This window comes from Natrialbaceae archaeon AArc-T1-2, from assembly GCF_030273315.1.
Classification (GTDB): Archaea; Halobacteriota; Halobacteria; order Halobacteriales; family Natrialbaceae; genus Tc-Br11-E2g1.
Window position 1 is genome coordinate 2,128,182 of record NZ_CP127174.1, and the last position, 56,457, is coordinate 2,184,638.

The following is a 56,457-nucleotide window of genomic DNA, read 5'->3' on the forward strand; positions in this document are numbered from 1 at the left end:
TGAGCAAGTGGCATCTCATCTGGGGTGGCGCAGAGGCCGGGCAGCTGCTCGTTCCCGCGGTGTTGGTCACCTCCGGCGCGTTGAACATCGGCTACTTCTGGCCCATCGTCTACACGGCCTTCTTCGAGCGCCCGGACGACCGCGAACCGAAGCCGGTGCTCGACGGCCCGATCGGTGGCACACCGGTCGGGGAGGTCCGGGCCGACGGCGGCTCCGCGGACGAGGGTGATCACGACCGTGACGACCACGATCACGGCCACGGCCACCACGACCTTCCGCCGACCGACGGCTGGGGTCGTCCGGACGGCCTGTTACGAGAGACGACGCTGCTGATGCTCGTTCCACTCATGTCCACGACGACGCTCATGGTCCTGTTCGGTATCGTCCCCGACTACATGTTCTTCTTCGACCTCGTCGAGTTCATCGTCGAGGGTGCGACCGAGGGGGTGAGCGGGCGATGAGCGCACCACTTTTCGGCGTCGATGCGTTGCTTTCGGTTCCGCCGTTCCTGTTCGTCGTCGCCGCCGTAGTACTGGTGGCGCTTTTGCCCCGACGAGAGGCTCACCTGGTGACGGTCCTCGCGTTGCTCGGAACCGTCGCCTGGGCGCTGCTCGTCCCCGATGGCACCGGGCCGACGGTGACCTTCCTCGGCTTCGAGGTGATCGTCGTCGACGTCAGCGTGTTCTCGCGGCTGATGGTGATCATCTTCGGTGCCTTCGGCGCTGCGGCCGTCGGCTACGCTTACTTCGCCGGCGCCAGCAACCGCCACCTCATGTGGGGACTCGGCTACGTCGGCGCGTCGCTGTGGACCGTCGTCGTCGGCGACTGGCTCGGGCTGATCGTCGGCTGGGAGATCATGGCCATCGCCAGCACCGTCTTCGTCTGGCTCTCGGGTGGCAAGGCGATCCGGGCCGGCTTTCGCTACGCACTCGCACACGGGATCGGCGGCAGCCTGTTGCTCGCCGGGATCGTCCTCTACCTGTTCGCCGTCGGTCCCGAACCGACCGCGTTACACTTCGACGGGAACGGGATCGGCGGCATGGAGGTCGCGGCCGCCGGCCTCGCAATCTCGATCCCGGCCGCGCTCGCCGGTGTCGGGATCGGCGTCAACGCGGCTGTCATCGGCCTGCACAACTGGATGCCCGACACCTATCCCGCGCCACACGCGGCGACGTCGGTGTTTTTAGCCTGTTACACCACGAAGACCGCCGTCTACGCCGCCTACCGTGCGTTCCCCGAGGGGAACCTGATCCTGGCCTACGCTGGCGGTGCGATGACCATCTACGGGGCCGCTTACGCGTTGGCCCAGAAGGACATGCGTCGGCTGCTCTCTTATCACATCCAGGGCCAGGTCGGGTTCATGCTCGCCGGGATCGGCGTCGGCTCCGCACTTGGGGTCGCCGGCGGCTTCGCCCACCTCTTCAACCACATCCTCTACAAGGGCCTGCTGTTCATGGCCGCCGGTATCATCATCCTGCAACTGGACAAGAACAAACTCGACGAGTTCGGTGCGATCGGGACCTCCGCACCGATCGCGCTCGGACTGTTCCTGATCGGCGCGCTCTCGATTTCCGGCGTTCCCGGCTTCAACGGGTTCGTGAGCAAGGGGATGTTGACTGACGCCGCCGAGTACGGCGGTCACGAACCGCTGTTCTGGCTGCTTCTGGTCGGTGGCGTCGGGACCTACGCCTCGTTCATCAAGTTCGGCTACTACGGGTTCCTCGACGGGGAACGCTTCCAGATGCCCGATGCGAACCTGGGCCAGACGGTCGTCGCGGGAGCGGTTGCGGCCGCCTGTGTCGTCTTCGGGCTCGCCTACCAGCCGCTTTTCGCGTTGCTCCCCTTTACCGACCAGTGGTCGACCGACCCGTACTCGAGTGCACACCTGCTGAAAGCCACTGGGATGGGCGTCGGTGGGATCGTCGTCTTCGTGATCGGGAAGCCGATCTTCGACCGACTCCACGGCGGGAAAGACGTCGACCGGCTACACGACCCGGCCGCGTTCTACGGGACGCGGGCGCTGTCGGGCGGGCTCGGTGGTTTCTACAACCGGGTCGGTGACGCCGTGATCGGGGCGGGCTGGGCGCTCGTCGATGCCGTCCACGATCCCGGCACAGCGATTCGCACCGTCCTCCCCGCAGGCTGGCGTGATCGGTACGATCGCCGCCTCGCGAGCACACCCGGCAAGACCGGGGCCAAACTCGGTATCGGACGAACGATCTACGTTGCAACGGGCCTGCTCACGATCGTACTCGCCGTTGCACTCTTCATCGACATCTGAAACCATGACGAGGATCTACACCACGGAGACGGTCGGACGGACGGACATCGAGATCGAAACGCGTCTCGCCATCGGTGGGTTCGGTGGGAGCGAGGGGGTGAACTGACCGATGGAGTGGCTCACCGGCATCGTCGTCCTCCTCCCGTTGATCGCCTCGGCGGTCCCGGTCGCCGCGAGCATCCGCTGGAAGAACATCGGCTGGCCGTTCGCTGCTGCGACCCTGCTCGCGACGTTCGGACTCGCCGTGTGGCTCGCGTACCTGGTCGTGACGGACGGACCGATCAGCCACGATCTGGCCGGCATCGACATGCCCCACGGTATCGAGCTGTTCGCAGACGAACTCTCGGTGTTAGTCCTCCTGCTCACGCTTATCGTCTGTCTCGGCGTGCTCGTCTACACTCGAGTCGGCGGCCCCAGGGGGAATGCCTTCTACGGCGGCTTTCTCCTTCTGACTGGTGGGATGCTCGGGATCACGCTTACGGCCGACCTGTTCAACCTCTATGTCTTCCTCGAGATCATGGCGCTTTCGTCGTACGCGCTGGTCTCGGCGGCGAAGTACCGCTGGTCGACCTACGCCGCGTTCAAGTACCTCCTGGTCGGCACCGTCGGGGCGGGATTTTACCTCTTCGGGGTCGCACTCGCCCTCGCCGCGACCGGGACGCTCAACATGCAGGACCTGTCGGTGCGCCTCGCCGAGGTCGGCTACACCGATCCGGTGGTGATCGCGGCCTTCGGGATGATGGCCGCCGGTCTCGCGATCAAGATCGCGCTGTTCCCGGTTCACACCTGGCTCGCCGACGCACACGCCTCGGCGCCCGACGGCATCAGCGCCGTCATCTCCGCGCTCGTCCCCGCCGTCGCGGTGTACGCCTTCGCACGAATCATCTACACCGTCTTCACCGTCGACTTCATCCAGACCAATCCGGACGTCGGGACGATGTTGCTTCTCGTCGGCCTGTTGAGCCTCTTTGCCGGGAGCACGTTCGCAATCTTGCAGGACCACATCAAGCTCGTGCTCGCGTACTCGACGGTCTCGCAGTTCGGCATCGTGTTGATCGGCCTCTCGATCGCCAACGAGACGGCGATCTTCGGTGCGATCTTCCAGATGTTCGGTCACGGTATCGTCAAGGCCTCGCTGTTCCTGCTGGCGGGGATGATCGCGTTGCGCTTTGGCGGGATTCGTCACATCGAGGAGTACGGCGGGCTCGCAAAGCAGGCACCCGTGATGGCCGGCGCGTTCGCCGTCCTCGCCGTCGCGATGATCGGTCTGCCGCCGACGTTCGGCTTCGTCGGCAAGTGGTACATCGCACTCGGGGCGTTCGAGGAGGGCATGTGGTACGTCTCCCTGCTCGTGCTCGGGAGTACGCTCCTGTCTGCGGCGTACATCCTCCCGTTCGTCAACCGGATCTACTTCTACTCCTTCGACGGCACCGACGCCGATCCAGAGCGTATCACCCGGGGGATGATGCTCGCGATCGTCGCCGGGGCGATCCTCGGCATCGTCCTCGGATTCACCTCCGGCGAGATCCACACCCTCCTCGAGGGCGCGATCGACGCGCTTCTCGAGGCCTGACACCGACCCACACCGGCGGTACGACTCCTTCGACGCGGTCTCGTTTCCGGACACCTACAGACCGTGTACGTCACAGCTACCCGTATCGTCCCGCTGACTGGTCACACGGGGCCCGACCGCTCGAGGCCGTGTCACGATAACGTGGTCACAACGGACCCTCGCCCGAACGAACGCAGATACCCCCCACTCGTCGGCCCAGTCCGTGTAGCACGATGTTACACGCCCAAAAGACAGGAATAACAATACAGACAGCGGGCGACGGGACGACGGGATGACAGAGACAGCGATCCAGCCGTCGAGATCGTCCCGTCCTCGCCCGATCGCGTCGCGCGCAGATCGCACTCGAGGGATCCGGTGACCATGTACGAGAGCCACTCCGTCGCGGTCGTCGTCCCGGCGTACAACGAGGCGGGACTCGTTGGGGAGGTGATCGAGACGATCCCCGCCTACGTCGACCGGATCTACGCCGTCGACGACCGCTCGACCGACGGGACGTGGGACGAGATCGTCCGCCACGCAGCCCGACGGAACGGCTCGGATCCCGACCCGGTCGACGGCCGCCCTACGTCGCGCTCTCCTCGTGACACCGCCGCCGACGGCGGCGTCGAGTCGGGCGAGGTCGTCGTGCCGATCCGCCACGAGGAAAACAGAGGCGTCGGCGGCGCGATCACGACTGGCTACCAATACGCCCTCGCGGACGGCATCGACGTCACCGCCGTGATGGCCGGCGACGGCCAGATGAACCCCGATCACCTCGAGTGGCTGCTCGAGCCGATCGTCGACGGCACGGCCGACTACGCGAAGGGCAATCGCCTCTACGGGAACGACCGCTCGTCGATGTCGTCCTGGCGGCTGTTCGGTAACCTCACGCTGTCGTACCTGACGAAGATCGCCTCGGGCTACTGGCGAATGATGGACCCACAGAACGGCTACACGGCGATCTCTCACGACGCGCTCGAGGCGATCGACCTCGAGGACCGCTACGAGGCCTACGGCTTTACGAACGACCTGCTGGTGACGCTCAACACCCACGGCTTCCGGATCGCCGACGTCTCGATGCCGGCAGTCTACGGTGAAGAGGAGAGCCACATCCAGTATCGGTCGTTCGTTCCGAACCTCTCGGCGCTACTGTTGCGTCGGTTCGTCCGCCGGCTGTACGTCCGGTACCTGCTGACCGACTTCCATCCGCTCGCGCTCATGTACGCCGTCGGCGTGGCCGGTGGAATGATCGCACTGGCGGGGATCACGGCGGCGGTCCGTCGACGAGCGAACGGCTCGTCGGACGGGATGACGTCGCTGGTCCTCCTCTTTCTGTCCGTGATCGACCTCCTGCTCGCGATGGTGTTCGACCGACGGGAGAACGAGGAGATGGTGGTGACGGTCCCGTGAGGGCGATCGTCACGATCCAACATCCGGCTCACGTCCACTTCTATCGTCACGTCATCGACGAACTCGAGGCCAGGGGCCACGGGGTGTTCGTCTTCGCCCGCGAGAACGACCTGGCGGTGCCGTTGCTCGAGCATTACGACATCGACCACGAGGTGCTGGCCAGTTCACAGGAGTCGATCGTCGGACTCGTGCGAACGCAGCTGACCTACGAGCTGCGGTTGTTGCGACGAGCACGAACGATCGACCCCGACGTGATGACTGCGATCGGCGGCGTCGCCGTCTCCCACGTCGCTCACCTGGTCGGCGCACGCAGCGTCGTCTTCCTCGACAACGAGGGTGTCACCTCCCACCGGATCACCACGCCGTTTGCCCACGTGGTCTGTACCCCACGGGCGTTCCGGGAGGAGTACGGCGACACCCACCGCCGATACGACGGCTACCAGGAGCTCGCGTACCTCCACCCCGCCCGGTTCGATCCATCGCCTGACCGCCTGCGCGCACACGGCGTCGAGCCCGACGAACGGTATTCGGTGCTCCGATTCCGGACGTGGGACGCACTCCACGACGTCGGCGAAGCGGGACTCTCCCCGGCGGGAAAACGACGGCTCGTCGACATCCTCGCCGACCACGGCGAGGTCTACATCACGAGCTCCGATCCGCTCCCGTCTGACCTCGAGCCCTACCGGCTGCCGGTGCCGACCCACCTGATCCACGACCTGCTGTACTACGCTGACTGCTACGCCGGCGACTCCGCGACGATGGCGACGGAAGCCGGCGTCCTCGCCACGCCGGCGGTCCGGATCCAGTCGTTTGCCACCGGCGACCGGGAGTTCAGCAACTTCGTCGAACTCGAGGAACGGTACGGGCTCGTCCGATCGACCGCCGACGAACGGGACGCGCTCGAACTCGTCGCGACCCTCGTCGCCGATCCGGAGACGACGGCGATCTGGCGAGCGCGCCGTGAGCGCCTGCTCGGCGAGAAGATCGATGTAACGTCGTTCGTCGTGGAGGTGCTCGAGGCACAGGCCGGCGAGAGGGTCGAGCGTCGCCGTCGGCCGGCCAACGTCTCGCGGTGAGCGGGATAGCTTGTCTCACCCGGTGTGGCCCTCGCCGCCGTCGCCGTCCGATTCCGGTCCCGGTCCGGCCGTCGTCTGCCCCGTGCTGGCGACGGCGAGCGACCGTTCGGGGACGTCCGTCCGTAACGCGGTCTCTGCCGTCGTTGCGGCTGTTCTGGTATCGCCGTCCAGGCCCCGGCGTGCACCGCGTGGCGTGAGGTAATTGCCGTCGACGTCGACGCCGGCCTCGGAACAGAGTCGTTTCAGGATCGATCTGGCACCCTCGGTCGTGATCGCGGGCGGTGCAATCGTTCGCGTCCGGGCGAGCGTCACTGCCGTCTCCTCCTCGAGCAGGGTTTCGATCTCCTCGTCGTCGTGGCCTCGCTCGCGAAGGGTCGACCGAACGCGACGCGCGATCGAGGGTGCGTGTCGGGTCGGAAACAGCGGCCACTCGGTCGATGGTGGATCGAGTACGATCCGGTACCGGCGCAACGGCGTGCGGGCGGCCGCCGGCAGCGGCACGTCCTCGAGTCGACCCGACTTCCCGAGCACCCGGATCCGACCGCGATAGAAGTCGACGTCGCCCCACGTCGCGCCGTCGCGGCGATCGTCCTCGGGTACGCGAAAGAGCTCTGCCCCGCGAACGCTGGCGTGGGCGAGCGTCGCCACCAGTGCGTACTCGCGCAGTCGGGACAGTCGCTCGCGTCGGTCGGCGTCTGTAGCCTCGAGCGCGCGTCGTTCGACGTAGGTCTCGAGCTCTCTGCGGTGCTCGCTCGACCAGGCCCGACTGCCGTTCTCGGTGTCCTCGCTCGGCAACGCGGCCCGTGCGGCCTCGGTCTCCGCTGGATTTTCCTCGAGGATGCCGCCCTGGACGCACCACGAGAGAAACGCACGGACGACGGCGTAGTAGGTTCCGGCCGTCGACGCCGCGTACTCGCCGCGGTCGGTTCGTGTCTCGAGTTCGCTGGCGTAGGCGCGCATGTGTTCGGCCTCGAGTTCGAACACAGAGACGACGTCGTGTTCGCGCTCGAGCCAGGTGATGAACCGGCGCAGGATCGACGCCGCGTTCGAGGCGTACGCGCCGGCACCCGGGCCGTCCGGATCGCCGACGGCTTTGCGCTCGAGGTAGGTGTCAACGGCGTCTGCGACCCTGACGCCGGTCACGGTGTGATCACCTCCTCGACGGGACGACGTCGTGACCGTTCCGTTCCGGCCGCCGACCGAGAGCCGTTCGCGGCGGGCGGCCGACCGATTGTCCGTCCGTCGGCTGTCATTCACCGGGGTAGAGGGGCTCCACTCCTGTAAAGGTGCCTTTCGACCGGCACACGAACCGACGTGAACGATCCAAAACGGTCGTCAACCGAACGAAACGGACGCTTACGAGCGGTCGGTTATTTGAACCGGCGTCGACAGTCACGAGCACAGTCATGAAAACCGTCCGTACTGCAGTCGATCACGAAACGCTTCGGTCGGTCAGCAAGCTGGTGCTTTCGACCCTGTCGTTAATTTTGCTCCTCTCGGTCGTCGCTGTCCTGCCAGGGGTCGGCCACGTGATACCGGGAACGCCGATGACGTTCGTCGCGGCCGTCGGGGCGATCGCGACGGTTGCGATCGTCGGTCTGCTGTTGTACCTCGCGCCAGCGCTCGCCAAACTCGTCAGATCGACGCTCGAGGGGCCCCAGCCCGTCGTCGACGACGTCGCGTCGATCGTCCAGCTGTTCGTCGTCCTCGTCGCGGTGCTCGTCGCCCACCGGGGGCTGGCGCCGGCGCTCACCCCGCTTCTGGGCGGTGCGGTATGGGTCTATGACCTCGTGTTTCTCGCGCTCGCGTTGCCGCCACTTGCGATCCTCGCGGCCCGGCTGTACGTCTCGCTCGACCCGATGGCCGAGTTGCTGGCAGAGAGCGTAACGGACGATCCAGAGAAACGAGACGAAGCTTCGGGGGTGACGGAGTAACCATGGCCGCTGGTGACAGGCGACGACTGCCGTTCGTCCAGGGCGTCATCGGCGGCGTCACAGCCTGGCTCGTCGGCTACGTCCTGACCTATCTGATTGTCGCCGGTGAGATCCGCGAGTCACCGCTGCAACGCGTGCTCGAGGCGCTCGAGGGCGAGCCGGCCACCTACGAGATGGTCGGGTGGGTGTTCTACAACGTTCACTTCGTCGAAACGGTCTTTCGCGACGTGCCGTTGCTCGGCAGTTACGCCACCTCCTACGTCGGCGGCGAGGACGGGTTCACCGTCGCCCTCTATGCGGTGCCGCCGGCGACGCTTCTCGCAGCCGGCCTCGCGCTCGCGACCTATCGACGGGTGAGGACCGCGACCGAGGGCGCACTCGTCGGTCTGACCGTGGTACCCGGCTATCTCCTGGCGTCGATCGTCGGCGTCTTCCTCTTTGAGGTCACCGTCGGTCCCGCAAGCGGCGCACCCGAGATGATTCCGGCAATCGCCATCGCGGGGATTGCGTATCCGGCCGTCTTCGCCGGCGGTGGCGGTGCCGTCGCCGCGATCCGTTCCGGCCGGTCGTAGCGCGGTCGTCGGCCGGTTCGGTCTCTCCGAGACGTCCGAAGCCGGCGCTCACGGATCAACTGACCGACGGTCGACCGCCTCTCGGTTTGCCCTCGACAATTCTGTGACACGAACGGAAAGACTGATTCGGTGAACAGCCGTCTATCGGACAGAATGGCGAACAGGGACGACGTCACGAGAGAGCTAGCCGAGTGTGTAGACTGTGGCTCGGTGTACGCAGCCCGCCAGTGGCCCTCGGGTGAGATTCAGCCGATCGGAAGTGACGGCTGCGACTGCGGATCTACCGACTTTCTTCTCATCGGGAGCTCAGACGGGGAGTCGTCCACCACCGAAACGCGTTCGGAGTGAAATATCTGGAGTTTGTACCGTAACGGTGTGTCCCTACGGTTCCTCGAGCGCGTAAACTGACCCGTCGCCGCTACCGACGTAGACGACGCCGTCGACGACCGCCGGACTCGACGCCACCCAGTCCTCGGTCTGGTACTGCCAGCGCTCCGTGCCGGTCTCGGGCGAGAGCGCACGGACGAATCCGTCCTCGTTGCCGACGTAGACCGTTCCGTCGGCGACGGCGGGACTGCTTCGAACCTCGAGAAAACCGCCGACGCTCCAGAACTGGGTTTCTGGGGCGGGATCGTCCGGGTCCCCGTTCGATGCGGCCGAGAGCGCGTAGAGGCTGTTGTCGAAGCTGCCGACGTAGACGACGCCGTCGACGACCGCCGGACTCGAGGTCACCGAGCCGCCGGTCTCGAACGTCCAGTGGATCTCGCCGTCGTCTACGTTGACCGCGTAGACGTGATCGTCGTTGCTGCCGACGTAGACGACGCCGTCTGCCACCGTCGGCCGGCTCTGGATCCAGTCGTCGGTCTCGATTCGCCAGACCTCCTCGCCGTCGTCGGCGTCGACCGCGTAGAGCGAACCGGCGTCGCTGCCGACGTAGACGACGCCGTCGGCTACCGCGGGCGCTCGCTGGAGGGAGCCGTCCGCCTCGAACTCCCAGCGCATCTCGCCGTCGTCGGCCGCGAGCGCGTAGAGAGTGGCGTCGTTGCTGCCGACGTAAACCGTCTCCTCGAGGACCGTCGGGCTCGAGACAACCTGATCGTCGGTCTCGAGGTGCCAGCGCTCCTCGCCCTCGTCGACGGCGTACACCGACCCATCCTCGCTGCCGACGTACACCGTGTCGTCGGCCACCGCGGGACTGCTCGAGACCGCGCCGTTCGTTCCGAACCGCCACCGTCGATCGCCGTTCTCGGCGTCGATTGCGTAGACGCCGCCGTCGTTGCTGCCGACGTAGACTGTCTCCTCGACGACCGCGGGGCTGCTGTAGACCGAATCATCCGTCTCGAACCGCCAGCGTCGCTCGACGGCCTCGGTCGGTCCCGGCCCCGGCGCGTGGCCAGTGTTTCCGGCGTCGTACTGAAACGAGGGCCACGCGCCGCCGTCGTCGGGGTGGCTCGTGTCCACGTCCGGCTCGATCACCGCCGGCTCGTCGTTGGAGTCGCCGAGACAGCCCGTCAGCCCGACGACACAACTCGCCGCGAGGGAACCCAGCAGCGCTCGGCGTCCACGTTCGTCGACCATCGTGTTAGGCGACAATCAGCGAGGGAGATACAAAGCCTTCCCGCAATCGATCATCAGATCATCGCGGACGCGCGACGATTCCGAGGTGATCGACGTGGTAGTCCTCGAGCCGGCGACGCTCGAGAATTTCGTAGTCGGTCTCGAGTTCCGCCCGAACGTCCTCGAACACCGCCGCCGGATCCCGGGTGACGTCCTCGCTGCGGGCTTTCACCGCGAGCAACAGCCGGCCGTCGTCGGCGAGAAACCGCTGGTTCTCGCGGGCGACGCGAGCCTGACCACGGGTCGCGACGTCCTGGACGATCGCGTCGACGCCGCCCTCGACGACGTGGGCGTAGCTCTCGGGCTTCCGGGCGTCTTTCAGCAGCGGGAACAGTCGCGGGCGCGAGTCGGCGACTGCGAGCAGGTCTCGTGCGGGGCGGGGAGCGAACTCGACGGCGTAGGTCGGTCCCGAAAAATCCGCGACGTGACTAACCGTCGTTCCGCTCGCCGCACCGAGGTACAACACCGTCTCGCCGCCCTCGAGCCCGGTATCCATCCCGAGAGCGAACATCGCCCCGAGCTTCGAGCGGGTGGGGTCCCACGCACGCCACTCGCCGTCGGTCGCCTCGCCGTAGACGGGCTCGCCGCAGGTCGCGAGCCGCTTCTCGCCGTCGATCTCGCGTCGCTGTACGCCCGTGGGAAGCGCTGTCTCACTCATCGTCGTCCTCGTCGTCTGCACGCGCCTGGATCGTCTCGATGCGCTCGGCGAGTTCGGCCTCGAGCTCGGGGCGATAGTCCCCCGAGTAGTGGTCGATCCGGGCGGCGATGGCGAGCTTGCCGGCCAGTGCCCGGGCCGCCGAGCCGCGGTCTTCGGGTCGGGTGCCCCGGACCGCCTCGTGGGTGTAGATGATCCCGTGTTTCGGCGACGGGGCGTGACCCCGCAGGTGGGCAAAGAGGGCGTCCTCGGCCCCGAGCACCTGGATCGTGCCGCTTGGCTGTTTCGCCAGCTCCTCGAGCCCGCCGGCGAGCGAGATCAGCCGCGCAGCGAGGGGAGAGCCGGCGAGGGCGGCGAGGTTGGGCGCGATCGAGGGCGTCTTGCGCTCGACGAACTCCCGGAGCTCGTCGGCCTCGTCAGCGAGGGACGCGACGCGACTCGCAAGTGAGACCAGCCGCGTCTCGTCCGGCTCGGGCTCGCGGGCGGCGAGCTCGCGGGCGTACTCGAGGCCGGGTTCGGCCTCGTCGTCGACCGTGCCGGCCCACTCCGCGAGGCGTTCGGCGAGTTCGTTCGCCGTGCGTCGACAGTCGTCCATCGCCCGGACGGCGTGGACGAGCTGGCGGTCGTCCGCCCGCTCGCGTTCCCGGACCGCCTCCCGCGTCGCGGCCGTCGTTGCCTCGTGTACGGCGTCGTAGTAGTCGTCGGCGTCGTCCGCGAAGCCGGCCTCGACGGCGAGTCGGGGCCACTCCCGGGGCTCCTCGGCGCTGCCCTCGCGGACGGCCGCCGTCGCCGCGGTCTCGTCCCCGCGGGAGAGCTCCGCGAACCATCCGTCGCTGTCAGTCATGTATCCCGGTTTCGTGCCGGAGCGATTAAACGCCCCGCTCCGTGGCGGGCACGCGTCGCCCTCGCCGACGAGCCGTGACCGCCACAGTCACTCCTCCTCGAGTTGGTCGCCGCCGAACTCGTGGTCGCTCTGGATGCGGGAGGCCTGGGGGCCGTCCTGGTCCTGGTACTTCGAGCCGCGGTCGCTGCCGTAGGGCCGGTCCGCCTCGGTCGTGAGTTCGGTAAACGTCAACTGTGAGATGCGCATCCCCGGCGTCAGCGCGACGGGTGCGGTGCCGAGATTCGAGAGCTCGAGGGTGATCTGGCCTCTGTACCCGGGATCGCACAGCCCGGCTGTGGCATGGACTACCACGGCAAGCCGTCCCAGCGACGACCGTCCCTCCACGTGAGCGATCAGGTCCGGCGGGATCTCGACCCGTTCGTGGGTCGTTCCGAGTACGAAGTCGCCCGGATGCAGAATGAAGTCGTCGCCCTCCTCGACGACGGTTTCGGTGACGTACTCGTCGACTTCCCGTTCGCTGTCGGGGTGGATACAGGGGATGTTCGTCCGCTGGAACTCGAGAAACTCCCGGCCGAGTCGCAGGTCGACACTCGCCGGCTGGATCTGGAGTGCGAGGTCGTCGATCGGCTCGATGACGAGGTCGCCCTCCTCGAGCCGTCGCAGGATGTCCGCGTCGGAGAGGATCATGGGGGAGACTCGAGTGTGGGGGAGGTAAATCTCTTCGAAATTGCGGCTTACTCGAGCGCGTCGTCGATCGCGCCAGAGATTTCCGTGACGACGTCGTCGACCGTCGGCTGCTCCGGGATGTCGACGATTCCGCCGTCGACGACGATCGCCGGGGTTCCCCCGACGCCTGCCGTCTCGCCACGGCCTCTGTCGTCTTCGAGAACCGCGTCGTACGTGCCGGCCTCGGCGTCGGCGCTCGTCCGCTCGCCGTCGTAGCCGAACTCGTCGGCGATCGACGCGAGCACGTCGTAGGAGTAGTCGTCCTGGGACTGGAAGACGGTCGGAACGAACGACCAGAACGCGTCGTCGCCCTCGCGGTCCTGGACCGAGCGGGCGGCGTTGGCGACGGCCCACGACCAGGTGTCGTCGACCGGAATCGGGAAGTCGCGGTGTTCGTACCGGACCAGCTCCGGGTCGACGTACTCGGCGGTGAGTTCGGGGGCGACTTCGAGTTCGAACCACCGACAGCCCGGACACGCGAAGTCGGCGTACACTTCGACGGTGACGTCGGCGTCGGGGTCGCCGGCGACGGGCGCGGGAAGCGAGTCGACCGGCTCGCCGGCCGCCTCCGGTCTGTCGTCGCCGAGACAGCCGGCGACGCCGACGACAGCGCCGGCACCCGCTGCTTGCAAGAGCGTACGTCGGGAGACGTTCATGTCCGATTGCTATCGACCCCGGAAGTAAATACGTAGCGACCCAGCCTGCTCGCCCGAGCAACATCGCCGTCGCTTTAGCCCTCGCCCCCGACCGGCTCCGTATGAAACAGGCCATCGTCGCACGCACCGACGTCGGAATGGGAGAGGGAAAGCTCGCCGCCCAGGTGGCACACGCCTCGCTGTCTGCCTACGAGACGGCCGACGACCGCGCCCGGAGACGGTGGAAAGACGGCGGCCAGAAGAAGATCGTCCTGAAGGCGACGAGCGAGCGTGACCTCCACGAACTCTCGGAGCTGGCCGACCGCGAGGGGATTCCCAACGCCCTCGTCCGCGACGCCGGTCACACCCAGCTCGAGCCCGGCACCGTCACCGCGCTGGCGGTCGGGCCGGCCGACGAGCAGGCGGTCGATCGGGTGACCGGCGACCTCTCGTTGCTCTGATCACCCGTCGTGCCGGCGCGACCACGCCGGATTCCGACCCTCGAGAAACGCCGTCATCCCCTCCTGACCCGCCTCCGACTGCAGCGTCGTCGCGACGGTCTCCAGACAGTCCGCGAAGATCGGCTCGAGCAGCTCGTCTTCCATCCGGTTCCAGACGCCCTTGATCGCGGCGACCGACTCGGGCGAGGCGGCGGTCGTCGCCAGGGCGAGTTCGCGTGCCACGTCCTCGATCTGGCCCTCGTCGACGACGTAGTTCACGAGTCCGCGTTCCTCGGCTTCGGTACCCGAGAGTCGGTCGCCGGTGAACGCAAGCTCCATGAAGTCTTTCTTTCCGATCGCCGGCAGGCCGTAGGCCGGCGCGATCGGCGGAATCGCCCCGATGAGCGCCTCCGGAAGGCCGAGTTCGCTGTCTGGCGTCGCGACCGCTACGTCACAGACGACGATCAGCTCACAGCCTCCGCCCGTGGCGATCCCGTCGACGACGCCGATGGTCGGCTTCGAGTGCGTGCGAAGCTCCTCGACCGTCGGCCCGAGCACCTCCTGGAAGAACGCGGTCGCCTCGTCGTCGTCCGCCCAGCCGGCCATCTCGGCGATGTCGTCGCCTGCGGAGAACGCTCGACCGCTGCCCCGCAGGATCGTCGCCCGGACCGCCTCGTCTGCGTCGGCTCGCTCGAGCGCGCGGCGAAGGCCGAGCCAGCTCTCGCGATCGAGGGCGTTGAGCACGTCCGGGCGATCGAGGGTGACGACGGCCAGACACTCCCGACGTTCGTAGCGGACGGTCCCGAACGTCGTCGCCTCGTAGTCCCACTGATGAAAACCCTCACCGGCGTCGAGTCCGGTCGTCCCCTCGGCGACCATCGACGCGAGCAGCGGCGCTGGCTCTCTGTCTCCCGCTGCGAGCACCTCGCATACGCGGTCGAGCCCGTACTCGTCGGCGATCTCGAGGAGCCCTCGCGGCCAGCCCGCGCTCCGCACGGCGTCGTCGACGGCGTCTTCGGTGACGACGTCGGCTTCGAGCAGCCGTGTCGCCGCGTCGATCGCCGGTGCGAGGACGGCGAGCGGATCGACCTCGTACCGACGTTCACGCGGGATAGCGACCCGGTCGTCGCCGTCGTAGGTGTGAAACCCCTCGCCCGCGGTCACGCCATGGCGTCCCTCCTCGAGCAGCTCCTGCAGGATCGACGGAATAGACAGTTCGAGGCCCCGATCCCGTAGCGTCTCGACTCGCTCGACGACGGCGTCGATGCCAGCCGCGTCCAGCCGTTCACACGGCCCCGCCGGAATCCCGAGTCGACGGATCGCGGCGTCGATCGCCGCCGGCTCCGTCCCGGTCTCGACCTGCCGGGCCGCCTCGAGCCATACCGGGAGGAGGAGTCGTTCGAGCACCGAGGCCCGGAGCGGTCGGTCGACGGTCACCGTCGGAATCGCGGCGTCTGCAAACAGCGCCTCCATCGTCGCGACCGTCTCGTCGGCCGTTCGCTCGCTCCGACCGATCTCGACGAGGTCGGCGTCGACGAGCGGCCGTGTGAGTCGGAGCTCGACGACTCGTTCCAGACGGTGTGCCGCCGGCACGCCCTCGTCGATGGTCTCGTCCGGGGCCACGGCCAGGATCGTCTCCGGGGATGCGAGGGAATCGATGCGCGCGAGGACGTCCGGTTCGCGCTCGCGAGCCGCGGCCGTCTCGACGACGACGTCGCCAGCCCGAACCGCCGCCTCGAGGGCCGTCGCTGTCGCGTCCGGCTCGTCCGTGCCGGGTGTGGTAACGTAAATCTCGTAGCCTGCCGTGGCGAGGTCTTCCGCGAGATCGGCTCCGCCCGCGTCGACCCCGACGATGGCGACGGCGTCGACGTCAGAACTATTCGTCGTATGCATGTAACTCGTGTACACTCGACAGTCGGAATCTGGTAAACGTTTTCACAACGCATTCGAGGCGGTAAACAGACTCGTGGTTTTATATCTCCCAGTGTGGTAGATAACATATGGAAACGATTTCTCACCTCGGGCGGACGACCGCCTACGCCGAGGCCGATCGCGGGGGCGACAGACCCTCACTGCTTTTCGTACACGGCAGCGGGGCCAGCAACGCCGTCTGGAAATCCCAGCACCGACTGGCCGATCGGTTTCCCGTCGCTGCCCTCGATCTGAGTGGCCACGGCGAATCCGACGACATCGACGCGAGCCCGGGATACACGACGCTCGATGCCTACGCCGACGACGTCCTCGCAGTCGCCGAGGAAACCGACGCCCAGGTACTTGTGGGCAACTCGCTTGGCGGGGCCGTCGTCATGCATCTGTTACTCGAGCGCGGATACGCTCCCGACGCCGTCGTTCTGACCGGCACCGGCGCACGACTCGGCGTCCTCGAGGATCTTCTCCAGTGGCTCGAGTCGGACTTCGAGCGTGCACTCGCGTTTCTCCACGAAGATGGTCGGCTCTTTCACGATCCGGACCCACAGATTCGAGAGCTGTCGATCGAGCGGATGCGCGAGACCGGTCAGGACGTCACCCATCGGGACTTCCTAACCTGTCACCGGTTCGACATACGCGATCGTCTCGGAGCGATCGACGTCCCCGTCCTCGCGATTTACGGCGAGCACGACCGGCTCACCCCGCCGTGGTACCACGAGTTCATCGTCGAGAACGTCGCGGACGGCACTCTCGTCGAGGTCGACGACGCCGCCCACCTCGCGATGCTCGAACGGCCCGACGCGTTCAACGACGCCGTCGCGACGTTTCTCGACTCACGCGTCTAATAGAGATCCTCGAGGTTGCCTTCCTCGTGACTGTGTTCGTCTGCCGGGAACGTCTCGCTCTCGACGGCGTCGACGTAGTCGTCGACGGCTTGTTTCATCTCGCCGCGAACGTCGCCGAACTGCTTCGAGAACGACGGCGACCACTCGCTGAGTCCGACCGCGTCGTTGAAAACGAGCACCTGTCCGTCGCAGTCAGGACCCGCCCCGATGCCGATCGTCGGGATCTCGAGCGCATCGGTCACCTCCGCTGCGAGGTTCGCGGGGACGTGCTCTAAGACGAGCGAGAACGCGCCGGCGTCCTCGTGAGCCCGGGCGAGCTCGAGGATGCGCTCGGCGGCTTCCTGGTCGGTCCCCTGGCGGGGGTAGCCGCCGTACTGGTTGACGTGCTGGGGGGTCAGCCCGAGGTGAGCCATCACCGGAATGCCAAGCTGGACCATCCGTTCGGTGAGGGAAACAGTGTGGGGGCCGCTCTCGAGTTTGACGGCCGCTGCACCTGCCTCCGTGAGCATTCGGCCGGCGTTGTGGATGCTCTCTTTTTCGTCGGCACCGTAGGAGAGAAAGGGCATGTCCGCGACGACCATCGCCTCGTCGGTCGCCCGGACGACGGCTGCGGTGTGTCGTTCCATGTCCGCGACCGTAACGGGCAGGGTCGTCTCGTGACCGAGCGTCGTGTTGCCGACGCTGTCGCCGACGAGAATGACGTCGACGCCCGCCTCGTCGACGATCTCGGCCGTCGGCGCGTCGTAGGCCGTCAGCATCGTGATCGGTTCGTCGCCCGTTTTCGCCTGCAGGTCCCGCACCGTTACCATACCACCACGTCCGGCCCGGTGGGTAATCCGTGCTACGGTCTCGCGTCGGGCTCGAGATCGTGATCGAGAGCGACATGCCGACGCGAACGCGAAGGGAGAAAACGGCGGGCTTAAGGCGACTGCGCCACGATTCACGGTCGTGCCAGAACCCGTCGAGACGACGACGCCCGAGGGCGTCGACTACGGCTGGGTGATGCAGACGACGTTTGTCGTCACCATCCTCGTCGGCGCACCGATCGTCGCGCTCGCCTCTACGGCCGTCGACCTCCCGACCTGGGGTGCTCGCGCCGAGTTCGCGGTCCGGGTCGGCGCTGTCGTTTGGCTGTTGACGGCGCTTTCCGTGTTCGCGTACGCGAAACGGAATCAGGATCAGGACCAGCGGTAGCTGCAACTGCACGGCTGCGCTGCAATCTTTCCGCCTCGCGCGAGCGCGCGTACGTGACCTTTATAAGAGACGGACTGCTACCCACAGACAGGTTTCTCATGTCCCAGGACAGCGAGTACGGCGCCGGACAGATCCAGGTTCTGGAAGGCCTGGAGGCCGTGCGGAAACGGCCGGCGATGTACATCGGCTCGACGGATTCGCGAGGTCTCCATCACCTCGTCTACGAAGTGGTAGACAACTCGATCGACGAGGCACTGGCAGGCTACTGTGATACGATCACCGTCACGATCGGGGAGGACGGAACGGTCACCGTCGCCGACGACGGGCGTGGCATTCCGGTCGACGTCCACGAGGAGTACGATCGGCCCGCCCTCGAGGTCATCCTGACGGTGCTTCACGCCGGCGGGAAGTTCGATAGCAAGTCCTACCAGGTCTCCGGCGGCCTCCACGGCGTCGGCGTCAGCGTCGTCAACGCCCTCTCTGCACGTCTCGAGGTCGAGGTCAGACGCAACGGCGACGTCTTCGCCCACGAATTCGTCCGGGGCGAGCCACAGGGAGATATGGAACGGGTCCGCGAGATGGATCCCGACGAGGAGACGGGCACCGAGATCACGTTTCGCCCGGATCCGGAGATCTTCGAGACCGACGAGTTCGCGTTCTCGACGCTCTCGAACCGCCTTCGTGAACTCGCCTTTCTCAACTCGGGCGTCGAGATCACCCTGCGTGACGAACGCGTTGAGGACGACCCTCGTGAAGAGGTCTACGAGTACGAAGGCGGCATTCGGGAGTTCGTCGAGTACCTGAACGAAACGCGGGCGGCGATGCACGAGGAGGTCATCTACTTCGAGGACGAAGAGAGTGCAGAACGAGGCTCCACGGACGGACCGAGCGGCGACGAGTCGCGAGGCGACGTCCACGTCGAGGTGGCGATGCAGGCCACCGAAGAGCTCCAGGGCTCGATTCACGCCTTCGCGAACAACATCAACACCCGCGAGGGCGGCACCCACCTCACCGGGTTCAAGACGGCGCTGACCCGCGTCGTCAACGACTACGCGAACGAGAACAATCTCCTCTCGGACCTGGACGAGAACCTCAAAGGCGAGGACATCCGCGAGGGACTGACCGCGGTGATCTCGGTCAAACACCCCGACCCGCAGTTCGAAGGACAGACGAAGACCAAACTCGGAAACAGCGAGGTTCGAGGAATCACCGAGAGTACGGTCCACGAGGGACTCGGCACGTACTTCGAGGAACACCCCGACACCGCCGAGGCGATCGTCGCGAAAGCTGTCGAGGCGGCGAAAGCTCGCATGGCGGCGAAGAAGGCCGAAGAACTGACGCGACGAAAGTCCGCACTCGAGTCGACCTCCCTGCCCGGCAAACTCGCGGACTGTCAGACACGCGATCCAAGCGAAGCCGAGCTGTTCATCGCCGAGGGTGACTCCGCAGGCGGCAGCGCGAAACAGGCCCGGAATCCGGAGTTCCAGGCCGTGCTTCCCATCAGAGGAAAGGTTCTCAACGTCGAGAAACACCGGCTGGACCGCATCTTAGAGAACGACCAGATTCGCAACATCATCACGGCCATCGGTGCCGGGATCGGCGACGAGTTCGACGTCGAGGACGTCCGCTACGAGAAGATCATTCTGGCGACCGACGCCGACGTCGACGGCGCACACATCCGGACGCTGTTGCTCACGTTCTTCTATCGGCACATGCGTCCGCTGCTCGAGAACGGCTACGTCTATGCGACCCAGCCGCCCCTGTATCGCATCCGGTATCGCGGTGAGACCTACGACGCGATGACTGACGAGGAACGAGACGAGATCGTCGACGAAGAATGCGACGGCTCCCCATCGCAGGTCCAGCGGTTCAAGGGACTCGGCGAGATGAACCCCGAACAGCTCTGGGAGACGACGATGAACCCCGACAACCGCATCCTGAAACAGATCACGATCGAGGACGCCGCGGCGGCGGACAAGATGTTCTCGGTGCTGATGGGCGACGCCGTCGAACCGCGAAAGCAGTTTATCAAAGAGAACGCTCCGGAAGCGGAGTGGATCGACATCTGACGAGGTGATGCTACTATGAGCTCAGACGTACCCGATCCGACCGACGTCGAGGCACGAGCAGTAGAGAACGTCCGCATCGAGGACGAGATGGAACAGAGCTACATCGACTACGCGATGAGCGTCATCGCAGGTCGTGCGCTCCCGCGGGTCGAAGACGGTCTGAAGCCGGTTCACCGGCGCATCCTCTATGCGATGGGCGAGATGGGCGTCACGAGCGGTTCCTCCCACCGGAAGTCCTCGTCGATCGTCGGCGAGACGATGGGTGATTACCACCCACACGGCGATCAGGCGATTTACGACACGCTCGTCCGGATGGCTCAGGACTTCTCGATGCGTCACCCGCTCGTCGACGGCCAGGGCAACTTCGGTTCGATGGACGGCGACCCGCCCGCGGCCCAGCGATACACCGAGGCCCGGATGGCACCGATCGCCGAAGAACTGCTCGAGGACATCGAGAAAGATACCGTCGACTTCTCTGCGAACTACGACGACCGGCTGCAAGAACCCGACGTGCTCCCTGCGGCCTTCCCGAACCTGCTCGTCAACGGCTCCTCGGGGATCGCCGTCGGGATGTCGACGAACATCCCGCCGCACAACCTCGGAGAGGTGATCGACGCGACGATCGAACTCATCGACGACCCCGACGCGACCGTCGAAGACCTGATGGACCACGTCACGGGTCCGGACTTCCCGACGGGCGCGAACATCGTCGGTCGGGACGCCATCTACAACGCCTACAAGACTGGCCGCGGCCGTATCCGGGTCAGAGCCGAGTACGAACTCGAGGAGTGGAAAAACGGTCGGGAACGCATCGTCGTCACCGAACTTCCGTTCCAGGCCAACAAGGCCCGGCTGGTCGAACGCATCGCCGAGGACGTTACCGAGGGCGACCTCGAGGGCATCTCCGACCTGCGCGACGAGTCCGACCGCGACGGCGTCCGTATCGTCATCGAACTCAAACGCGGCGCGAACGCCGATGTCGTCGAGAACAAGCTCTTAGAGAGTCGCCTCGAGCGGACGTTCGGGGTCATCACCCTCGCGCTGGTCGACGGCCAGCCTCAGGTCCTCTCGCTGAAGGAAACGCTCGAGGAGTACGTCGCTCACCGCCGAGAGGTCGTTCGCCGACGAAGCGAGTACGAACTCGCCGAGGCCGAAGACCGCGCACACATCCTCGAGGGGCGGCTCAAAGCCGTCGAGAACGCCGAAGATGTCGTCGAGCTGATTCGCGATAGCGAGACCAGATCCGACGCGAAGACGGCCCTGCGGGACGTATACGGATTCTCGGCCGATCAGGCGGATCACATCGTCCGGATGCAACTCGGCAGTCTCACCTCGATGGAGGCCGCCGAGATCGAAGCCGAGTACGACGACGTCCAGGCGGAGATCGAACGCCTGACCGAGATCTTAGAGAGCGAACAGGAGCTACTCGAGGTGATCAAAGCCGAACTCCGCGAGGTCAAAGCCGAGTACGCCGACGAACGGCGAACCTCGATCCTCGAAGACGAGGGGACGGTGACTCACGAGGACCTCATTCCCGAGGAGGATGTCGTCGTCGTCATGACCGAAGACGACTACGTCAAACGGATGCCTGCTTCGCAGTTCGATCCGCAGGGTCGAGGCGGCAAGGGTATCATCGGCGCGGACGTCAAATCGGGCGATCGCGTGACGAGCGTCTTCCGGGCGAACACCCACGACTACCTGTTGTGTTTCACCAACCAGGGTACCGTCTACCAGCTCAAGACCTACGAGATCCCCGAGATGAGCCGCACCGCTCGTGGGAAGTCCGCGGTCAACCTGCTCGACCTCGAGGATGACGAGGAGATCACGGCCATCGTCGACACCGACGCCGTAGACGCCGAGGAGTACGTGACGATGGTCACACAGGATGGCTACGTCAAACGGACGGCCGGCGAGGAGTTCGAGAATATTCTCTCGACGGGGATCATCGCCGCCAGTCTCGGAGACGACGACGAACTCGTCGACGTCGAGGTCACCGACGGCTCACAGGATCTCGTGATCGCGACGGAAGGCGGGATGACGATCCGCTTCGACGAGTCCGAGGTCCGGGCGATGGGTCGCAACGCACGCGGGGTCAACGGTATCAAACTCGAAGACGGCGACGCCGTCGCCGGACTGGTCGCGACCGAGGAAGGCGACGGCCGGGCCTTGCTTACGGTGACCCGAAACGGCTACGGCAAACGGACGCCACTGTCGGCCTACAGCAGTCAGTCCCGGTACGGCAAGGGGCTGATCGACATCAAAACAGACGGCCGAAACGGTCCGGTGACCGACGTCAAAGCCGTCACGGTCGGAGACCACCTCGTGATAATGTCCGAAGAGGGTCAGATCATGCGAACTCGAGCGGACGAGATCTCGAGCGTGGGCCGAAACACGATGGGCGTGACAGTGATGGACGTCGCAGACGGCGATGCGGTTGCAAGCGTCGACGTGTTGCCAGCCGGGGACGACTGATACGGACCGTTGTCCGTCTGTCCCGGCGCAACCGCGACCGTTCTGCGGTTGCACCGGTGCATCGGTACAGCAATCCGTATGACGTCAGTATGTTCCCGGCGATGGCGTCTCCTGTTTCGTCTTCGTTCGGCTCCGGATTCTAGTGAGTGGCTTCCTCTGCGGGAGCGACCATGTCGTCGATCCGCAGGATCAACACGTTGTTCGTGTCGTCCTTTCCGTCGACGGTTCCCTCGATGACGAGTTTCGAAAGCGGCGTGGGACCGACGACGACGTCGTCGCCCTCGCTGATGTCGCTCGTCGACCCCTGAATGTGAACCTCAGCACGACAGAGCTCGGGGTGGTGAACGCTCGAGAGGTCGATCTCTTCGACGATAACGTCTTGTACCGGCTCGCCCTCGTGTTCAAGGGGTACCGAGGCGGGGTCGTCCATCCGCTGGATCTCGAGAGCCTCGTAGGCTGCTGCCGTGGGTTTGTAGCCGCCTTTCGGGCCAGGTACACCCTCGACGAGCTGGAGGGCCTTGAGACTCTGCATCTGGTTGCGGATCGTCCCCGGGTTACGATCGACCTGTTCGGCGATGTCTTCGCCTTTGATCGCGTCCTCGGACTCTTTGTGCAGGTTCGTGAGTGCGCGCAGGATTTTCTTCTGGCTCGGGGTGAGTTCGATCGAAGACATGGTGTGACATTCGTCGTTGCTTTCCTTAAACCCGGTGGGTTGGCCATCCGTTTCGCTCGCGTTTGACAGTCACACCGGGGGCGGTCGTAAACGATCTTTCGGGTATGACGACGGGAACGGTCGGTTCGTTCACGAACAGTATGACACACTGGCGGTATCTTCTCGGGTGGTGTCAGCCGATCAGCAGTCCCTCGAGAACGACGTCCGTAAAGACGTCCTCGAGCAGGAACATGAGAACGAAACCGAGGGCGAACGTCGCGGTGGTCGTCCGGGTGAGGGCGGCCTCGGCGTCGAACCGGATGAGTTCTGCGACCTCGATGAGCACCTGCAGGATGGCACCGATCGCGATCGCGAAGAACAACACCGCGAGCAGGTTCGACTGGGCGAAGCTGCCGATCCAGCCGCCGAGGATGACGGGACCACCGGCGATGACCCCCATCGCGGCGAAGTGACGAAGCGGCGGCGTCGTCCGTTCGCGAGCGACTGCGGCGACGACGGTCGGCCCTTCCATGACGTTGTGCATCACGAACGCCAGGACGAGCAACGTGAGCAACGTCGCGTCTCCCTGGATGTACGCGACGCCGATTCCGAGCCCCTCGCCGATGCTGTGTAGCCCGAGCGCGAGGGCGACGAGGTAGGCGATCTCGAGGCCGCTTTTTTCCGCCGACGCCATGGTTCGCTGTCGCCACCTGCTCACGGCGTACATGACGGCGAACGTGCCGCCGATGCCGAGAGCCGCCGCCGCGACGGCCATCATCGTGTGTTCGACCTCGACGCCATAGTCGAAGATCATGTCCTCGGTCATCTCGACGGCGATAAACGCGAGCACACCCGCCGCTAACGCGAGAAACGCGTGCAGGTAGCGGGTGTCGAGTTCCCGGATGAACGGAAACCAGAGCATCCCGATCGCGACCGGAACGATACCTGCGATCGCACCGATGACCGTCAGCATCCAGACGATCTCGAGCATGCTCGCGTCTTCGACCGACGCCAGATCGCCAAACGGCGAGGTCAGATAGAGCACGCCGAAGACCGCGAGCAAGATCACGACGGGACCGATCGCGAGCATCCAGCGGGGGAGTTCGTACAGGGACCGACTCGTCATCGTCTCTCGGCACCTCCAGTCGTTTCAGGGACGAAATTCTCTCTCATCGAATACTATTTAGAGGCATCTAAACTTATAGCTTTTCCCCCAAATATAGAGATAGAGTCCATCTAATCCGGTGGTCGGAACGAGTACGACCACCCGGCGACGGCTGCATCTACGATTCGGCTTCAGCCGGTCGCGCGACGCGGACGTGATGGGCGACGCCTTCGGGGAGCGAGACCGTGTCGTCCGTGCTCGTTGGCCGTGCCGTCACCATGCCAAACGGTGCGACCTCGACGATCTCGAGTTCGACGTCGGGCTCGACGCCGTGGTCGGCGAGATACGAGAGCACGTCGGGATCGTGGTCGGCGACTTCCTCGACGAGGACGACGTCACCCTCCGAAAACTGCGTGATCGACTCGCCCGCCGACCGCTCCGGCGGCTCGAGGTCGGCCCCCGGGATCGGCGAGCCGTGTGGGTCGACGTCGGGATCGTCGAGTGCCGCGGCGACCCGTTCCTCGAAATCCTCGCTGATGTGGTGTTCGAGCCGGTCTGCCTCCTCGTGGACCTCCGACCAGTCGTAATCGAGGTGCTCGGTGAGGTAGGACTCGAGCAGCCGGTGGTGACGCACTACCTCGAGTGCGACCGTCTCGCCCTCGTCGGTCAGCGTCACGCCACGGTACTTCTCGCGGTCGACGAGCCCCCGTTCCTCGAGCTTCTCGAGCATGCTGGTGACGGTCGGCGACGTGACCGCGAGCTCCTCGGCGATCTCGGACGTCTTGATCCGGTTGTCCGAGTCCTGCTGGAGCCGGTAGATGGTCTTGAGGTAGTCTTCCATCACGTCGCTCAGCATCATCGTATCTCGAGTTTAGTGGCGTCTAACCCTAAAGGTTCCGTCGTCGATCGTGGCGTCGAGCCGGAGGATCTTTCTCCCAACGGCTCGTGGCACAGCCCGTGTACGACGTCATCCTCGTTCCCACCGACGGTAGCGAGTACGCCGAGTCGGCAGCCGAGACCGCCCTCGGACTCGCCGAGGCTCACGACGCGGCCGTCCACGTCGTCTGCGTCGCCGACACCGGACCCGTCGGCGGGCTCCGACTCCCGGGCGACGCCGAAAGCGCCGAAGACGCGATCCGCGAACGCGCCCGCGAGTACGTCTCGCGGGTCGCCGACCGCGGCGAGGCCCGCGGCCTCGAGGTGACGACGGCAGTGCCGTCGGGACCGCCGGGCGAGACGATCCTCGAGTACGCCGACGACGTGTCCGCGGACCTGATCGTCATGGGCACGCGCGGCCGAGGCGGCCTCCAGCGGATGGCACTCGGGAGCGTCACCGACCACGTGGTTCGCTTCGGCGACGTGCAGGTGCTCGTCGACAGCGGGACGGATTAACGGTCCCGGTCGGCTGCGATCCGGTTGATCGCTGTCGTTCGTTTCCCGATCGACCAGCCGAGCAACGCGAGGCCGGCGTAGATGCCGAGCCCGGGGAGGACGTACGCTTCGGGGACTGCCTGTGCTGTGAACCCGAACGCGTCTAGCGCGCCCGCTGCCAGCAGGGAGACGAGAAACAACGCCGTGCCGATATCCGCGGCCCGCATGCTCGGCAACGTCCCCGGCGTCGCAAAGAGCCGTCCCGCCGCGTAGAAGACGACCGTGAACGCGATCCAGCCGATCACGAGAACCGGCGTCGCACGTAACGGGTCGTCGGGGAAGTAGTCGGGGACGAACTGGAGGTGGACGACCGCCGTCACGAGGACGGCGCTGACGAACACGAGATAGAGGATCGGCGATCGTCGGGTAGACGCCATCGACGTCCGAAACGGGAGTGACGAAGGGGTTAATAGGTTGGTGTTTTCAGTCCCGTCGCGACGTCACCGATCGGTCACGCGATCGAATAGCTCGCGCGGTTTCGTCTCGGGGACGACGTCGTCCGGCAGCACGTCCCAGTCGAGTTCGTCGTCTCCCGGCTGTGCGTCCGTCTCGAACCCGGCGCCGTCTTCCGGTGGCCCGTACTCCTCTCGCGGCGGCTTCTCGTGGGCGTAGATCGCCTCGTCGCCCGGATACGTCCAGACGTGCATCATACAGGGCGTTCGACACGGGAACAGGAGTTCACCCGACCTGTAGGCGTCCTCGTAGACCTGTCGGTAGTACCACCACGCGAACCGTCCGGGAAGCCCCACGTGATAGTGCCACGGCGAACACCGCTGCTCGTCGTCGTACACGGCGGGCGGTTCCTCGATCGGTTCGCCGTCTCGCGTGGCGACGAACATGACTCCGATCGGTCGCCACTGATTGACGTCGACCAGTATCGACTCGGGCCGGTCGGGATCCAGTACGGCGTCGTCGCCGATGTACTCCGGGGACAGCCAGTGGGCGTACTCCTCGCCGACGACGGTATCGAAGTACGGCTTGAACCCGGCGTCGATCAACGCTCCCACGGTCGGGTACTCCTGTTCTATCGTCTCTGCAACCGATGTCTGGAGCTCTTCTGTGGCGGGATGATCGCCGGTGCAACCCTCCATCTCCGTGCCCTCACAACGTCTCGTTTCGGGGTGAACGGTAGCGTCGGGACAGCGGAATCGATCCGCGCGTCGGTCGTCCTCGTCCGCCGTCGCCGTTCCGACGAACGGTAACGCCGCGGTGGTGCCGACTGCTCGTACGACGGTTCGTCGGGAAACGGTCCCGATATCCTCGCTCATGTCATGACCTGCCACACCGACAGGGGTTGTAAACCATGTTGGCGATCGCGATTGGTATCGTTCCCGACGTGTTCGACTCGTGCCAGCCGGGGCGTCGGTCGCGACCGACGATCACTACACCCGGTCATGATTCGTTCAACAGTCGGCTGCCGTGAGTGGCCTCGACACGGCTTCAGTCGGCCGTTCAGTCCACGCAACCGTTGACTGGACCATGACCGGGTGTAACGCTCTCGCCCGAGACGGCCGCGCTCGCGGCTCGCCGTTTCTCGAGTGGCGTATGCGACCGGTAGACATAGCAGGGGCGAGCTCGTCTAGTTCGTCGATGCGACGCGACGTCGACCCCGACGGAATGCCACCGGGGCCCGACGGCCTGCCGGTGCTCGGCACACACCCTTCGTTTCTCCGTGATCCGTACGGGTTCATGACCCGGATGGCTCGCGAGTACGGCGACGTCGTGGCCTGGGAGGACCCGGGCGGACCCGTCTACCAACTCAACCACCCGGAGTATATCGAACAGGTGCTCGTCGGGAACAACGAGAACTACCTCAAAGGCGAGAACTTCCAGACGATCCTGCGCCCGATGACGGGAAACGGCATTCTGAACAGCGAGGGGGCGATCTGGCGACGAAACCGTCACCTGATCCAGCCCGCGTTCGGCCCCGACCGGATCGAGGAGTACGCCTCGATGATGACCGACGTCACCACGGAGACGCTCGAGGACTGGACCGACGGCGAGACGCGGCCGTTTCACGAGGACATGATGACGGTGACGCTACGAATCGTCGCACGCGCCCTCTTCGGCGTCGAGATCGACGACCACGTCGACACGATCGGCTCGGCGCTCGAGGAATTCATGCGTGCGACCGAACGCCTCTCACACCTCGTCTTGCCGCCCGGAGTGCCGACTCTCTCACGAGTGCGAATTCGACGCGCTCGAACGCGGATCGACGACGTCGTCGACGGGCTGATCGCGTCCCGCTCGGATGGATCCGACGACGACGTCATCTCGACGCTGCTCGAGGCGACGACCGACGACGGTCGCGGGCTCACGCGCGAGGAGGTTCGCGACGAGGTGGTGACGCTGTTGCTCGCCGGACACGAGACGACCGCGCTGGCGCTTTCGTTTGCCGCCTACCTGCTGGCCCAGCATCCACACGTCGAGACCCGACTCGTCGCGGAGCTCGAGGACGTCCTCGACGGCGATCCCCCGACGATGGCCGACGTCCCAGAGCTGTCCTACACCGAGCGGGTCCTCAAAGAGACGATGCGGCTGTATCCGCCGGTTCCGGGCGTCGTCCGCGAGCCCGCAAAGCCCGACGTCGTCGGCGGCTACGAAATTCCGGCGGGTGCGACGATTCGGATGCACCAGTGGGTCGTCCACCGGGATTCGCGCTGGTACGACGACCCGCTTGCCTTCCAGCCGGAACGCTGGACCGACGAGCTGGAACGGGAGCTGCCGAAACTGGCGTACTTTCCGTTTTCGGCCGGGCCACGCCGGTGTATCGGCGACCGCTTTGCGATGCTCGAGGCGACGCTCGTGCTCGCGACGATCTACGACCAGTATCACCTCGAGCTCGTTCCCGGGACGGACCTCGACCTGCGGGCAGTAATAACGGCACGTCCGAAAGACGAGATCCGGATGACCGTCCACCGGCGAGACGGCTGGTAACGCAGCGTAGGCGACCTTACTCGAGGACGACTAAGGTGTCGCCCATGTCGACGCTGTCGCCTTCGGCGACGGCGATCTGTGAGACTTCGCCGCCACGGGAGGCGACGATGTCGTTTTCCATCTTCATCGCCTCGAGGACGACGAGCACGTCGCCGGCGGCGACCTCCTCGCCTTCGTCGACGTCGACCGAGAGGATGGTGCCTTGCATTTCGGCGTCGACGACTTCGCCGTCGCCGTCGATCTCGACGTCGTCGCCGTCGCTGGTACCGATGTGGTCGGGTCGGGAGGCGGTGGCGTCGCCGCCGTCGACGGCGGGCATCGGGGGTGCGTCGCGTTCTTCGAGTTCGACTTCGAAGCGTTTGCCGTTGACTTCGACGGTGAACTCGCGTTCGACGACCTCGTCGTCGGCTTCCTCGCTCGTGGTGTCCTCGCCCCACTGTTGTTGGGCCTCCTCGATGCGGCTGTGGTCCATCTCCTCGTCGAGATACTTCGTGGTGTGGGTACTGGCGACGAACTCTTCGTCGGTGAGCATCAGCCGGTGGAAGGGGATGATGGTTGGGATACCCTCGATGTCGTACTCACGGAGGGCTCGCAGCGAGCGGGAAATGCACTCGTCGCGATCCTCGCCCCAGACGACGAGTTTGGCGATCATCGAGTCGTAGTCGGTGACGAGGTCGTCGCCCTGGCGCAGGGCGTCGTCCATGCGGACGCCGACGCCACCCGGCGGATCGTACGTTTCGAGGGTGCCGCCGGTGGCGGGGGCGAAGTCGTTGGCGGCGTTTTCGGCGTTGATGCGGAACTCGATGGCGTGGCCGTCGAACTCGACGTCGTCCTGCTCGAAGTCGATCTCCTCGCCGGCGGCGATCTGGAGCTGGCGTTTGACGATGTCGATGCCAGTGATCTCCTCGGTGACGGTGTGTTCGACCTGGATACGGGTGTTGACCTCGAGGAAGTAGAAGTTAGCGTCGGGTCCGAGTGGGCCGTCACGGCCGGGTTCCTCCTCGACGAGGAACTCGACGGTGCCGGCGTTGGTGTAGTCGGCGGCGGCGACGCCGCGGCGAGCGGCCTCGCCGATCTTCTCGCGGAGTTCGTCGGTCAGCGCCGCCGAGGGACCCTCTTCGATGACCTTCTGGTGGCGGCGCTGGAGCGAACAGTCACGCTCGCCGAGGTGACGGACGTTGCCGTGTTCGTCGGCGACGATCTGAACCTCGATGTGGCGGGGCTGTTCGAGGTAGCGCTCTAAGTAGACCGAGTCGTTGTCGAAGTAGGCCTCGCCCTCGCGTTTGGCGCTCTCGAGTTGGTCTTCGACCTCACTTTCGTCCCAGACGACCTTCATGCCGCGACCGCCACCGCCACCTTCGGCCTTGATGGCGATCGGGTAGCCGTGTTTCTCGCCGAACTCACGGACTTGCTCGGGGTCGGTGACGGGGTCGGTGGTGCCGGGAACGATGGGGACGTCAGCCTCGTCCATGATCGTGCGAGCTTTCGTTTTCTCGCCGAGGGCTTCCATCGCGTCGCCGGCGGGACCGACCCAGGTGATCCCCTCTGTGTCTTCGACTTTGCGGGCGAACTCGGCATTTTCGGCGAGGAAGCCGTAGCCAGGGTGGATGGCGTCGGCGTCGGCCTTTTTGGCGGCCCCGATGACGGCCTCGTGATCGAGATACGAGTCGGCTGCCCGGGCGGGACCGACGTTGTAGGCTTCGTCGGCGTAGCGGACGTGGCCAGCGTCTTTGTCGGCCTCCGAGTAGACCGCGACGGTGCCGATATTCAGTTCTTCACACGCACGCATCACTCTGACAGCGATCTCCCCGCGATTCGCGACGAGAACCTTCCGGAACATTCCTGAGTGAAACGAGGTGGGGGCCCTACCTTACTTTTTCGCAACCAGCCGGGGTAAACCCCGCCGGTGGTGAACGTTTACGGACTGTCGGTCCGTCACCGTGACACGACGACACGAACGCCAGCTTTTTCGCGCTGGTCGTCGCCTGACCGTGTATGACAGCGACGTTCACCGTCGACACCGACGCCCGGCTGACGACCGTCGACGTGACCGACACGGTCGCCGACGCGGTTCCCGACGACCACGCCGACGGCGTCTGCACCGCGTTCGTCGAGCACACGACGGCCGGGCTCGTCGTCCAGGAAAACGAGTCCAGACTGCGTGCGGACCTCGAGTCATTTCTCTCGGGGCTGGTTCCGGACGAGGGCCACGCCCACGATCGGATCGACGACAACGCTGACTCGCACCTGCGAGCGACGTTACTCGGTCCCTCGGTTACGGTGCCGGTCGTCGACGGCGGCCTCGCGCTCGGAACGTGGCAATCGATCCTGCTCGTCGAGTGTGACGGGCCACGCACTCGTCGTGTACGCGTGACGGCCGTTTGATACGGAGATGTTTGGGCGATTGATTTTTAGGAAGGCCGCGAATAGTAAAACCGATGGGAGATGGCGATCCAGTTTGCGGAGACAGCTGACCCGCCGGGGTTTCAGGTCCACGACGCGATCGAACAGCGTCGCGTACACGTTCGAACGTCGGCCCGGGTTTCACTGTCACCCGCTGATACTGACGACTTTTGTTTCCCGGTTGATACAGCCTGCTCGATTACGACGGAGTCGCTCACCTTCGACCAGGGATACCACGTCAGTATCCACGACGAGAACGGGCGCTGGGAGCGAACCGTTGAATCCGGTGATAGCGCGTCGTTTGAGCGGGACGAACTCTTCGTGGATTTGGACGGTCCAATCAAGTTCTACTGTCGCGTTCCCGGGCCGTGTCAGATCGAGGCCGGCATTACCGCGAACCGACTGCAGTTCGAGCGACCGACGACGGTTACGATCGGTGCGCGTTCCCACCACGAACGACCCGCCTCGACGATCCGAACCCCGGACGATCCCGAGTCGATACTGGACGCAGTGTCGGCGCTGTCCTCGGCGTTGAAGGCAACTTCTCCGGAACGATCCTGGCCCTCGCTTAGAGGTCACCCGCCGCTGATCGAACGCGGTGAGACGCTCGAGATTCCGTCCGATACGTCGTCACCGGCAACGGACGTGACACTCGGCGTGCCGGCGGACTATCGCCACGTCTACACGGTTGCACCGCTGTCGTTTTATCTCGGAACGACGCTACGACCCGCGGCTGAGCCAGTACTCGAGACGCCCCGGTTCGAACGCCCGATCGGCGATGAGCGCCGGTTCGAAGACGACGTCGCACGGCTCCTGAAGCGATTTTTTGTGCTCGACTGCCTGGTTCGTGGGACAGGTATCTACCGGATCGACTTCTACGAACGGACGGGACTGGCAGACGCCGTCGAATTCGATATCGAATCGACCTACGACTGCCCGCACCCGGTCCGACTCGAGCGGTATCTCGACGTTCCCTGGGAGTCGATCGAGCCGTACGTCCCCCAGTGGCCACTAACTGCTCACCTTCCGATGGAACCGGAGAGCGTCGAACTGTTGCCGTTCATCGTCAACGAGCTGGGTATCGTCCGCGAACCTCGGGGACGAACGGTCGAGCGATCTGTTCGGGCGAACGAAGCTTCCCTGACCAGATCGACGCGTCTCGACCGCGACGTTCCTCGCCCGACGGATGAGGCCGACGACGTGTCGTTCGTCATCCCGGACGTCAACGACGAGGCACTCGAGCACGCGTGGTTCGGCGACGGCGTGCCACAGACGGCATCGAAGGCGACGAATGCGTCCTTCCGAAACCAACTCGAACGCGGCGAACGAAGCGAAACGATCGAAATTTTGCTCGTCTGTAACGATGTCCGCATGCTCGAGGAGCACGATCTGCTCGACGAGACATACGGCAGCCGGGACGCGCTCCCGTTCGATGTCGACTCCGAATTCGGTGCGAGTACCGACCGGCTGGGAACGTTGCTCGAGACCGACAGCTACGACTTCCTTCACTACGTCGGCCACGCCACGCCGGACGGACTCGAGTGTCCCGACGGAACGCTCGACGTTTGCACGCTCGAGTCGATCGACGTCGGCGTATTCTTTCTCAACGCCTGCCAGTCCTATGAGCAGGGACTCGAACTCGTTCGACAGGGCGCATTCGGCGGCGTTGCGACCGTCGCCGACGTCGACAACGAGTCCGCCGTCGAGAGCGGCGAAACGATCGCCCGGTTGTTGAACCTCGGGTTCCCATTGCGGGCTGCTCTCGAGATTGCACGGAACCACTCGACGCTGGGCGAGGAGTACCTCGTCGTCGGTGACGGGTCGGCCGACATCGCACAGTCTGCAGGCGGTGCCCCCCTCGTTATCAACCTCGAGCGGGCCAGCGAGGACACGTTCGACGTTTCGGTTCGGTCGTACCCGACGAAAGAGTACAGGCTCGGAACGGCCACCGCGTCGAACCTCGAATCGGTGAACGATCGTCATCTCACGCCGAATCGGACGCCAGCTTATCGGGTTTCAGAACAGGTACTCCGGGAGTACTTCACCTGGGCCGAGACACCGGTATTACGAGACGGCGAGTTACAGTGGACGACCGGTCTCAATCCAGAACTGCTCCAGTGAATCCTCGTTTTTCCGCTGGAATCGGCGAAAAGAGCCGTTCGAACCAATCAGTCGCTTTTTACGGACCAGTGAGACTGCTCGAGCTCGCTGCGGCCGAGCCTGCCTGACTCAGCAACAAAAGCAGCGTAAACAGCGCGCCGATCATTCGTGGGTGCTCTGCGAGGTAGTCGTGCATGCGGTCGTTGTCCGACATTGCATTCCAATAGTAATTTCCAACAGCAATAAAATTATCTAAATATTACATATGTGAATAAACATAATTGCAATACTGGCGCTACGATTCGATGGATCGGGAACCGGTCGGTCTATGAACGCGAAAAAATCACCGTTCCATAAAGGGATCGAGGCCGGGTACCCCGCCCCACCGTGGGCGGGGTGAACATTCACTGCGTGACGTGTGGATCTCAATCGACGTACTCGAGGTCGTCGGTGTACCGATCGAGAACGACTACGGCACCGGCGCCGGCGACGGCCGCGGCGAGTGCAACACTGGGATCGGCGGTCGTGGCGTCACCGAGGTTCGCGTACACCCGCTCGATCGGCAGACGCAACGCACCGACCATCAGACTCACGAGAAACGCAAGCGTCGCGACGCGGTACCGATCGAGTGCACGCCGGACGACGTGAGCCATCGTGAACAGCCCGATAACCGCTCCGACGCCAAAGACGGCGACGACGGTTCCGGTCTCGATCACGGGCGCGAACGACTCGCCGTTAGCGAGTGCGATTACGCCGTCTACGAACTCGCTCAACACGCCAGCGAGGTACTCGTACTGTCCGAGCACGAGCAGGAAAAACGCTCCCGACACGCCGGGAAGGACCATCGCACAGATCGCGATCGCACCCGCGAGAAAGATCACGATCGGACCGTGTGACGCCCCAGTCGCCGTCGCGCCGGTCACGAGCGCCGCGAGTGTGACCCCAAGCACCGAGACCACGAGTCGCCGGGGCGTCCAGGCGTCGATCTGCCCGTAGAGGACGACTGCCGAGGCGGCGATCAGACCGAAGAAAAAGCCGTACGTCGGAACCGGATACGTCTCCACCGCGACGGTGACGACGCGCGAGAGCACGACGATCGCTGACGCGACCCCGAGTCCGAGCGCGACCAGGAAGACGGCGTCCGTCCGCTCGAGAGCGTCGAGCAACGCCGAACGACCCTCCGCGTCGTACACCCGTGCGACCGCCCGGAACGTCCGTGGATCGATCGCCGTGAGCGCCCGGATCAGTCGGTCGTAGATACCAACGATGAGCGCGATCGTCCCGCCGGAGACGCCGGGGACGGCGTCGGCCGCCCCCATCGCGAACCCCTTACAGTAGACGACGAGAAGCTCTCGCATCGCGCGTGGGTATTCTGGACGACCGTAAAAGCGTTCGCACTGTCGCTAGGTAGTTCGGATTATGTATTCGACCGCAGCCGATCGGCCCGGACCGGCCCTGATCGATCGTCCGCTTCGGGATCGCATATAAGCAGATGGGCGACGTTTCCACGTGGCAGATGGTATTTCTAGGAACCGCGGCGGCGAGTAGCGTCGTACTGGCGGCGTTGCCGTTGCTCGTCGTCGCGATCTTGCTCGTCGGGCTGCTTTGGCCCGCCTCTCGTGCGATGCCGGTCGCGTGGCTGACCGCCGTCGTCGTCGCATACGTGGCCTGGGACGTTCCGCCAGCGTGGCTCACCGCCGCGTCACTCGTGGGCGTGATGACTGCCCTCGAGATCCTCTGGATCGTCTTCGGGGCGCTCGTCTTGCTCTACACGCTCGTCCACTCGGGGGCGGTCGCCCGGATCAACGCCGGCTTCGCCGCGATCAGTGAGGACCGACGCGTCCAGACCGTCCTGCTCGCGTTCTTTCTCGCGACGTTTCTCGAGGGCGTCGCCGGCTTCGGAACCCCCGCTGCGGTCGTCGCACCACTCCTGCTTGCTCTCGGCTTTCCCGCACTCGCGGCGGTTGTCGCTGCGCTCGTCGGTCACGCGGTCGCGACCACGTTCGGTGCCGTCGGCACGCCGATCATCGTCGGCCTCGAGCAGCCGCTTGCAAGCGTCGAGGGCTCGATCGGCGAGAGCGGCATGACCGTCGCGGAGTTTTCCGCATCGGTCGGCGGCTGGGCGGCGCTCGTCCACGCGCTCGTCGGCGTCGTCATGCCGCTGCTGACCGTCGCGATCGTCGTCGCGTTTTTCGGTGCGGACGACGACTGTCCGCTCGAGGCGATCCGCGAGGTCGCCGCACTCTGTCTGGTCGCCGGCGTCGCCTTCGTCGGTCCATCGCTCGTGACGGCGTGGCTGTTCGGCCCCGAACTCCCCTCGGTTGTCGGCGCGATCGTCGGCGGCGCGGTCGTCGTCGGCTCGCTTCGGGCGGGCTACCTCGAGCCCGATTCTACCTGGACGTTTCCGCCCCAGGAGAACTGGCCCGACCACTGGGTCGGCGACGTCGACCCGGGAAGCGACGACGCAGAGGCCGATGCTGCACTCGCCGACGAACCGTCGATGTCGCTGGTTCGTGCCTGGGCACCGTACCTGGTTCTCGTTGCACTCCTGTTGCTCACGCGGCTCGTCGTCCCCCTCGAGACTCTCTTGAGCGAGACGCCGGGGCTGGTGCTCGCGTGGGAGGGCGTGTTCGGGACGACTCTCGAGGGGGAGATCGCGTGGGCGTACGCCCCCGGCACCTGGTTGCTTTGTAGCGCGCTCGTGGCCATCCCGCTTCATCGCGCGTCCGGCGAGGCGGTCCGCGCGGCCTGGCGTGACGCCGCCGACCGGATCGCCGGGCCGGCAGTCGCGCTCGTGTTCGTGATTCCGATGGTCCAGATTATGCTCGAGTCCGGCGAACACCCCGGCGCACCGGCGGCGGGAAGTATGATCGTCGTCCTCGCGGAGGGGACGGCCGCGACGGTCGGTCCCGCCTATCCCGCGGTCGCGCCGGCCGTCGGCGCGCTCGGCTCGTTCGTCGCCGGCTCGATCACGGTCAGCAACATCACGTTCGGCGTCTTCCAGTTCGAGGTCGCCGAACGCCTCGGGCTGTCGACGCAACTCGTCGTCGGCGCACAGGCCGCCGGCGCGGCCATCGGAAACACGGTCGCGATCCACAACGTGATCGCGGCGCTTGCGACGGTCGGACTGGTCGGCAAGACCGGTCACGTGATCCGACTCACACTCCTCCCGCTCGTCTACTACCTGCTCGCCGCGGGCGCAGTGACGACGATTTTCGTGTACGTCCTCTTTCCGGGCGTCTTCTAGCCGGAGACGACGTCGTCGAACGGCGGTGGTGAGACGACGCCCGACGTTACGTCGTCGGTTTCTGACCGTCGATCGTCGCTGCCACGACGAACTCGCTCGGATCGTACGCGTCGGCCCACTCGCGGATGAACGCCTGGCTCTTCGCGTTCGGATCGATCGAAACGTCGACGAAGCCGACGTCTCGAAGCATCGTCTCGAGTTCCGGAATCGGCGACGCGCCGGCGATACAGCCGGTTATCGACTCCGGGTCCGTTCGCACGTCGGGCGGCAACGCGGCGGTCGACACCACGTCGGAGATCGTGAGTCTCCCACCCGGACGGAGGACGCGATAGGCCTCACGGAACACCTGCGGTTTGTCCGGAGAGAGGTTGACGACACAGTTCGACGTGATCACGTCGACCGACTCGTCGGCGACGGGGAGGTGTTCGATCTCGCCGAGTCGGAACTCGACGTTCGACGCGTCGTTCGTCTCGGCATTCTCGCGGGCCCGTTCGACCATCTCCGGCGTCATATCGACGCCGATAACCCGGCCGTCGTCACCGACTTCTCGTGCCGCAAGGAAGCAATCGAACCCGCCACCGGAACCGAGATCGAGAACGGTGTCGCCGTTTTCGATGGCCGCGATCGCGGTCGGGTTCCCACAGCCGAGGCCGAGATCCGCTCCCGGCTCGACCGCAGCGCGGTCGCCGTCGGAGTAGCCGACCAGCCGCGAACGGTCCGCACGCTCGAGTTCGGTATCACCACAGCAGGACGTCGGCTCCGTGTCGTCACAACAGGCCGCCGAACCTGTCGCGATCTCCGCATATCGAGTTCGTACTTCCCGACGTCGCTTCGTCGCGTCGTGTACGGTTCTGTCGTCGTCCGGTGATGTCGTGTTATCGCTCATACTGATGGGGGGTGGGTCACCGACTCCGCCGTCGACGCCTTCCGACAGACAACAATATCACAATACACTAATATAGATGTTGGGGTCGGTAGCGTGTCATAGAAACATTCACAGCCGATTTATTTCGGTTCAACCCGGGTGGAAAATGTTGAGATGGGAATGGTTACGGAAGGCAGTGCAAGATACAGAGCGCGTGTCGGTCACGCAACGTTCCCGATGTCAGTGTTTCTGGATTGAGCAGATAGCTTTAGCTGCAACGTGTGATCGTCTGAAAAACCGAGGGTATTGTTTGTCGCTGTAAGCGACGAGTGTGTCTCGGTATTACAGTCGGACGACGTTCGCGGCGCGAGGCCCCTTCGGTGAGGACTCGATGTCGAACTCGACCTCGGTCCCTTCCGTCAGGTCCTCCCCGCCGACATCCTCCATGTGGAAGAACACGTCTTCGTCGTCGTCGAGATCGCCGTCGTCAGTCGAAATGAAACCGTAGCCGCCAGTGTCGTTGAAGAAATCAACCTTTCCGTTTGCCATTGCAAACAAGCGTACGCACAGAACACGGATAACACTTCCGCGACTCGCGGTACCGCGGCTCCTGATTTGAAACGGACGGATGGGGGGCGCGTACAGCTCGGTCGGATTTCGACAGTGCGTTCGGTTCCGGAGACGCAGGTATTTACCGGACGGTCACGAGGTAAGACATGCATCGCTATGAAACCGTGCCAGAGCTGCCAGACGGACATTGACGAGTATCTCCTCGATAAACAACTCGAACCTCTGCGCGAACTCACGGCTGACGACTTCAACATCTGTGCGGACTGCACGACCATCGTCGCGGATGCATGCGTGAAGTGTGGCGGCGCAGTGTACGTCCCTCGAAGCGAATCCGTCACCCCTGACTACTGTCCGGCGTGTCGCTCCGATCTCATAGACTGCACTGGCCACGATCCTGGCTGGACGCGTGGCCACATGTCCACCTAAACGCGAGTCGCTCTCGAACAATATTTTCATCAAGATGGCTACGTGGAACGGGTCACGAAACCACATTGTGATCACCATCAATTACTAGCCCACAAAAAAGCGTCCGGGTGACGGATCGCTCGAAACCGACGGCGCTCGATCAGGCGAAGATTCCGATCGAGGTGAGGGTGTCGTCGTCGTTCGTCTCGTCGTCATCGACGTCGTCTTCGTCGTCATCGACGTCGTCTTCGTCGTCATCGTCGACATCGATCTCGTCCTCGAGTTCGTCAGTGTCGATCGTCATCGTCCCCACGGTCGAATCGTCGACGGTTATCGCTTCGGCGGAGACGTGTTCGGCCCGTTCTTCCTCATCGACGTCGTTCTCTTCGTCATCGACGATATCGTTCTCCTCATCGTCAGCGACGTCGTTCTCTTCGTCATCGACGACGTCGTTGTCCTCGTCGTCAGCGACGTCGTTGTCCTCGTCGTCAGCGACGTCGTTGTCCTCGTCGTCAGCGACGTCGTTGTCTTCGTCGTCAGCGACGTCGTTGTCTTCGTCATCCTCTTCGAGTGACTCGATCGTCATCGACTCGAACGTGAAGTCACCGACCTCGAACTCCTCGATCGTGAGGTGGTCGATCTCCTGCGTTTCGACCTCGTCGTCCTCTTCGTCGACGGCGTTCTCGTCATCGACCTCGTCGTCCTCCTCGCCGATAGCGTTCTCGTCATCGACCTCGTCGTCCTCGTCATCGACGGCGTTCTCGTCACCGTTCTCGTCTATCTCGGCATCGTCGGCCTCGTCGTTGTCGTCAATCTCGTCGTCATCGGCTTCGTCGTCGTCATCGTCGTTGAAGAGACCCTCGAAGAAGTCACCGACCGCATCGATGATGCCGTCGTTCTCCTCGATCTCGAGTTCGTCGATGGTCATCCGATCGACGTTCATCGTCTCGATCGTCAACTCCTCGATCTCGAGTTCGTCAGCGTCCTCGTCGATCAGGTCGATCTCGTCGTTATCGTTGACGTCGTTCTCCTCATCATCGACGTCGTTATCGTTGACATCGTTCTCCTCGTCATCGACGATGTCGTTCTCCTCGTCGTCAGCGACATCGTTCTCTTCGTCATCGACGACGTCGTTCTCCTCGTCGTCAACGTCGTTCTCGTCGATTTCGTCGACCTCATCCTCGTCGATCTCGAGGTCCGTCATCGAGACGTTCTCCATCTCGAGCGACTCGATCTGGACGTCAGTCAACGTCAAGTCTTCCTCGTCGTTGACGTCGTTGTCGTCGACTGCGTCGTTCTCGTCATCGACGTCGTTATCGTTGACGTCGTTGTCGTCGACGCCGTCGTCATCGACAACGTCGTTCTCCTCGTCGTCAACGTCGTTTTCTTCGTCATCGACGTCGTTATCGTCGATCACCTCTTCTAGCTCGTCTTCGTCAACGTCCAGCTGATCGACGTTCAGCTCCTCGATCGTCGCGTTTTCGACTGTGACGTCGTCGAGATCGAGTGTTCCCACCTGTACGTTCTCTAACGTTGCGCTCGTGTCTCCGGCGTCGTCTTCGTCGGCTACTGCCGCACCGGCCAGTGCTGGCGCTGACAGTATCATGATGGCTGCAACGAAGACGGCACCGATTTGTCGTGGTCGTGAAACCATGCGGGAACGGCTACATCGATCACCAGGCTAAAACGACCCGACTGTTACACAATTGTGTCGAGAAAAACCACTGTTTAGAACGGCGACAACCCGCTAATGTGTGTTTCACGTATTGGTTCTCGAGACAGTTCTACAGCGGCCGGATAGACACCCCCGTTCCCACCCTCACGGGTTTTTCGCCTTCGCCTGCCACCTATCGGCCAGTGACATGACGAACGGAACGTTTACCGCCACGCTCACCAACACACAGCCGATGCGCGATTGCTTCGAGCTCCGAGAGACCGACGCTGGCGGGCGAATCGGCGAGTTACGGATACCGCGTGCCGACGTCACCGTCGAGACGCCCGCGCTCTTGCCGGTGATTAATCCCAACTTGGAGACGGTCTCCCCGCGACGGCTGGCCGACGAGTTCGGTGCCGAGATGCTCATCACCAACGCGTACATCATTCACAACACCGACAGTCTCCGCGAGCGAGCACTCGAGGTCGGCCTCCACGAGTTACTCGATTTCCCGGGTGCGATCATGACCGACTCGGGCTCGTTTCAGCTCTCGGAGTACGGCGAGATCACGGTCACGACCGAGGACATTCTCGCATTCCAACGCGAGATCGGCTCCGACGTCGGGACGCCGGTCGACCTGCCGACGCCGCCCGACGTCTCCCGCGAGCGAGCCGAATCCGACCTCGAGACGACACAGGAACGACTCGAGGTCGCCGAGGCGGTCGACACCGGTGACATGCTGGTTAACGCGCCCGTCCAGGGATCGACCTACCCCGATGTACGCGAGAACGCCGCCCGACACGCCGACGCGACCGATCTCGACGTCTTCCCGGTCGGTGCGGTCGTCCCGTTGATGAACGACTATCGATACGCCGACGTCGTCGACGTCGTCGCCGCCGCGAAACGCGGCCTCGGAGCCGACGCGCCCGTCCACCTCTTCGGAGCCGGCCACCCGATGATGTTCGCGCTCGCGGTCGCGATGGGCTGTGACCTGTTCGATTCAGCGGCCTACGCGCTGTACGCCCGCGACGACCGGTATCTCACCGTCCGTGGCACCCGCCACCTCGACGACCTCGCGTATCTCCCCTGTTCCTGTCCGGTCTGTACCGAATGCACTCCCGAAGAACTCCGTGAACTCCCCGATGGTCGGCGCGAGGAGGAACTGGGTGCACACAACCTCCACGTCTCCTTCGAGGAGATCCGGCGGATCAAACAGGCCATCCGCGCAGGGGACTTACTCGAGCTCGTCGAACAGCGTGCTCGCGCCCATCCGGCAATGCTCGACGGCTATCGCGCCCTGCTCGACCACGCCGAGCAACTCGAGACCTCGGACCCGGTCTCGAAAGGGTCGTTCTTCTACACCTCACACGAGAGCGCGCGTCGACCCGAGGTCGTCCGCCACCACGACCGGCTCGCCCGACTGTCGGTTCCCGACTCGGTGTTTCTCACCGAGGGAGGCTCCTCGAGCACCGACGCCTACGACGACTCCTGGCGGGTCGTCCCGCCGTTTGGCCCGGTCCCGCCCGCGCTCTCGAAAAGCTACCCGCTCACCGCCGAACTGCCCGACCGGACCGACCGGAGCGCACGCGAGGCCGCCTCTCGCGGCGTAACCCGCCTCGTCGAGGCGAACCCGGAAACGGCGTTCAGGCTCGGCCACTACGGCTGGCCCGACGGCGTGCTCGCGGGGCTTCCCGACGACCTCGAGACGATAGATCTGACTAGCGATCGGTAGCCGAACTTCGACTCCCGGAACCGGAACGACGAAGGCACGAGCGTCCCCTTCCGTTCGTATGCTCGGGATGGGCTCGCTCGTGATCGGTCTCGTCATGCTGGTCGTCGTCGCCTCGTGGGTCGTCCGTCGGTTCCGTGGAGGGAACTCGAACGACGCCCCACGGAGTGGCGACGAGCTCGCCTCCTGGGAGCGCCACCGCGATGCCCAGGCCCGCGAGCCGCCCGTCGAGATCGGCGACGTGTGCGAGGCGGGCGTCGTCGACTTCTCGACGCACCACACCGGCGAGCGCCACGCCGTCTGCAAGGTCGAGGGCTTCGTCGTCTTCGTCGAGGACGTCCCCGACGACCTCGCGGTCGGCGACGTGTGCCGGTTCAAGATTCTCTCCTACAACCGCGGCCACACCTCCGCGACGGCGACGGCCCTCGAGACCTGACTGCCGGCTGCATCTCACCCCGCGTCCGTGGACCGCTTCTCACCCGGGTCGTCCGTTCCGCTGCCGTCCCGCGAGCGATCGCGGACGCCGAAAGCGATCGTCAGCGTGTCCGCGACCCAGACCGCCGCCATGAGCGCGAAGACGGTCGCGATGTCGACCCAGCCGGCGAGAAAGCCGCCCAGCAGCGGGCCGATCGCCTGGCCGGTCGAGTCCAGCCCGGAGTAGATTCCCGCCAGGGTCCCCTCGCGGCCCTCGGGTGCCAGTTCGTACTGGAGCGCCCCGAACGCCGGCCCGCCGAGGCCGGAGACGACGCCGCCGAGAAAGAGCAACGCCGGCGGGGCTGGACGCGTCTCGAAGACGAGCAGGCCAGCGATCACGACCGCCCAGCCGACCTTGCTCGCGATCAGCGGCGGCTTCCGGCCCACGCGGTCGGCGACCGTCCCCCCGATTGGGGTAAACAGCACCATCCCGAGCCCGAAACAACTCCAGGCCAGGCTCACGTAGCCCGGCCCGGCGTCGACGGTCCCCTCGAGCAGCGGTGCCAAAAGCGGGGCGAACGCCCCCGTTCCGAGCTGTGAGACGAGGACGCTGACCCCAGGCGCGACGATCGAGAGCGAGGCGAACGGACGCACGCGAGACGCGTCGGGGATCGCGCGCTCGAGGGCAGCCTCGAGGCGACCTCGGGCGGAACGCTCACCCGTTCGGGCCCGGTTCGTCGGCTCTCCTTCGCTGCACTCCCGGGTGCTCGTCCGGTCCCGTCGCTCGATCGGCCGGAGGAAGGCAACGAGCGCGAGCGCGCTACAGAGCGTCGCCGCCCCGAGGACGGCAAACGGCGCGGCGTGGCCGCCGACGAACGCGATCGCGCCGCCAACGGCGGGGCCGACCGCGAGCCCGAGCATCCCCGCAGTGCGGTAGGCGCCCATCGCCTGTCCGCGTTCCTCGCCGGGGACGGTGTCGCCGATGTACGCCGTCGTCGCGGGTCCCTTCGCGGCCATTCCTAGGCCGTCGAGTGCCCGGAGCAGGAGGATCGACAGCGGCGACCACGCGAGCGCCAGCGCGATCACGGCAGCGCCGTTGAGCACCGCGCCGCCGACGATCAGCCGCCGCCGACCGATCCGGTCCGCCAGGTAGCCCGCGGGAAGCGACCCCAGCGCCCGCACCGCCGCGGGTGCCGCGAAGATCGCCCCGACCACCACCGGCCCGGCACCGAGGTCGTCGGCGTAGGTCGGCAACAGCGGCAGGACGATCGAGATCGACATCGTCCCGAAGAGGTTCGCGCTCGCGAGCAATGCGAGGTCGCGATCCTCGAGCTGGCCGATCGAGGCGTACTGGTCACAGACCGCGCGGGCGAACGTCGCCGCGGCGGTCCGAGCCGCTCCTGTCAAACTTCTTTCATCTGTTTGCATCGTATAGCTGTCGCTGTTCGCGTCGGTTCGCCCCGCCGAGGTCGTGTACGACGGTCGACGCCGGCACGAACCCGGCACGGAGGCGTCGCTACGGCTTGTGACCGAACGACCTCGAGAACGCGAACACGTGTGGGATCGACCGCCGGCAGGTGCGACGACGGTCGCCGACGAGTGCGAAGGTCGACAACCAGCGGGCGCGACGGTCGACTGCGTGCAGTCGGCTCGAGGCGTCCGGACGGATCGTCTTCGAGCCCGACGCCGGCCGACCGCGAACGTACCCTCCCCCGTGTGTGGCGTTCGGCAGTTCACGGACGGGGGAGCGCTACCCGGGCTGTTCGACAGCAGGAGACGGAACAGTGCCGAGTAGCCAACTGCAGACAGTCCCCGGAGCGACGGCGGACCCGTCAGAAGCGAGTGTTGGTGGTCATTCTGACCGTGCGATCGATGTCAACAGGAGAATACGTGAACGTTTCGATCAGTCCGATCGCTCACGGACGACCAGTTCGATCGGCTCCGACGGCGACAGCGTCGTCGATAGCCCAAGGTCGACCGTCCTGGACTGGTCGGGTGCCAGCTCGAAGCGGTACCGGCGGGCGATCGTCGCGACGGCCAGCCGGAGGGTGAGCGTCGCCAGCCGGCGGCCGATACAGGAGCGCGGGCCGACGCCGAAGGGGACGTACGCGAACTCCTCGGCCGGGACGTCCTCGTCGGCCCACCGTTCCGGACGGAACTGCTCGGGTTCGTCCCACCAGCGCTCGTCGCGGTGGAGCGTGTAGACGGGCAACAACAGCTCCGTGCCGGCCGGCACCTCATAGCCCCGGATCGTGACGTCCGCGTTCGGCTCGCGCCAGAGTTCGAACACCGGCGGGTAGAGCCGGAGCGTCTCGTCGACGACTGACGCGACGTAGGAGTCCGGCCCCGGCGATGAAAGCGAGGGCTCGCCCTCGAGGTCGTCGACTTCGCTCGCCAGTCTCTCGGCGACCTCGGGCGTCCGGGCGAGCGAGAACCACGCGAACTCGAGGGCGGTCGCCGTCGGCCCGTGGCCGGCGAAAAGAAGCGTGAACAGCTGGTCTTTCAGCTCCTGGTCGGAGAGCTCTCCCTCGTCGGCCGCGTCGACGAGGGCCCCGAGCACGTCGAAACCCGCCGATTCGGTCTCGCCGTCCCCCTCGCGTCGGTCGGCGATAGCCCGCTCGAGCGTCCCGTCGAACCGGTCGACGGCGGCGTCGAACCGGCGGTTCGTCCGCGTGGGCACCCAGTCGGGGACGAACAGCGCGGGCATCTCGAAGCGATCCGCCATCGCCGCGACGAGTTCGTTCGTGGCCGCCGACAGCGGTTCGTACCCGTCGCCGAACAGCGTCGCGCCGAAGATCGAGGCGGTCAGCGTTCGCATCTCCGCGCCGACGTCGATCCGCTGGCCGTCCTCCCAGCGGTCGACGTGACGGCGGGTCTCGGCGACGATCTCGTCGGCGAAACTCGAGACCCGCCGTGCGTCGAAGGCGGGCTCGAGACTCGACCGGATGCGACGCCACTGCTCACCTTCGGCCGAGATCACCGCCGTCTCCGCCACGTCGGCAAGCGCCTCGCTCAACACGTCCGCCTTCCGGAATCGGTCGCTCTCGCTCAACAGCACTCGTTCGAACGCCGCCGGGTGGGTCACGAGGTAGGGCTCCCGCCGGAGTATCCGCATCCGGACGACGTCGCCCTCGCTCGCGGCCCGTTCGGTGACCCCCCACGGATCGCGGGCCATCCCGAGCGCGTTTCCCACGACTGGCAACCCCTCGACGGCCGGAACGTCTGATTCGCTCATACATCCAGGTCGATCGCGTCCCTCGAAGCCGATTGTCGCGAACAGGCTAGGACATTTATGAGTGCCGTCTGTACGAACGGACGATGAAGTCCGTCCGGCTCGTCGTCGAGTACGACGCGGAGACGATGCACCCAGCTCACGAACTGGTGTGTGAATCGCCCCGGATCGAGCGGGAGTACCTGCTCGAGGGACGCGCCGACGACGGCGTCGAGACGATCCTGAGCTACGTCGAGGGCGACCTCGAGCCCTACGAACGGACACTCGAGGCGACGTCCGGACTCCTCGAGTACGACCTCCGGCCGACGGGCGACGGCGGCTTCTTCGTCTACGCACGCTCGGAACTCGGCGACAGCGGCCGCTCGCTCGAGCGCGCGTTCGATCAGGAGACGATCGTCGTCGTGCCGCCGATCGAGTTCCGACCCGACCGGACGATGCGACTGACGCTCATCGGCCACCCCGAAGACCTGCAGGCGACGATCGACAACTTTCCCCCGGGGATCGATGCGACCGTCAGCTGGATCGGCGACCACGCCCAGGCCGTCGAGGGACGCCTGACCGACCGTCAGCGCGAAGCGCTCCAGGTCGCCTGGGACCGGGGCTACTACGACGTGCCCCGGGAGGGAGACCTCGAGACGGTCGCCGAGGAACTCGGGATTACGACGGCGACGGCCTCGACGCTGCTCCGACGGGCGGAGGCGCGGCTGGTCGAGGACGCGCTGGAGTGGAACCGGCAGGGATGACGCGACGTACCGGAGCCGTCGACGTCGTTACCGGGTGCCTTCGTCCGGATCGCTGTCCGACGTCAGACTCCAGTCGGTGTAGAACGTCAGTGCGACCGCAGTCGTCACCGCCGCGAGAAAGACGAGCGCCTCGGCGGCCAGCATCGTCGGCGCGAGCTCGAGACGGTGGCCGGAGAGACCACTCAGCCACCCGAAGAGCGACCAGCACGCAACCGTCGCGACGGCGAACGCGAAATACGACGACGGTCCCCGATCGCCGTACTGGTCGAGTCCGGCCGCAACGACGAGGAGACCGACCCCGGCAGCCGGTGAGACGAGGTCGACGCCGGTGACGAGCGAGACGTCTCGGGCGATCGACGACAACGGTGCGAACGCGAACGCGAGCGAGACCGCGATCGCGACGACGCGACCGAGCCGGGCGATCGAGTCGGCGGCCGCGTCGAGAGGCCCCGTCACGGCCGACGCACCTCGTACACTGCCTCGCCGATCCGGTGATAGACGACGTCGCCGGAGACGAGCGGCGTCGTCTCGATCCGCGACGGCCTCGAGGTGGGTGACGTCATCTCGGGCTCGACGGCGAACCGACGCTCGCCGTCCGTCGCGTCGAGCGCCAGTAGTCCGTCGGCCGTGGCGACGTAGACGGTGTCGTCGCCGACCGCAATGCCGGACTCGGCCGCGGTCTCGACGGTCCAGCGGTCGTCGCTTGCGAGGTCGACGCCGGTCACCGCCTCCTCCCACGGGTCGGTGACGTAGACGCGCTCCCCGTCGGGGCCGACCGCGAGACCACCCGCGGCGGGCACCCCCTCGAGCGTCGCCCGCCTCTCGCCGGTCGCCGCCTCGAGGACGACGACGCCCTCGTGGCCGGTGACGAGCGCCCGATCCTCGCAAGCGACGACCTGCGATCCGAGCGAGAGCGAGAACCCGTCGGGCGTTCCCGACCACACCGTCTCGCCCGTCTCGAGGTCGACCCCGGCGAGTTTTAGCTCGAGGTTTCGGTTCTCCCGTCTCCGCACGGCAACGATGACGTCCCCGGTCGCACCGGCGTCGTGCCACTGGCCGGGGGATCGCCAGCGTTCGGTTCCGGTCTCGGTCTCGAGTGCGATCACCCGGCGGTTCCCATCGAGGAAGCTGCTGAAACAGAGGAGGCTTCCAGCGAGCGTCGTCGCGTGGATGCTCCCGTCGGTGCGGTAGCGCCACCGGAGACGGCGGGTCTCGAGGTCGACGGCGTTCACGTAGACGCTCCGGGAGGGAAGAAACGCCGTCGCGTCGCGAACGCGCGGGCTCGCGTCGAGCGACCACCGGCGATCCGCGGGGGCGAAGCGCCACTGCTGGTCACCAGACGCCGTGTCGATCGCGACCAGACGACGGTCGCCGGGGACGAGCAGCGTCTCGTCCCACTGTGCGAACCCGGAGAAGCCGCCCGAATCAGTCGTGTCGATCCGTCGTTCCCAGCCGATCTCGCCGTCGGTCCGGGGACCTGGATCGGTCGTCGAGGCCGTGTTACCGCCGTCCCGTTCGGGGTGGTGCCATCCCGGTGACCGCGTCGCCGGCTCGCGGTCGGGCTGGGCGCCGATCCGACGGACCGCGACGCTGCCGACGAGCGCGGCGGCGGCCGTCCCGAGAAGGCGGCGTCTGTCGATGGAGGGCATCGTTCGACGATGTCGGGTACGATGACATGTGTGTTTCGCTACCGACGGCGACCGCGTCGTGCCGATCGGCCGCCTCGAGTCACACCGACAGCCTCTTTCGCGCGCCACCATCCAGTTCCAGTATGACCGACTACTTCGAGATCCACGAGCGCGACGGGGCCGCCCGCCTGGGTGAGCTCCGGCTCGAAACGTCCGTCCGGACGCCCGCGCTCGTCGACGACGTCCTCGCAGACGCCGGCTCGCTGTGGGCGAGCGACCGCGAGGTGCCCGACGGCGACGACGCCCGCCTCACGGTGTTGCCACACCGGGCGTTCCCGGGCGGGACCGCCGCGGAGGTTCAGGAATCGTTCGCCGTCGACCACCCCGACGTCGAGTACCCGAGCGCCGCGGTCGTCTCGAGCGAGAGTGCGACGGACCACGGCACGGACGCCTACGTCCTCTCGGACGTCCAATCGATCGTCGGCCACGGCGCGGCGCTCGTCGAGGCCGTCGTCGACGCCCGCGAGGCAGTTCCCGAGGACACCGCAGTGATCTTCTCCGGCGTCGCCACACCCCGAAACGTCGCCACCCTCGCATACGCTGGCGTCGACTGTTTCGACGCCTCGAGAGCGATCGTAAACGGTACGCAGGGGACGTACCTCACGACCGAGAACGAGTACTTCCTCGAGGATCTCGAGGAACTGCCCTGTTCGTGTCCGGCCTGTCGAACGCCTCGTGAGGAGTTTACCCGGGAGGACTGCGTCGAACACAACCGCAACGCGCTCGCAGCCGAACTTGCCGTCGTCCGCCAGCGCATTCGAGAGGGGCGGCTGCGCGATTACGTGGAGGGCCAGGCCCGCCACGACCAGTGGCTCACCGCGACGATGCGCGAACTCGACGATCAGTGGGGCTACCTCGAGGAACGGACGCCGATCCTCAGAGAGGCCGAGATCACCGCAGCGACCGAGGACACGCTCCGTCGGGTGGAAATCCAGCGCTACGCCGACCGGGTGACCACGCGCTATCGCAACCGGTTTTCGAACCCACTCGTGCTCGTCCCCTGCTCCGCTCGAAAGCCCTACAGCGACTCCCAGAGTCACAAGCAGTTTCACGACGCCGTCCAGTGGCGCGCTCACCTCGTCTCGATGACCAGCCCGATCGGCGTCGTTCCCCAAGAACTCGAGACCACCTACCCCGCCCAGCACTACGACACCGTCGTCACGGGCCGGTGGTCGGAAGACGAGATCGAGTTCGTGAGCGAAGTCCTCCGGCGATACCTCGAGCGCAACTCCTATCCCGACATCGTCGCCCACGTCCCCGACGAGGGCTACCGCGACATCGTAGAGCGGGTCGAGGACGAACTCGACCTCGAGATCACCTACACCGTCGACGCAGGCGCACACCCGACCGACGACGCCTCGCTCGCGAACCTCCGAGAAGCACTGTCGGGCGAGCTCAAATACTCGAAACGCGAACGCGAGCACAACACTGTCCGGGCCATCGCGGACTACCTGCTCGGCGACGGCGCGGGCGACGACCTCTTCGAAGACATCAAAACGACCAGTCGCTATCCGAAGATCCAGGTCCGCGACCGTGCGAACACCCAGCTCGCGACGATGGTCGCCCGCTACGGGACGCTGTCGTTCACGCTCGAGGGCGCGAAGCGATGGGTCGAGAGCGACGCACCCACCAAACGCGTCGAAATCGACGGCTTCGTCCCCCACGGCAGCGTCCTCGCGCCGGGCGTCGTCGACGCCGACGAGGAGATCCGGGTGGGTGACGAGGTCGTCGTCGAGGGTCCCAAGGCGTTCGCCGTCGGCCGCGCAGAGATGTTCGGCCGCGAGATGGTCGAGAGTTCACGCGGCGTCGCGTGTGAGATCCGCCACGTCGAAGAGACGTAACCCGGCCGAACTACTGCGTGTCCTTCTCGACGACGAGGTCCTCGAGGACGAGCACGTCGAGTCCCATCCCGTAGAAGTCCTTGAGCGCCTGGGTCGGCGTCCGGACGATCGGTTCGGCGTGGTCGTTGAACGAGGTGTTGAGCACGACCGCCACGCCGGTGATGTCGGCGAACTCGGAGATGAGCCGATGATAGCGGGGGTGCTGGTCTTCCCGGACCGTCTGGGGTCGCGTCGAGTCGTCGGCCGGGTGCAAGACGGCCGCGAGGTCGTCGGTCGTTTCAGGGTCGACGTCGTAGGCGTCGATCATGAACGGTGCCGGCTGTCCGTCGACGAGGTAGTCACTCGCCGCCTCCTCGAGCATCGAGGGGGCGAACGGCCGCCACTCCTCGCGGTGTTTGACGAACCGATTGACCCGGTCTCGAGATTCGGCGGTTCGAGGATCGGCGAGGATGCTCCTGGCTCCGAGCGCTCGTGGCCCCATCTCCATTCGTCCCTGAAACCAGCCGACGAGCTGACCGTCTGCGAGCCGTTCGGCGACGTATCGCTCGAGGTCGTCGGGCTCTGCGTACGCGATCTTGTTCGTCTCGAGGGTCGATCTGATCCCGTCGGTCTCGTAGGCGGGGCCGAAGTAGACCGTCGTCTGGCGGTCGACGTCCGCCGGACGCTGCGTTGCCCACCCCGCCCCGAGTGCGAGCCCTGCGTCGTGGGCGACGGGCTGGACGAAGACGTCGTCGACGAGCGGCGACTCCCGAACGCGCTTGTTCAGTTTGCAGTTGAGCGCGACGCCGCCTGCGAGCGCGACGTTCGCGGCCCCGAGCCGTTCGACGGCCGTCTCCACGATCTCGACGACCGTCTCCTCGAGCAGTTTCTGAGCCGTGTGTGCGAGGTCTTTCTCCCACTGGTCGAACTCGCCGGGCGTCTCCGTTCGCGGGCGACCGAAGGCGTCCTCGAGCAACGCGACGCCGTGGCCAGTTCCCCATCGCTTCGTCAGTTTGGTGACGTCGTAGTCGACGCCGGTGTCGATCAGGCTCCGCAAGACGCGTTCGATCTCGGGGTTGTCCTCGCCGTACGGTGCAAGCCCCATCACCTTCCCTTCGCCGTTGAACATCCGGTAGCCGAGATACTCCGTCACGATGGCAAAAAAGAGTCCGAGGCTGTTGGGGTGTTCGTACGTACGCACGCGCTCGAGTCGCTCGCTGTCGGCGTCCCAGATCACCGTCGAGTCGTACTCGCCTTTGGCGTCGACCGTGAGGACGACTCCCTCGTCGAATCCGGAGGGGTGAAACGCGCTCGCAGCGTGACAGCGGTGGTGGGCGATCGTTTCGATCGGTGGAACAGGTGTGGCGAACGACTCGAGGCGGGCTTCGACCTGGCGCGTCGGAACGAACCGACTCCGGACCTGGGCAACGAGCGTTTGCTCTAGCGCGGAGAGCTTTCGACCCAGCCCGGGTGCTCGAATCGCGTCGGTGAGATAGTGCGAAGCGATTTCACCCTGAAGCTGTGGATCGTACGGCAGCAGAATGTGCTCGAGGTCGGAAAGATCGAGGTCGCGATAATCGAGACACGCCCGAATCGCGTGCTCGGGGAAGGTCTCCGTCGCGTGTTTTTCGCGCGTGTATCGCTCTTCTTCGACGCCGAAGACGGGAGTGCCGTCTTCGAAGAGAACAGCACTCGGATCGTGCTGGCCGTAGAGACCGATTGCGGGTTTAAATGCAAGTCGATAGTCTGTCATGTCTCGTGAAGGTAACGCAACCTAGACCAAAATTGAGCGGAGACAAAATGACAGTGACGATTTGCTGATCCAGCAAATCGTCGCCTATTTGTTCGGATACATCGATTGTATCCTCGTGCAACAGGAGCGATCGTCGACCCCGTCCCAGGTCTTTCAGATCCTGGCGGACGACTACGCACGGCGAATCCTCGTCGCGGCGGACCAGGAACCGATGTCCGCGAAAGATCTCAGTGACGCGTGTGACGCGTCGCTGACGACGGTGTATCGGCGCGTCTCGATGCTCCAAGAACACGGCCTCATCGACGAACGCCGGTCGATCGGACCGGACGGCGCACACCGAAGCACGTTCGAGACCGCACTCGAGGAGCTGCACGTCGACCTCTCGGAGGGCGAACTGACGATGACACTGGAGACGCGTGACGAACTCGCAGACACCTTCACGTCGCTGTGGGATGCCCTTCGTGACGACCGATGATCGAGGCACCGTTTCTCATCGCGAAACTCATCACGTTCGCGTTGAGCCTCGCCGTCGCGTATCTGGCCTATCACGGCTACCGACGAAACGACCGCAAACCGATGCTGTACGTCGCTGCCGGGTTCGTGTTCATCGGAGCCGGAGCGATCTGTGAGGGGCTGCTCTATCTGGTCCTCGGAACCTCGATCGTCTCGGCCGGGCTCATCCAGGCAGCGATCGTCTCGAGCGGGATGATCCTCATTCTTCTCTCACTGACGAAGTGAGTGTGGCGACGCCATGAGGGGGGGGGGGAGGGGGAAACTCACGTCTCACAGGCTGAGCAGCCGGTTCGGCGGCGAACGACGAGCCAGATAATCCCGAGTGTCACCATGGTCACGATCGTCTGTCCGAGGGTGGCTCCCAGTCCACCTGCAGCGGCACCGCCTGTAACCGCGACTGTGCCAGCACCGACACAACAGAGACTCGCAAGTCCTGCGAGTCCCAACAGTGATCCCCGGGACGCCGTATCCGAATCCATTATCGGCGGGTATGACTACCGCTTGCATATAATTTGGGATGAGTTTGGAACGGATACTGTGACTGTCGTCGACCGAACGCCGGGTTCGGCCGATCGGCGGCCACAGTCGATGGAATCACTCTCCGAGCGTGATCGCCTCGTCGGCGGCGTTTCCCAGGGCGTCGGAGCGACCGTAGCTTCCGGGCGCGATCGCGACCGTCTCGACGCCGACGCGGCCGGCGTGCTCGAGTGCGGGTTTGAAGTCGGTGTCACGGGAGGCGATCACGAGCACGTCGAGCGTTCCGTCGGTCGCGAGGGCGGTGGCGTCGACGGCCAGTTTCACGTCGACGTCACCGCTGGTGACGACGACTTCGAAGCCGCGAGCTTCGGCCGCCTGGATCAGTCCCGGCGTGGCGTGTTCGTCGAGGTAGAGTCGAAGGATGCCGGTTCGGCCGAGGCCGGTCGCGACCTCCCGGAGGTCGTCGAGATCGACGTCGAACTCGTCGCGGAGGATGTTCGGCCCGTCGACGAACAGCCCGACGGTCGACGTCTCGTCGGGCTCGAGACGGGTACGAACGCGGTCGAACATACAGTGTCGTACCCGGAGTCCGGAGATAGGTGTGACGAAAATCGGTGGCTCGGTTGAGCTGCCACCATGTGTCGTCAGATAGACGGCTGACGCGTGTCGGCTACGGATCGCCCACGTTTATATAGAACCCCCTGGCAGGGAGGATATGGCCCAGACGGAGTCAGTCAGCGTGCAGGTCGTCAGGAAGGTTGCCGACTGCGAAGGTGTCGACCCGGCCGCGTTACAACCGCCGCTTCAAACAGTCATCGATACGGACGCACTCGACTCGTTGTTTCGGCTAGGCGACGAAACGACACACGCCGACGGGGTGGTCGAGTTCACGTACAAAGGGTATCCGGTGACCGTCGACAGTACCGGCAGGGTAGACGTCGCCCAGCCACGTGCGAGCAACGACTGTACGTCGGGCGAGACGACCGAGTGACTCCAGTGGAGGGCTGCCCGATCTGACCAGACCCGATCTGACACGCCGACATCGTTTTCCAGCGCGAATCCGTCTCTCGAGTATGGACGCTGCCAAACCGATCCGGATCGACGACGAGGCGGCACTCGAGTCATTTCTCGACGATCACGACGTGGCCCTCGTCGAACTGTACACGGAGGGGTGTCCGAAGTGTCAGGCGATGGAGCCGGTGCTCGGCAACGTCGCACGGGCGACCGACGTCGCCGTCGGCATGGTGAATCCACGGGACGACCCCGCCCTCGTCGATCGATTCGCCGTCCAGTCGGTCCCGTTGCTCGTCCTCTTCGAGGACGGCGACGAACGCGCCCGGAAGGCAGAAGGGTTTCAGGGTGTCGATGACGTGATCGCGTTTCTCGAGGAGCACGTTCCCAGCGCCGTCAACGAGAGCTGAGCGTGAGAGCGGACGAGAGAGAACGTCGAGTCGACCGTGGTCGGATCTGGCACCCTCACCGCCACCGCTAAGCGGTTCGCGCCTGTTGTTCCGGCAATGGCCGACGCTATCGACCTCGTCGAACGGTCGCTCGCGGACGACACCCGCGAGACATTCGATCAACGCGTCGACGACCAAGCGGTCGCTCTCGCCGAGGCGTTGCGGGCGGGTCGCCTCGACAGTCCCGGCTTCGGACTCGGGCTCGAGCTCGAGATTTACGCCGTCGATGCGGACGGTCGGCTCGCGAGAGTGCCCGACGACGTCTTCGAGACGGCCTGTGAGCGAGAGTTCGGACGCCACAACGCCGAGCTCAACACCGATCCGGATCCCTTCGACGACGCGGGAATCGTCGCCCAGGCCGAGCAGCTTCGTCGTCGGTACCGACGGGCCCAGGAGGCGGCCGGCGAGAACGGACTCGAGTTCGTCCTCGATGCCATGTGGACCGTTCCGCCCGCCGCAGGGACCGACGCGTACCTGTCGGACGTCCGCGAACGCGACGGGTACACCGTCGCCGAGAACATGACGCCGTCGCCGCGCTACCGGGCGATCGACAACGACGTGATCGCACACGCCGGCGGGACGGTGACGCTGTCGGTGCCCGGCGTCGACCGGGAGTTTCCTTCGATGCTGTTCGAGTCGCTGACGAGTTCGATCCAGCCCCACGTTCAGGTCCCGGACGTCGGGACGTTTCCGCGGTACTACAACACCGCCATCCGGACGCTCGGTCCGGTGCTCGCGCTGGCGACGAACTCCCCGCTTTTACCCCCGGATCTGTACGACGTCGACGACCCGTTCGCGTTGCTCGAGAAGACGTACCACGAACTCCGAATTCCCGTCTTCGAGCAGTCGATCGACGACGCCTGGGAGAAAGTACGGTTTCCCGACGGTCTCGAGCGGACGGTCGACGCGCTGGAGTACCTCGTCGACGACCCGACGTGTGCGCCCTTCCTCAAAGAGTGGCTCTCCGACGGGGAGCGGGAGACGTTCGGCGAGCGGTTCTGGGAACTGGATCACAAACGAGGCACCTACTGGCGGTGGCTCCGTGCCGTCCTCGGCGGACAGCCGATCGGCGAGGGAGACGCGTGGTCGATGCGGATCGAGTACCGGCCGTTACCCACTCAGCCGACGATCGTCGACAACGTCGGCGTCCAGTGTCTGGTCGCCGGTCTCGTCCGCGGCCTCGTCGACGCCGACCACCCGCTCGCTACCCTCGAGGCCGACGCTGCCGAGCGCTGTTTCTACGACGTCGTCACGGACGGCCTCGAGGCAGACCTCGCGTGGATCACCGCAGACGGCACGTGGACGAGCGATCCCGACACCATCTACGAGGAGCTGTTCGACTACGCCCGCCGGGGACTGCGGGCGGCGGGGGCCTCTCCCGAGACGATCGCGGCGTATCTCGAGCCGATCGAACAGCGCTGGCACGAGGAGACGACCCCGAGTGCCTGGAAGCTCGAACTCGTCCGGAGCCGCCTCGAGCGCGGCGAGAGCTTCGCCGAGGCCGTCCGCGGAATGCAAGCCGAGTACAGAACGCGGGCGGGTACCGGGGAACCGTTCGTACGATGGCCCGAGGGTCGGTGACAGCTTTACACCCGGTCATGATTCGTTCAACAGTCGGCTGCCGGGAGTGGCCTCGATACGGGTTCAGTCGGCCGTTCAGTCCACGCAACCGTTGACTGGACCATGACTGGTGTATTGCCGGTGACGAAAAGACATTACTTCTCGGAGGCTGTCGATCCGAGTATGCCGCTCCAGACGCCGCCGCTACGTGGGTTACACGCCGAGCGCGGAGCGAAGTTCACCGAGTTCGGCGGCTGGGACATGCCAGTCGAGTTCGATTCGATCCGCGAGGAACACGCGGCCGTCCGCGATGACGCCGGTATCTTCGACGTCTCGCACATGGGCGAGATCCACGTCACCGGCCCGGACGCGACGGAGCTGGTCCAGGGGCTCACGACGAACGACGTCACCGACCTCGGAGTCGGAGACGCCCAGTACGCGGCGATGACCGACGAGGACGGCATCATCATCGACGACACCATCGTCTATCGGCTCCCCGGCGAGCGCGAGACGCCACCCGGATCTCGCGACGACGACACCGGCGACGGCGAACCGACCTACCTGTTCATCCCCAACGCTGGCACCGACGAGGAAACCCACGAGCGGTGGGTCGAGTACCGCACCGACCACGACCTCGAGGCGACGGTCGACAACCGGACCGACGAGTACGCGATGTTCGCAGTGCAAGGGCCGAACGCCGTCGACCTCGTCGACTCGGCCGCCGAGGAACCGGTTGCAGACCTCGATCGGTTCTCGGGGACCGAAGCCACGCTCGCAGGCGTCGAGTGCTGGCTCTCCCGAACGGGATACACCGGCGAAGACGGTTTCGAGGCCGTCGTTCCGTGGAACGAAGCGGAGACGGTCTGGTCGGCGTTCGACTGCCAGCCGTGTGGCCTCGGCGCGCGAGACACGCTCCGGATCGAGGCCGGGCTGTTACTCGCCGGCCAGGAGTTCGACCCCGAGTCGAACCCCCGGACGCCCTACGAAGCCGGCATCGACTTCGCCGTGGCCCTCGAGGCCGAGTTCGTCGGCCGGGACGCGCTGGCGCGGATCGCCGAAACGGGCGTCGAGGAAGAACTCGTCGGCTTCCGGCTCATCGACCGCGGCGTCCCCCGCAACGGCTACGACATCACGAACACCGACGGCCGCGTGATCGGCACCGTCACGAGCGGGACGATGAGCCCGACTCTCGGGGATCCGGTCGGGCTGGGCTACGTTCCGACGGAGTACGCCGAACCCGGCACGACCCTGCAGATCGTCGTCCGCGGTCAGTCGAAGAAAGCACGCGTCGAACCCATCCCCTTTATCGACACATGAGTTTCGAGACACCCGACGACAGACGGTATCTGGAATCGCACGAGTGGGCACACGAACGAGACGGCGTCGTCCGCGTGGGTATCAGCGACTTCGCCCAGGACGAACTCGGCGACGTCGTCTTCGTCGAACTC

General features: G+C 65.4%; 54 protein-coding genes (2 of these 54 running past the window's edge). 29 read left to right on the forward strand and 25 right to left on the reverse strand.

Translation table 11 applies throughout. The features are described 5' to 3' along the window. The 5 genes from QQ977_RS10925 to QQ977_RS10945 all read left to right on the forward strand — a co-directional run. Window positions 1-461 carry the final stretch of a proton-conducting transporter membrane subunit gene (locus QQ977_RS10925; RefSeq protein ID WP_285925785.1) on the forward strand. 1,225 nt of this gene lie to the left of the window's left edge, so 461 of the gene's 1,686 nt are visible here — the last part of the coding sequence; its start codon lies off the left edge, out of view; its stop codon occupies window positions 459-461. Continuing rightward, the gene (locus QQ977_RS10930; protein WP_285925786.1) at window positions 458-2,281 is read left to right on the forward strand and encodes a Na(+)/H(+) antiporter subunit D; all 1,824 of its coding nucleotides are present in this window, start codon (window positions 458-460) and stop codon (window positions 2,279-2,281) included. The genes QQ977_RS10925 and QQ977_RS10930 overlap by 4 nt, the downstream gene beginning before the upstream one ends. Window positions 2,282-2,390: 109 nt before the next feature. Continuing rightward, window positions 2,391-3,854 (forward strand): monovalent cation/H+ antiporter subunit D family protein, encoded by a 1,464-nt coding sequence (locus QQ977_RS10935; protein ID WP_285925787.1) that lies wholly within the window; start codon window positions 2,391-2,393, stop codon window positions 3,852-3,854. A 360-nt stretch (window positions 3,855-4,214) separates the two neighbouring features. Beyond that, a complete protein-coding gene (locus tag QQ977_RS10940) occupies window positions 4,215-5,243 on the forward strand; it encodes a glycosyltransferase family 2 protein (RefSeq protein ID WP_285925788.1) in 1,029 nt (342 codons plus the stop codon). Continuing rightward, complete coding sequence (locus QQ977_RS10945) at window positions 5,240-6,319, forward strand: DUF354 domain-containing protein (RefSeq protein WP_285925789.1); 1,080 nt, start codon at window positions 5,240-5,242, stop codon at window positions 6,317-6,319. The genes QQ977_RS10940 and QQ977_RS10945 overlap by 4 nt, the downstream gene beginning before the upstream one ends. 15 nt (window positions 6,320-6,334) lie before the next feature. Here QQ977_RS10945 and QQ977_RS10950 read toward each other — a convergent pair whose 3' ends face one another. Further along, entirely contained in the window at window positions 6,335-7,462 is a 1,128-nt protein-coding gene (locus QQ977_RS10950; RefSeq protein WP_285928701.1) for a tyrosine-type recombinase/integrase, read from the reverse strand. 263 nt (window positions 7,463-7,725) lie between these two features. Here QQ977_RS10950 and QQ977_RS10955 point away from each other — a divergent pair, with 263 nt between their 5' ends. Next, the gene (locus QQ977_RS10955) at window positions 7,726-8,253 is read left to right on the forward strand and encodes a hypothetical protein (RefSeq protein ID WP_285925790.1); all 528 of its coding nucleotides are present in this window, start codon (window positions 7,726-7,728) and stop codon (window positions 8,251-8,253) included. 2 nt (window positions 8,254-8,255) lie between these two features. Further along, complete coding sequence (locus QQ977_RS10960) at window positions 8,256-8,825, forward strand: hypothetical protein (protein WP_285925791.1); 570 nt, start codon at window positions 8,256-8,258, stop codon at window positions 8,823-8,825. 381 nt (window positions 8,826-9,206) lie between these two features. On the opposite strand, the gene QQ977_RS10970 is transcribed toward QQ977_RS10960, so the two are convergent. The 5 genes from QQ977_RS10970 to QQ977_RS10990 all read right to left on the reverse strand — a co-directional run bounded on the left by QQ977_RS10970 (window position 9,207) and on the right by QQ977_RS10990 (window position 13,323). Continuing rightward, entirely contained in the window at window positions 9,207-10,403 is a 1,197-nt protein-coding gene (locus QQ977_RS10970; RefSeq protein WP_285925793.1) for a PQQ-binding-like beta-propeller repeat protein, read from the reverse strand. Window positions 10,404-10,461: 58 nt separating this feature from the next. Continuing rightward, window positions 10,462-11,100, reverse strand: coding sequence for a fibrillarin-like rRNA/tRNA 2'-O-methyltransferase (locus QQ977_RS10975; protein WP_285925794.1), 639 nt, complete (start codon window positions 11,098-11,100; stop codon window positions 10,462-10,464). Continuing rightward, window positions 11,093-11,941: an NOP5/NOP56 family protein gene (locus QQ977_RS10980; protein ID WP_285925795.1), complete on the reverse strand. Its 849-nt coding sequence runs from the start codon at window positions 11,939-11,941 to the stop codon at window positions 11,093-11,095. The genes QQ977_RS10975 and QQ977_RS10980 overlap by 8 nt, the downstream gene beginning before the upstream one ends. A gap of 87 nt (window positions 11,942-12,028) precedes the next feature. Continuing rightward, the gene (dcd, locus tag QQ977_RS10985; protein ID WP_285925796.1) at window positions 12,029-12,628 is read right to left on the reverse strand and encodes a dCTP deaminase; all 600 of its coding nucleotides are present in this window, start codon (window positions 12,626-12,628) and stop codon (window positions 12,029-12,031) included. 47 nt (window positions 12,629-12,675) lie between these two features. Further along, the gene (locus QQ977_RS10990) at window positions 12,676-13,323 is read right to left on the reverse strand and encodes a thioredoxin domain-containing protein (RefSeq protein WP_285925797.1); all 648 of its coding nucleotides are present in this window, start codon (window positions 13,321-13,323) and stop codon (window positions 12,676-12,678) included. A gap of 101 nt (window positions 13,324-13,424) precedes the next feature. On the opposite strand from QQ977_RS10990, the gene pth2 reads away from it, so the two are divergent. After that, on the forward strand, window positions 13,425-13,763 hold the full coding sequence (gene pth2, locus QQ977_RS10995; RefSeq protein WP_285925798.1) for a peptidyl-tRNA hydrolase Pth2: 339 nt from the start codon (window positions 13,425-13,427) through the stop codon (window positions 13,761-13,763). Here the strand turns inward: pth2 and QQ977_RS11000 are convergent, their stop codons facing one another. After that, entirely contained in the window at window positions 13,764-15,635 is a 1,872-nt protein-coding gene (locus QQ977_RS11000; protein ID WP_285925799.1) for an enoyl-CoA hydratase-related protein, read from the reverse strand. It abuts the gene before it with no gap. Between the two features lie 107 nt (window positions 15,636-15,742). Here QQ977_RS11000 and QQ977_RS11005 point away from each other — a divergent pair, with 107 nt between their 5' ends. Further along, window positions 15,743-16,516 (forward strand): alpha/beta fold hydrolase, encoded by a 774-nt coding sequence (locus QQ977_RS11005; RefSeq protein ID WP_285925800.1) that lies wholly within the window; start codon window positions 15,743-15,745, stop codon window positions 16,514-16,516. Here QQ977_RS11005 and panB read toward each other — a convergent pair. Next, window positions 16,513-17,325, reverse strand: coding sequence for a 3-methyl-2-oxobutanoate hydroxymethyltransferase (gene panB, locus QQ977_RS11010; RefSeq protein WP_285925801.1), 813 nt, complete (start codon window positions 17,323-17,325; stop codon window positions 16,513-16,515). The genes QQ977_RS11005 and panB overlap by 4 nt on opposite strands. 139 nt (window positions 17,326-17,464) lie before the next feature. On the opposite strand from panB, the gene QQ977_RS11015 reads away from it, so the two are divergent. The 3 genes from QQ977_RS11015 (at window position 17,465) to gyrA (ending at window position 22,251) form a co-directional block, all read left to right on the forward strand. Next, complete coding sequence (locus tag QQ977_RS11015) at window positions 17,465-17,710, forward strand: DUF5822 domain-containing protein (RefSeq protein ID WP_285925802.1); 246 nt, start codon at window positions 17,465-17,467, stop codon at window positions 17,708-17,710. 98 nt (window positions 17,711-17,808) lie between these two features. Further along, window positions 17,809-19,779 (forward strand): DNA topoisomerase (ATP-hydrolyzing) subunit B, encoded by a 1,971-nt coding sequence (gyrB, locus tag QQ977_RS11020; protein ID WP_285925803.1) that lies wholly within the window; start codon window positions 17,809-17,811, stop codon window positions 19,777-19,779. Between the two features lie 15 nt (window positions 19,780-19,794). After that, window positions 19,795-22,251, forward strand: a complete 2,457-nt coding sequence (gene gyrA, locus QQ977_RS11025; protein ID WP_285925804.1) for a DNA gyrase subunit A — start codon at window positions 19,795-19,797, stop codon at window positions 22,249-22,251. Window positions 22,252-22,390: 139 nt separating this feature from the next. On the opposite strand, the gene QQ977_RS11030 is transcribed toward gyrA, so the two are convergent. The 3 genes from QQ977_RS11030 to QQ977_RS11040 form a co-directional block, all read right to left on the reverse strand. Then, window positions 22,391-22,924, reverse strand: coding sequence for an Rrf2 family transcriptional regulator (locus QQ977_RS11030; protein ID WP_285925805.1), 534 nt, complete (start codon window positions 22,922-22,924; stop codon window positions 22,391-22,393). A gap of 172 nt (window positions 22,925-23,096) precedes the next feature. After that, a complete protein-coding gene (locus tag QQ977_RS11035) occupies window positions 23,097-24,029 on the reverse strand; it encodes a ZIP family metal transporter (RefSeq protein WP_285925806.1) in 933 nt (310 codons plus the stop codon). Window positions 24,030-24,186: 157 nt separating this feature from the next. After that, window positions 24,187-24,867 carry a metal-dependent transcriptional regulator gene (locus QQ977_RS11040; protein WP_285925807.1) on the reverse strand — a complete coding sequence of 227 codons (681 nt, stop codon included), beginning with the start codon at window positions 24,865-24,867 and terminating at the stop codon, window positions 24,187-24,189. A gap of 98 nt (window positions 24,868-24,965) precedes the next feature. Here QQ977_RS11040 and QQ977_RS11045 point away from each other — a divergent pair, with 98 nt between their 5' ends. Next, window positions 24,966-25,400: a universal stress protein gene (locus tag QQ977_RS11045; protein ID WP_285925808.1), complete on the forward strand. Its 435-nt coding sequence runs from the start codon at window positions 24,966-24,968 to the stop codon at window positions 25,398-25,400. Here QQ977_RS11045 and QQ977_RS11050 read toward each other — a convergent pair. Both QQ977_RS11050 and QQ977_RS11055 read right to left on the reverse strand, forming a co-directional pair. Then, window positions 25,397-25,816: a hypothetical protein gene (locus QQ977_RS11050; protein WP_285925809.1), complete on the reverse strand. Its 420-nt coding sequence runs from the start codon at window positions 25,814-25,816 to the stop codon at window positions 25,397-25,399. The two genes, QQ977_RS11045 and QQ977_RS11050, sit on opposite strands and share 4 nt — an antisense overlap. Before the next feature lie 63 nt (window positions 25,817-25,879). Continuing rightward, the gene (locus tag QQ977_RS11055; protein ID WP_285925810.1) at window positions 25,880-26,707 is read right to left on the reverse strand and encodes a hypothetical protein; all 828 of its coding nucleotides are present in this window, start codon (window positions 26,705-26,707) and stop codon (window positions 25,880-25,882) included. Between the two features lie 322 nt (window positions 26,708-27,029). Here QQ977_RS11055 and QQ977_RS11060 point away from each other — a divergent pair, with 322 nt between their 5' ends. Continuing rightward, complete coding sequence (locus QQ977_RS11060; RefSeq protein WP_285925811.1) at window positions 27,030-28,376, forward strand: cytochrome P450; 1,347 nt, start codon at window positions 27,030-27,032, stop codon at window positions 28,374-28,376. A gap of 16 nt (window positions 28,377-28,392) precedes the next feature. Here QQ977_RS11060 and QQ977_RS11065 read toward each other — a convergent pair whose 3' ends face one another. Further along, window positions 28,393-30,216 carry an acetyl-CoA carboxylase biotin carboxylase subunit gene (locus tag QQ977_RS11065; protein ID WP_285925812.1) on the reverse strand — a complete coding sequence of 608 codons (1,824 nt, stop codon included), beginning with the start codon at window positions 30,214-30,216 and terminating at the stop codon, window positions 28,393-28,395. Between the two features lie 155 nt (window positions 30,217-30,371). Here QQ977_RS11065 and QQ977_RS11070 point away from each other — a divergent pair, with 155 nt between their 5' ends. Both QQ977_RS11070 and QQ977_RS11075 read left to right on the forward strand, forming a co-directional pair. Beyond that, the gene (locus QQ977_RS11070; protein WP_285925813.1) at window positions 30,372-30,761 is read left to right on the forward strand and encodes a secondary thiamine-phosphate synthase enzyme YjbQ; all 390 of its coding nucleotides are present in this window, start codon (window positions 30,372-30,374) and stop codon (window positions 30,759-30,761) included. Window positions 30,762-30,821: 60 nt separating this feature from the next. Further along, entirely contained in the window at window positions 30,822-32,900 is a 2,079-nt protein-coding gene (locus tag QQ977_RS11075) for a hypothetical protein (RefSeq protein WP_285925814.1), read from the forward strand. Between the two features lie 58 nt (window positions 32,901-32,958). Here QQ977_RS11075 and QQ977_RS11080 read toward each other — a convergent pair whose 3' ends face one another. Both QQ977_RS11080 and QQ977_RS11085 read right to left on the reverse strand, forming a co-directional pair. Beyond that, window positions 32,959-33,093, reverse strand: coding sequence for a DUF7503 family protein (locus QQ977_RS11080; protein ID WP_285925815.1), 135 nt, complete (start codon window positions 33,091-33,093; stop codon window positions 32,959-32,961). 211 nt (window positions 33,094-33,304) lie between these two features. Further along, the gene (locus QQ977_RS11085) at window positions 33,305-34,237 is read right to left on the reverse strand and encodes a DUF368 domain-containing protein (protein WP_285925816.1); all 933 of its coding nucleotides are present in this window, start codon (window positions 34,235-34,237) and stop codon (window positions 33,305-33,307) included. Between the two features lie 158 nt (window positions 34,238-34,395). On the opposite strand from QQ977_RS11085, the gene QQ977_RS11090 reads away from it, so the two are divergent. Further along, on the forward strand, window positions 34,396-36,126 hold the full coding sequence (locus QQ977_RS11090) for an L-lactate permease (RefSeq protein ID WP_285925817.1): 1,731 nt from the start codon (window positions 34,396-34,398) through the stop codon (window positions 36,124-36,126). A 46-nt stretch (window positions 36,127-36,172) separates the two neighbouring features. On the opposite strand, the gene QQ977_RS11095 is transcribed toward QQ977_RS11090, so the two are convergent. Beyond that, a complete protein-coding gene (locus QQ977_RS11095; protein ID WP_285925818.1) occupies window positions 36,173-37,012 on the reverse strand; it encodes an arsenite methyltransferase in 840 nt (279 codons plus the stop codon). A 321-nt stretch (window positions 37,013-37,333) separates the two neighbouring features. Next, entirely contained in the window at window positions 37,334-37,540 is a 207-nt protein-coding gene (locus tag QQ977_RS11100) for a cold-shock protein (protein ID WP_011323528.1), read from the reverse strand. 177 nt (window positions 37,541-37,717) lie between these two features. Here QQ977_RS11100 and QQ977_RS11105 point away from each other — a divergent pair, with 177 nt between their 5' ends. After that, a complete protein-coding gene (locus QQ977_RS11105) occupies window positions 37,718-37,987 on the forward strand; it encodes a DUF7571 family protein (protein ID WP_285925819.1) in 270 nt (89 codons plus the stop codon). A gap of 139 nt (window positions 37,988-38,126) precedes the next feature. Here the strand turns inward: QQ977_RS11105 and QQ977_RS11110 are convergent, their stop codons facing one another. Next, a complete protein-coding gene (locus QQ977_RS11110; RefSeq protein WP_285925820.1) occupies window positions 38,127-39,620 on the reverse strand; it encodes a hypothetical protein in 1,494 nt (497 codons plus the stop codon). A 253-nt stretch (window positions 39,621-39,873) separates the two neighbouring features. Between QQ977_RS11110 and tgtA the strand changes: the two genes are divergently transcribed. Both tgtA and QQ977_RS11120 read left to right on the forward strand, forming a co-directional pair. Continuing rightward, window positions 39,874-41,352, forward strand: a complete 1,479-nt coding sequence (gene tgtA, locus QQ977_RS11115) for a tRNA guanosine(15) transglycosylase TgtA (protein ID WP_285925821.1) — start codon at window positions 39,874-39,876, stop codon at window positions 41,350-41,352. Between the two features lie 58 nt (window positions 41,353-41,410). Continuing rightward, window positions 41,411-41,785, forward strand: coding sequence for an RNA-binding protein (locus QQ977_RS11120; RefSeq protein WP_285925822.1), 375 nt, complete (start codon window positions 41,411-41,413; stop codon window positions 41,783-41,785). 14 nt (window positions 41,786-41,799) lie between these two features. On the opposite strand, the gene QQ977_RS11125 is transcribed toward QQ977_RS11120, so the two are convergent. Further along, window positions 41,800-43,170 (reverse strand): MFS transporter, encoded by a 1,371-nt coding sequence (locus QQ977_RS11125; protein WP_285925823.1) that lies wholly within the window; start codon window positions 43,168-43,170, stop codon window positions 41,800-41,802. 496 nt (window positions 43,171-43,666) lie between these two features. Continuing rightward, window positions 43,667-44,998, reverse strand: coding sequence for a cytochrome P450 (locus tag QQ977_RS11130; RefSeq protein ID WP_285925824.1), 1,332 nt, complete (start codon window positions 44,996-44,998; stop codon window positions 43,667-43,669). A gap of 83 nt (window positions 44,999-45,081) precedes the next feature. Here QQ977_RS11130 and QQ977_RS11135 point away from each other — a divergent pair, with 83 nt between their 5' ends. After that, window positions 45,082-45,738, forward strand: a complete 657-nt coding sequence (locus QQ977_RS11135) for a helix-turn-helix domain-containing protein (protein WP_285925825.1) — start codon at window positions 45,082-45,084, stop codon at window positions 45,736-45,738. A 27-nt stretch (window positions 45,739-45,765) separates the two neighbouring features. Here the strand turns inward: QQ977_RS11135 and QQ977_RS11140 are convergent, their stop codons facing one another. Together QQ977_RS11140 and QQ977_RS11145 are read right to left on the reverse strand one after the other, a co-directional pair. Then, window positions 45,766-46,194 carry a hypothetical protein gene (locus QQ977_RS11140; protein ID WP_285925826.1) on the reverse strand — a complete coding sequence of 143 codons (429 nt, stop codon included), beginning with the start codon at window positions 46,192-46,194 and terminating at the stop codon, window positions 45,766-45,768. Continuing rightward, window positions 46,191-47,387: a PQQ-binding-like beta-propeller repeat protein gene (locus QQ977_RS11145; RefSeq protein ID WP_285925827.1), complete on the reverse strand. Its 1,197-nt coding sequence runs from the start codon at window positions 47,385-47,387 to the stop codon at window positions 46,191-46,193. Before QQ977_RS11145 ends, QQ977_RS11140 begins: the two co-directional genes overlap by 4 nt. A 122-nt stretch (window positions 47,388-47,509) precedes the next feature. Here QQ977_RS11145 and arcS point away from each other — a divergent pair, with 122 nt between their 5' ends. After that, window positions 47,510-49,267 carry an archaeosine synthase subunit alpha gene (gene arcS / locus QQ977_RS11150; RefSeq protein ID WP_285925828.1) on the forward strand — a complete coding sequence of 586 codons (1,758 nt, stop codon included), beginning with the start codon at window positions 47,510-47,512 and terminating at the stop codon, window positions 49,265-49,267. Between the two features lie 10 nt (window positions 49,268-49,277). Here arcS and QQ977_RS11155 read toward each other — a convergent pair whose 3' ends face one another. Beyond that, complete coding sequence (locus QQ977_RS11155; protein WP_285925829.1) at window positions 49,278-50,999, reverse strand: carbamoyltransferase family protein; 1,722 nt, start codon at window positions 50,997-50,999, stop codon at window positions 49,278-49,280. Window positions 51,000-51,114: 115 nt separating this feature from the next. Here QQ977_RS11155 and QQ977_RS11160 point away from each other — a divergent pair, with 115 nt between their 5' ends. Further along, window positions 51,115-51,474, forward strand: a complete 360-nt coding sequence (locus QQ977_RS11160) for an ArsR/SmtB family transcription factor (RefSeq protein WP_285925830.1) — start codon at window positions 51,115-51,117, stop codon at window positions 51,472-51,474. Next, window positions 51,474-51,737 (forward strand): DUF7521 family protein, encoded by a 264-nt coding sequence (locus tag QQ977_RS11165; protein ID WP_285928702.1) that lies wholly within the window; start codon window positions 51,474-51,476, stop codon window positions 51,735-51,737. The genes QQ977_RS11160 and QQ977_RS11165 overlap by 1 nt, the downstream gene beginning before the upstream one ends. A gap of 369 nt (window positions 51,738-52,106) precedes the next feature. On the opposite strand, the gene QQ977_RS11175 is transcribed toward QQ977_RS11165, so the two are convergent. Further along, on the reverse strand, window positions 52,107-52,559 hold the full coding sequence (locus QQ977_RS11175; RefSeq protein WP_285925832.1) for an NYN domain-containing protein: 453 nt from the start codon (window positions 52,557-52,559) through the stop codon (window positions 52,107-52,109). A gap of 145 nt (window positions 52,560-52,704) precedes the next feature. On the opposite strand from QQ977_RS11175, the gene QQ977_RS11180 reads away from it, so the two are divergent. From QQ977_RS11180 to gcvH, 5 genes are all read left to right on the forward strand, one after another. After that, window positions 52,705-52,980 (forward strand): HalOD1 output domain-containing protein, encoded by a 276-nt coding sequence (locus QQ977_RS11180; protein WP_285925833.1) that lies wholly within the window; start codon window positions 52,705-52,707, stop codon window positions 52,978-52,980. A gap of 37 nt (window positions 52,981-53,017) precedes the next feature. Then, on the forward strand, window positions 53,018-53,410 hold the full coding sequence (locus QQ977_RS11185; protein ID WP_345783361.1) for a thioredoxin family protein: 393 nt from the start codon (window positions 53,018-53,020) through the stop codon (window positions 53,408-53,410). Between the two features lie 96 nt (window positions 53,411-53,506). Beyond that, window positions 53,507-55,030: a hypothetical protein gene (locus QQ977_RS11190; RefSeq protein ID WP_285925835.1), complete on the forward strand. Its 1,524-nt coding sequence runs from the start codon at window positions 53,507-53,509 to the stop codon at window positions 55,028-55,030. Between the two features lie 162 nt (window positions 55,031-55,192). Beyond that, entirely contained in the window at window positions 55,193-56,326 is a 1,134-nt protein-coding gene (gene gcvT / locus QQ977_RS11195; RefSeq protein WP_285925836.1) for a glycine cleavage system aminomethyltransferase GcvT, read from the forward strand. Beyond that, on the forward strand, window positions 56,323-56,457 hold the 5' portion of the coding sequence (gcvH, locus tag QQ977_RS11200) for a glycine cleavage system protein GcvH (RefSeq protein WP_285925837.1). 249 nt of this gene lie beyond the right edge of the window; the window shows 135 of its 384 coding nt (coding positions 1-135); its start codon is at window positions 56,323-56,325; its stop codon lies off the right edge, out of view. The genes gcvT and gcvH overlap by 4 nt, the downstream gene beginning before the upstream one ends.

What these genes read in the sequence shown, in the direction of transcription:
- arcS (WP_285925828.1), top strand. Translation starts at nt 47,510, where the DNA reads ATGACCGACTACTTCGAGATCCACGAGCGCGACGGGGCCGCCCGCCTG.
- QQ977_RS11190 (WP_285925835.1), top strand. Translation starts at nt 53,507, where the DNA reads ATGGCCGACGCTATCGACCTCGTCGAACGGTCGCTCGCGGACGACACC.
- gcvT (WP_285925836.1), top strand. Translation starts at nt 55,193, where the DNA reads ATGCCGCTCCAGACGCCGCCGCTACGTGGGTTACACGCCGAGCGCGGA.
- QQ977_RS11035 (WP_285925806.1), bottom strand. Translation starts at nt 24,029, where the DNA reads ATGACGAGTCGGTCCCTGTACGAACTCCCCCGCTGGATGCTCGCGATC.
- QQ977_RS10955 (WP_285925790.1), top strand. Translation starts at nt 7,726, where the DNA reads ATGAAAACCGTCCGTACTGCAGTCGATCACGAAACGCTTCGGTCGGTC.
- QQ977_RS10930 (WP_285925786.1), top strand. Translation starts at nt 458, where the DNA reads ATGAGCGCACCACTTTTCGGCGTCGATGCGTTGCTTTCGGTTCCGCCG.
- QQ977_RS11155 (WP_285925829.1), bottom strand. Translation starts at nt 50,999, where the DNA reads ATGACAGACTATCGACTTGCATTTAAACCCGCAATCGGTCTCTACGGC.
- gyrB (WP_285925803.1), top strand. Translation starts at nt 17,809, where the DNA reads ATGTCCCAGGACAGCGAGTACGGCGCCGGACAGATCCAGGTTCTGGAA.
- pth2 (WP_285925798.1), top strand. Translation starts at nt 13,425, where the DNA reads ATGAAACAGGCCATCGTCGCACGCACCGACGTCGGAATGGGAGAGGGA.
- QQ977_RS11175 (WP_285925832.1), bottom strand. Translation starts at nt 52,559, where the DNA reads ATGTTCGACCGCGTTCGTACCCGTCTCGAGCCCGACGAGACGTCGACC.
- QQ977_RS11080 (WP_285925815.1), bottom strand. Translation starts at nt 33,093, where the DNA reads ATGTCGGACAACGACCGCATGCACGACTACCTCGCAGAGCACCCACGA.
- QQ977_RS11085 (WP_285925816.1), bottom strand. Translation starts at nt 34,237, where the DNA reads ATGCGAGAGCTTCTCGTCGTCTACTGTAAGGGGTTCGCGATGGGGGCG.
- QQ977_RS10980 (WP_285925795.1), bottom strand. Translation starts at nt 11,941, where the DNA reads ATGACTGACAGCGACGGATGGTTCGCGGAGCTCTCCCGCGGGGACGAG.
- tgtA (WP_285925821.1), top strand. Translation starts at nt 39,874, where the DNA reads ATGCGCGATTGCTTCGAGCTCCGAGAGACCGACGCTGGCGGGCGAATC.
- QQ977_RS11120 (WP_285925822.1), top strand. Translation starts at nt 41,411, where the DNA reads ATGCTCGGGATGGGCTCGCTCGTGATCGGTCTCGTCATGCTGGTCGTC.
- dcd (WP_285925796.1), bottom strand. Translation starts at nt 12,628, where the DNA reads ATGATCCTCTCCGACGCGGACATCCTGCGACGGCTCGAGGAGGGCGAC.
- QQ977_RS11030 (WP_285925805.1), bottom strand. Translation starts at nt 22,924, where the DNA reads ATGTCTTCGATCGAACTCACCCCGAGCCAGAAGAAAATCCTGCGCGCA.
- QQ977_RS11005 (WP_285925800.1), top strand. Translation starts at nt 15,743, where the DNA reads ATGGAAACGATTTCTCACCTCGGGCGGACGACCGCCTACGCCGAGGCC.
- QQ977_RS11000 (WP_285925799.1), bottom strand. Translation starts at nt 15,635, where the DNA reads ATGCATACGACGAATAGTTCTGACGTCGACGCCGTCGCCATCGTCGGG.
- QQ977_RS11060 (WP_285925811.1), top strand. Translation starts at nt 27,030, where the DNA reads ATGCGACGCGACGTCGACCCCGACGGAATGCCACCGGGGCCCGACGGC.
- QQ977_RS11055 (WP_285925810.1), bottom strand. Translation starts at nt 26,707, where the DNA reads ATGAGCGAGGATATCGGGACCGTTTCCCGACGAACCGTCGTACGAGCA.
- QQ977_RS11180 (WP_285925833.1), top strand. Translation starts at nt 52,705, where the DNA reads ATGGCCCAGACGGAGTCAGTCAGCGTGCAGGTCGTCAGGAAGGTTGCC.
- gyrA (WP_285925804.1), top strand. Translation starts at nt 19,795, where the DNA reads ATGAGCTCAGACGTACCCGATCCGACCGACGTCGAGGCACGAGCAGTA.
- QQ977_RS11040 (WP_285925807.1), bottom strand. Translation starts at nt 24,867, where the DNA reads ATGATGCTGAGCGACGTGATGGAAGACTACCTCAAGACCATCTACCGG.
- QQ977_RS11105 (WP_285925819.1), top strand. Translation starts at nt 37,718, where the DNA reads ATGAAACCGTGCCAGAGCTGCCAGACGGACATTGACGAGTATCTCCTC.
- QQ977_RS11090 (WP_285925817.1), top strand. Translation starts at nt 34,396, where the DNA reads ATGGTATTTCTAGGAACCGCGGCGGCGAGTAGCGTCGTACTGGCGGCG.
- QQ977_RS11050 (WP_285925809.1), bottom strand. Translation starts at nt 25,816, where the DNA reads ATGGCGTCTACCCGACGATCGCCGATCCTCTATCTCGTGTTCGTCAGC.
- QQ977_RS10990 (WP_285925797.1), bottom strand. Translation starts at nt 13,323, where the DNA reads ATGAACGTCTCCCGACGTACGCTCTTGCAAGCAGCGGGTGCCGGCGCT.
- QQ977_RS11070 (WP_285925813.1), top strand. Translation starts at nt 30,372, where the DNA reads ATGACAGCGACGTTCACCGTCGACACCGACGCCCGGCTGACGACCGTC.
- QQ977_RS10935 (WP_285925787.1), top strand. Translation starts at nt 2,391, where the DNA reads ATGGAGTGGCTCACCGGCATCGTCGTCCTCCTCCCGTTGATCGCCTCG.
- QQ977_RS10970 (WP_285925793.1), bottom strand. Translation starts at nt 10,403, where the DNA reads ATGGTCGACGAACGTGGACGCCGAGCGCTGCTGGGTTCCCTCGCGGCG.
- panB (WP_285925801.1), bottom strand. Translation starts at nt 17,325, where the DNA reads ATGGTAACGGTGCGGGACCTGCAGGCGAAAACGGGCGACGAACCGATC.
- QQ977_RS11110 (WP_285925820.1), bottom strand. Translation starts at nt 39,620, where the DNA reads ATGGTTTCACGACCACGACAAATCGGTGCCGTCTTCGTTGCAGCCATC.
- QQ977_RS11065 (WP_285925812.1), bottom strand. Translation starts at nt 30,216, where the DNA reads ATGTTCCGGAAGGTTCTCGTCGCGAATCGCGGGGAGATCGCTGTCAGA.
- QQ977_RS11075 (WP_285925814.1), top strand. Translation starts at nt 30,822, where the DNA reads ATGGCGATCCAGTTTGCGGAGACAGCTGACCCGCCGGGGTTTCAGGTC.
- QQ977_RS10940 (WP_285925788.1), top strand. Translation starts at nt 4,215, where the DNA reads ATGTACGAGAGCCACTCCGTCGCGGTCGTCGTCCCGGCGTACAACGAG.
- QQ977_RS11135 (WP_285925825.1), top strand. Translation starts at nt 45,082, where the DNA reads ATGAAGTCCGTCCGGCTCGTCGTCGAGTACGACGCGGAGACGATGCAC.
- QQ977_RS11100 (WP_011323528.1), bottom strand. Translation starts at nt 37,540, where the DNA reads ATGGCAAACGGAAAGGTTGATTTCTTCAACGACACTGGCGGCTACGGT.
- QQ977_RS10960 (WP_285925791.1), top strand. Translation starts at nt 8,256, where the DNA reads ATGGCCGCTGGTGACAGGCGACGACTGCCGTTCGTCCAGGGCGTCATC.
- QQ977_RS10975 (WP_285925794.1), bottom strand. Translation starts at nt 11,100, where the DNA reads ATGAGTGAGACAGCGCTTCCCACGGGCGTACAGCGACGCGAGATCGAC.
- QQ977_RS11130 (WP_285925824.1), bottom strand. Translation starts at nt 44,998, where the DNA reads ATGAGCGAATCAGACGTTCCGGCCGTCGAGGGGTTGCCAGTCGTGGGA.
- QQ977_RS11145 (WP_285925827.1), bottom strand. Translation starts at nt 47,387, where the DNA reads ATGCCCTCCATCGACAGACGCCGCCTTCTCGGGACGGCCGCCGCCGCG.
- QQ977_RS11095 (WP_285925818.1), bottom strand. Translation starts at nt 37,012, where the DNA reads ATGAGCGATAACACGACATCACCGGACGACGACAGAACCGTACACGAC.